General features: G+C 71.5%; 48 protein-coding genes and 1 pseudogene (2 of these 49 running past the window's edge). 23 read left to right on the top strand and 26 right to left on the bottom strand.

The window, feature by feature from the left end:
* The 6 genes from ACIRJT_RS07555 to ACIRJT_RS07530 form a co-directional block, all read right to left on the bottom strand.
* Window positions 1–1,086: the 5' portion of a carbohydrate-binding module family 20 domain-containing protein gene (locus ACIRJT_RS07555; protein WP_403905827.1), read on the bottom strand. The gene continues 645 nt to the left of window position 1, outside the view; the window shows 1,086 of its 1,731 coding nt (coding positions 1–1,086); it begins with the start codon at window positions 1,084–1,086; the stop codon falls past the left edge of the window.
* A 462-nt stretch (window positions 1,087–1,548) separates the two neighbouring features.
* On the bottom strand, window positions 1,549–2,607 hold the full coding sequence (locus ACIRJT_RS07550; RefSeq protein WP_403905824.1) for a LacI family DNA-binding transcriptional regulator: 1,059 nt from the start codon (window positions 2,605–2,607) through the stop codon (window positions 1,549–1,551).
* Window positions 2,592–4,268 carry a glycoside hydrolase family 13 protein gene (locus ACIRJT_RS07545; RefSeq protein ID WP_403905821.1) on the bottom strand — a complete coding sequence of 559 codons (1,677 nt, stop codon included), beginning with the start codon at window positions 4,266–4,268 and terminating at the stop codon, window positions 2,592–2,594. The genes ACIRJT_RS07550 and ACIRJT_RS07545 overlap by 16 nt, the downstream gene beginning before the upstream one ends.
* Window positions 4,269–4,379: 111 nt before the next feature.
* The gene (locus tag ACIRJT_RS07540; protein WP_403905818.1) at window positions 4,380–5,258 is read right to left on the bottom strand and encodes a sugar ABC transporter permease; all 879 of its coding nucleotides are present in this window, start codon (window positions 5,256–5,258) and stop codon (window positions 4,380–4,382) included.
* Window positions 5,255–6,274: a carbohydrate ABC transporter permease gene (locus tag ACIRJT_RS07535; RefSeq protein WP_403905816.1), complete on the bottom strand. Its 1,020-nt coding sequence runs from the start codon at window positions 6,272–6,274 to the stop codon at window positions 5,255–5,257. Before ACIRJT_RS07535 ends, ACIRJT_RS07540 begins: the two co-directional genes overlap by 4 nt.
* A 19-nt stretch (window positions 6,275–6,293) precedes the next feature.
* A complete protein-coding gene (locus ACIRJT_RS07530) occupies window positions 6,294–7,565 on the bottom strand; it encodes an extracellular solute-binding protein (protein WP_403905814.1) in 1,272 nt (423 codons plus the stop codon).
* 346 nt (window positions 7,566–7,911) lie between these two features.
* Between ACIRJT_RS07530 and ACIRJT_RS07525 the strand changes: the two genes are divergently transcribed.
* Together ACIRJT_RS07525 and ACIRJT_RS07520 are read left to right on the top strand one after the other, a co-directional pair.
* Window positions 7,912–8,955, top strand: a complete 1,044-nt coding sequence (locus ACIRJT_RS07525; protein ID WP_073741864.1) for a LacI family DNA-binding transcriptional regulator — start codon at window positions 7,912–7,914, stop codon at window positions 8,953–8,955.
* 76 nt (window positions 8,956–9,031) lie between these two features.
* Entirely contained in the window at window positions 9,032–10,009 is a 978-nt protein-coding gene (locus ACIRJT_RS07520) for a phosphatase PAP2 family protein (protein ID WP_403905811.1), read from the top strand.
* Between the two features lie 171 nt (window positions 10,010–10,180).
* Here ACIRJT_RS07520 and ACIRJT_RS07515 read toward each other — a convergent pair whose 3' ends face one another.
* The 3 genes from ACIRJT_RS07515 to ACIRJT_RS07505 all read right to left on the bottom strand — a co-directional run bounded on the left by ACIRJT_RS07515 (window position 10,181) and on the right by ACIRJT_RS07505 (window position 15,859).
* Window positions 10,181–13,177, bottom strand: a complete 2,997-nt coding sequence (locus tag ACIRJT_RS07515) for a bifunctional [glutamine synthetase] adenylyltransferase/[glutamine synthetase]-adenylyl-L-tyrosine phosphorylase (protein WP_403905809.1) — start codon at window positions 13,175–13,177, stop codon at window positions 10,181–10,183.
* Between the two features lie 86 nt (window positions 13,178–13,263).
* The gene (locus ACIRJT_RS07510; protein WP_403905806.1) at window positions 13,264–14,106 is read right to left on the bottom strand and encodes a putative protein N(5)-glutamine methyltransferase; all 843 of its coding nucleotides are present in this window, start codon (window positions 14,104–14,106) and stop codon (window positions 13,264–13,266) included.
* A 253-nt stretch (window positions 14,107–14,359) separates the two neighbouring features.
* Entirely contained in the window at window positions 14,360–15,859 is a 1,500-nt protein-coding gene (locus ACIRJT_RS07505; protein WP_403906556.1) for an MFS transporter, read from the bottom strand.
* Window positions 15,860–16,074: 215 nt separating this feature from the next.
* On the opposite strand from ACIRJT_RS07505, the gene ACIRJT_RS07500 reads away from it, so the two are divergent.
* Window positions 16,075–16,674 (top strand): TetR family transcriptional regulator, encoded by a 600-nt coding sequence (locus ACIRJT_RS07500; protein WP_403905803.1) that lies wholly within the window; start codon window positions 16,075–16,077, stop codon window positions 16,672–16,674.
* 65 nt (window positions 16,675–16,739) lie between these two features.
* Here ACIRJT_RS07500 and ACIRJT_RS07495 read toward each other — a convergent pair whose 3' ends face one another.
* Window positions 16,740–17,504 (bottom strand): GntR family transcriptional regulator, encoded by a 765-nt coding sequence (locus tag ACIRJT_RS07495; RefSeq protein WP_403905800.1) that lies wholly within the window; start codon window positions 17,502–17,504, stop codon window positions 16,740–16,742.
* 160 nt (window positions 17,505–17,664) lie between these two features.
* On the opposite strand from ACIRJT_RS07495, the gene ACIRJT_RS07490 reads away from it, so the two are divergent.
* Together ACIRJT_RS07490 and ACIRJT_RS07485 are read left to right on the top strand one after the other, a co-directional pair.
* Window positions 17,665–18,003, top strand: a complete 339-nt coding sequence (locus ACIRJT_RS07490) for a hypothetical protein (RefSeq protein WP_403906554.1) — start codon at window positions 17,665–17,667, stop codon at window positions 18,001–18,003.
* A gap of 239 nt (window positions 18,004–18,242) precedes the next feature.
* Window positions 18,243–18,539, top strand: coding sequence for a hypothetical protein (locus ACIRJT_RS07485; protein ID WP_403905798.1), 297 nt, complete (start codon window positions 18,243–18,245; stop codon window positions 18,537–18,539).
* A 161-nt stretch (window positions 18,540–18,700) separates the two neighbouring features.
* Here the strand turns inward: ACIRJT_RS07485 and ACIRJT_RS07480 are convergent, their stop codons facing one another.
* Genes ACIRJT_RS07480 through ACIRJT_RS07465 form a run of 4 tightly spaced genes read right to left on the bottom strand, consistent with a single transcriptional unit; the run spans window position 18,701 to window position 22,350 of the window.
* Window positions 18,701–18,997 carry a hypothetical protein gene (locus tag ACIRJT_RS07480; RefSeq protein ID WP_403905795.1) on the bottom strand — a complete coding sequence of 99 codons (297 nt, stop codon included), beginning with the start codon at window positions 18,995–18,997 and terminating at the stop codon, window positions 18,701–18,703.
* A 59-nt stretch (window positions 18,998–19,056) separates the two neighbouring features.
* Window positions 19,057–19,605, bottom strand: a complete 549-nt coding sequence (locus ACIRJT_RS07475) for a nucleotide exchange factor GrpE (protein ID WP_403905792.1) — start codon at window positions 19,603–19,605, stop codon at window positions 19,057–19,059.
* The gene (locus tag ACIRJT_RS07470; protein ID WP_403905790.1) at window positions 19,602–20,726 is read right to left on the bottom strand and encodes a tetratricopeptide repeat protein; all 1,125 of its coding nucleotides are present in this window, start codon (window positions 20,724–20,726) and stop codon (window positions 19,602–19,604) included. Before ACIRJT_RS07470 ends, ACIRJT_RS07475 begins: the two co-directional genes overlap by 4 nt.
* Window positions 20,727–20,736: 10 nt before the next feature.
* On the bottom strand, window positions 20,737–22,350 hold the full coding sequence (locus ACIRJT_RS07465; protein WP_403905788.1) for an Hsp70 family protein: 1,614 nt from the start codon (window positions 22,348–22,350) through the stop codon (window positions 20,737–20,739).
* A 41-nt stretch (window positions 22,351–22,391) separates the two neighbouring features.
* On the opposite strand from ACIRJT_RS07465, the pseudogene ACIRJT_RS07460 reads away from it, so the two are divergent.
* Window positions 22,392–22,616: pseudogene (locus tag ACIRJT_RS07460) on the top strand (hypothetical protein); the annotation flags it as partial.
* A 113-nt stretch (window positions 22,617–22,729) separates the two neighbouring features.
* Here ACIRJT_RS07460 and glnA read toward each other — a convergent pair.
* A complete protein-coding gene (gene glnA / locus ACIRJT_RS07455) occupies window positions 22,730–24,091 on the bottom strand; it encodes a type I glutamate--ammonia ligase (RefSeq protein ID WP_003969536.1) in 1,362 nt (453 codons plus the stop codon).
* 290 nt (window positions 24,092–24,381) lie between these two features.
* Here glnA and ACIRJT_RS07450 point away from each other — a divergent pair, with 290 nt between their 5' ends.
* From ACIRJT_RS07450 to ACIRJT_RS07425, 6 genes are all read left to right on the top strand, one after another.
* Window positions 24,382–25,074, top strand: a complete 693-nt coding sequence (locus ACIRJT_RS07450) for a DUF3105 domain-containing protein (RefSeq protein WP_403905786.1) — start codon at window positions 24,382–24,384, stop codon at window positions 25,072–25,074.
* A 53-nt stretch (window positions 25,075–25,127) separates the two neighbouring features.
* Complete coding sequence (locus tag ACIRJT_RS07445) at window positions 25,128–25,856, top strand: DUF305 domain-containing protein (protein WP_403905784.1); 729 nt, start codon at window positions 25,128–25,130, stop codon at window positions 25,854–25,856.
* Between the two features lie 159 nt (window positions 25,857–26,015).
* The gene (locus tag ACIRJT_RS07440; protein ID WP_403905782.1) at window positions 26,016–26,441 is read left to right on the top strand and encodes a CBS domain-containing protein; all 426 of its coding nucleotides are present in this window, start codon (window positions 26,016–26,018) and stop codon (window positions 26,439–26,441) included.
* 122 nt (window positions 26,442–26,563) lie between these two features.
* Entirely contained in the window at window positions 26,564–27,106 is a 543-nt protein-coding gene (locus ACIRJT_RS07435; RefSeq protein ID WP_403905780.1) for a hypothetical protein, read from the top strand.
* A 79-nt stretch (window positions 27,107–27,185) separates the two neighbouring features.
* Entirely contained in the window at window positions 27,186–28,781 is a 1,596-nt protein-coding gene (locus tag ACIRJT_RS07430) for a multicopper oxidase family protein (protein ID WP_403905778.1), read from the top strand.
* Window positions 28,782–28,990: 209 nt separating this feature from the next.
* Window positions 28,991–30,745, top strand: a complete 1,755-nt coding sequence (locus tag ACIRJT_RS07425; RefSeq protein WP_403905775.1) for an NAD+ synthase — start codon at window positions 28,991–28,993, stop codon at window positions 30,743–30,745.
* Between the two features lie 134 nt (window positions 30,746–30,879).
* On the opposite strand, the gene ACIRJT_RS07420 is transcribed toward ACIRJT_RS07425, so the two are convergent.
* The 4 genes from ACIRJT_RS07420 to ACIRJT_RS07405 form a co-directional block, all read right to left on the bottom strand.
* The gene (locus ACIRJT_RS07420) at window positions 30,880–32,148 is read right to left on the bottom strand and encodes an MFS transporter (protein WP_403905773.1); all 1,269 of its coding nucleotides are present in this window, start codon (window positions 32,146–32,148) and stop codon (window positions 30,880–30,882) included.
* Between the two features lie 271 nt (window positions 32,149–32,419).
* Window positions 32,420–33,445, bottom strand: coding sequence for an endonuclease/exonuclease/phosphatase family protein (locus ACIRJT_RS07415; RefSeq protein WP_403905771.1), 1,026 nt, complete (start codon window positions 33,443–33,445; stop codon window positions 32,420–32,422).
* Window positions 33,446–33,682: 237 nt separating this feature from the next.
* A complete protein-coding gene (locus ACIRJT_RS07410) occupies window positions 33,683–34,345 on the bottom strand; it encodes a TetR/AcrR family transcriptional regulator (protein ID WP_403905768.1) in 663 nt (220 codons plus the stop codon).
* Between the two features lie 203 nt (window positions 34,346–34,548).
* Window positions 34,549–36,162: a DHA2 family efflux MFS transporter permease subunit gene (locus ACIRJT_RS07405; RefSeq protein WP_403905766.1), complete on the bottom strand. Its 1,614-nt coding sequence runs from the start codon at window positions 36,160–36,162 to the stop codon at window positions 34,549–34,551.
* A gap of 224 nt (window positions 36,163–36,386) precedes the next feature.
* On the opposite strand from ACIRJT_RS07405, the gene panB reads away from it, so the two are divergent.
* The 3 genes from panB (at window position 36,387) to ACIRJT_RS07390 (ending at window position 39,340) form a co-directional block, all read left to right on the top strand.
* Window positions 36,387–37,286 carry a 3-methyl-2-oxobutanoate hydroxymethyltransferase gene (panB, locus tag ACIRJT_RS07400; protein ID WP_403905763.1) on the top strand — a complete coding sequence of 300 codons (900 nt, stop codon included), beginning with the start codon at window positions 36,387–36,389 and terminating at the stop codon, window positions 37,284–37,286.
* 186 nt (window positions 37,287–37,472) lie between these two features.
* Window positions 37,473–38,486 carry an ATP-binding cassette domain-containing protein gene (locus tag ACIRJT_RS07395; protein WP_403905761.1) on the top strand — a complete coding sequence of 338 codons (1,014 nt, stop codon included), beginning with the start codon at window positions 37,473–37,475 and terminating at the stop codon, window positions 38,484–38,486.
* A complete protein-coding gene (locus ACIRJT_RS07390; protein ID WP_403905758.1) occupies window positions 38,483–39,340 on the top strand; it encodes an ABC transporter permease in 858 nt (285 codons plus the stop codon). Before ACIRJT_RS07395 ends, ACIRJT_RS07390 begins: the two co-directional genes overlap by 4 nt.
* A 67-nt stretch (window positions 39,341–39,407) precedes the next feature.
* On the opposite strand, the gene ACIRJT_RS07385 is transcribed toward ACIRJT_RS07390, so the two are convergent.
* Window positions 39,408–42,800, bottom strand: coding sequence for an AfsR/SARP family transcriptional regulator (locus tag ACIRJT_RS07385; protein ID WP_403905756.1), 3,393 nt, complete (start codon window positions 42,798–42,800; stop codon window positions 39,408–39,410).
* 253 nt (window positions 42,801–43,053) lie between these two features.
* Here ACIRJT_RS07385 and ACIRJT_RS07380 point away from each other — a divergent pair, with 253 nt between their 5' ends.
* Window positions 43,054–43,860, top strand: coding sequence for a site-2 protease family protein (locus ACIRJT_RS07380; RefSeq protein WP_403905754.1), 807 nt, complete (start codon window positions 43,054–43,056; stop codon window positions 43,858–43,860).
* Window positions 43,861–43,923: 63 nt separating this feature from the next.
* Here the strand turns inward: ACIRJT_RS07380 and ACIRJT_RS07375 are convergent, their stop codons facing one another.
* Window positions 43,924–44,106 carry a hypothetical protein gene (locus tag ACIRJT_RS07375; RefSeq protein WP_007458712.1) on the bottom strand — a complete coding sequence of 61 codons (183 nt, stop codon included), beginning with the start codon at window positions 44,104–44,106 and terminating at the stop codon, window positions 43,924–43,926.
* 88 nt (window positions 44,107–44,194) lie between these two features.
* On the bottom strand, window positions 44,195–44,905 hold the full coding sequence (gene npdG, locus ACIRJT_RS07370; protein WP_403905751.1) for an NADPH-dependent F420 reductase: 711 nt from the start codon (window positions 44,903–44,905) through the stop codon (window positions 44,195–44,197).
* A 266-nt stretch (window positions 44,906–45,171) separates the two neighbouring features.
* On the opposite strand from npdG, the gene ACIRJT_RS07365 reads away from it, so the two are divergent.
* On the top strand, window positions 45,172–46,431 hold the full coding sequence (locus ACIRJT_RS07365; protein ID WP_403906551.1) for an MFS transporter: 1,260 nt from the start codon (window positions 45,172–45,174) through the stop codon (window positions 46,429–46,431).
* Between the two features lie 106 nt (window positions 46,432–46,537).
* Here ACIRJT_RS07365 and ACIRJT_RS07360 read toward each other — a convergent pair whose 3' ends face one another.
* On the bottom strand, window positions 46,538–46,795 hold the full coding sequence (locus ACIRJT_RS07360) for a hypothetical protein (RefSeq protein ID WP_403905748.1): 258 nt from the start codon (window positions 46,793–46,795) through the stop codon (window positions 46,538–46,540).
* 58 nt (window positions 46,796–46,853) lie between these two features.
* Between ACIRJT_RS07360 and map the strand changes: the two genes are divergently transcribed.
* Together map and ACIRJT_RS07350 are read left to right on the top strand one after the other, a co-directional pair.
* A complete protein-coding gene (gene map / locus ACIRJT_RS07355) occupies window positions 46,854–47,711 on the top strand; it encodes a type I methionyl aminopeptidase (RefSeq protein ID WP_026290553.1) in 858 nt (285 codons plus the stop codon).
* A 205-nt stretch (window positions 47,712–47,916) separates the two neighbouring features.
* Window positions 47,917–48,582 (top strand): heme oxygenase (biliverdin-producing), encoded by a 666-nt coding sequence (locus ACIRJT_RS07350; RefSeq protein WP_403905745.1) that lies wholly within the window; start codon window positions 47,917–47,919, stop codon window positions 48,580–48,582.
* Window positions 48,583–48,754: 172 nt separating this feature from the next.
* Here the strand turns inward: ACIRJT_RS07350 and ACIRJT_RS07345 are convergent, their stop codons facing one another.
* From ACIRJT_RS07345 to ACIRJT_RS07335, 3 genes are all read right to left on the bottom strand, one after another.
* Entirely contained in the window at window positions 48,755–49,426 is a 672-nt protein-coding gene (locus ACIRJT_RS07345; protein ID WP_403905743.1) for a PhzF family phenazine biosynthesis protein, read from the bottom strand.
* 140 nt (window positions 49,427–49,566) lie between these two features.
* Entirely contained in the window at window positions 49,567–51,222 is a 1,656-nt protein-coding gene (locus ACIRJT_RS07340; RefSeq protein WP_403905741.1) for an HtaA domain-containing protein, read from the bottom strand.
* A gap of 93 nt (window positions 51,223–51,315) precedes the next feature.
* The gene (locus tag ACIRJT_RS07335) at window positions 51,316–52,755 is read right to left on the bottom strand and encodes an HtaA domain-containing protein (RefSeq protein ID WP_403905739.1); all 1,440 of its coding nucleotides are present in this window, start codon (window positions 52,753–52,755) and stop codon (window positions 51,316–51,318) included.
* A gap of 135 nt (window positions 52,756–52,890) precedes the next feature.
* Here ACIRJT_RS07335 and ACIRJT_RS07330 point away from each other — a divergent pair, with 135 nt between their 5' ends.
* From ACIRJT_RS07330 to ACIRJT_RS07315, 4 genes are all read left to right on the top strand, one after another.
* Entirely contained in the window at window positions 52,891–53,991 is a 1,101-nt protein-coding gene (locus ACIRJT_RS07330; RefSeq protein WP_403905736.1) for a hemin ABC transporter substrate-binding protein, read from the top strand.
* Window positions 53,988–55,100 (top strand): FecCD family ABC transporter permease, encoded by a 1,113-nt coding sequence (locus tag ACIRJT_RS07325; RefSeq protein ID WP_403905734.1) that lies wholly within the window; start codon window positions 53,988–53,990, stop codon window positions 55,098–55,100. Before ACIRJT_RS07330 ends, ACIRJT_RS07325 begins: the two co-directional genes overlap by 4 nt.
* Window positions 55,097–55,936, top strand: a complete 840-nt coding sequence (locus tag ACIRJT_RS07320) for a heme ABC transporter ATP-binding protein (RefSeq protein ID WP_403905731.1) — start codon at window positions 55,097–55,099, stop codon at window positions 55,934–55,936. The genes ACIRJT_RS07325 and ACIRJT_RS07320 overlap by 4 nt, the downstream gene beginning before the upstream one ends.
* 132 nt (window positions 55,937–56,068) lie before the next feature.
* Window positions 56,069–56,790, top strand: partial view of a hypothetical protein gene (locus tag ACIRJT_RS07315; RefSeq protein WP_403905729.1) — the 5' portion only. Its footprint extends 295 nt past the window's final position; the window shows 722 of its 1,017 coding nt (coding positions 1–722); its start codon is at window positions 56,069–56,071; the stop codon falls past the right edge of the window.

Genomic DNA, 56,790 nt, shown 5'->3' with positions numbered 1-56,790 from the left:
CTTCCAGCCGTCGCTGTAGCAGGCGTTCACCTGGCCGCCGTTGGGCGGTCCGGCGTCGTGGTCGCTGAACTCGTAGCCGGAGTGGACGTCCGGGGAGCCGTAGGGCCAGGCCAGCATGAACACGCTGGCGAGCGTGTAGGCGGAGCCGGCCTTGTAGTTGAGGGTGTCGCCGCCGCGCTCGGTGTCGTGGTTGTCGACGAAGACGGCGGACTTTCCGGACTCCATGAAGCCCCAGCCCTCACCGAAGTTCTTCAGGTGGGCGAGGTTCTCGTTGAGGAAGACCTGCTTGAGGCTCCGCCCGTACCGGAACTCCTGGACGTCTCCGCTGCCCAGGTACTCGGAGGGCGAGACGGCCTCGCCCGCCCCGAAGATGGCCTCGTGCTTCCAGTAGACGTTCGTGTTGGTCAGCCGGGACTTGATGTTGGCGAGGTCCCCGGCGGGCATGTGCTTGGCGGCGTCGATCCGGAAGCCGTCGACGCCGAGCGAGAGCAGGTCGTTGAGGTAGCCGGCGATCCTGCCGCGTACGTAGTCCTCGCCGGTGTCCAGGTCGGCGAGGCCGACCAGCTCGCAGTTCTGGACGTTGCCGCGATCGTTGTAGTTGTTGATCTGGGACCGGCAGTCGTCGAGGTCGTTGCCCGAGTAGAGGCCCGGGTAGTCGTACTTGGTGTACGCGGAGCCCCCGGTGCCGGTGCCGCTGCCCGCCGACATGTGGTTGATGACCGAGTCGGCGATGACCTTGACCCCGGCCGAGTGACACGTGTTGACCATGGCGGAGAAGGCGGCCCGGTCGCCGAGCCGGCCGGCGATCCGGTAGCTGACGGGCTGGTAGGACGTCCACCACTGGCCGCCCTGGATGTGCTCCTGGGGCGGCGAGACCTGGACGTAGCCGTAGCCCGCCGGACCGAGGGTGTCCGTGCAGGCCTTGGCTATGGAGGCGAACTTCCACTCGAACATCACGGCGGTGACGTCCTTGTCGCCCGGAGCGGCGGCCTGCGCGGTGCCGGCGGCGCCGAATCCGGTGGGGATGACGAGGGCGGCGGCGCCGGCCACGAGGGCGAGCGCGGCAGACAGGGATCTGCGTGCCATGTCTTTCCTCCTGCGGGTGGGGGAAGCGGGGATGACGGTGCAGCCTCAGTCGGCAACGCGCCGTGCCCTCAAGGCTCCTGAAGGTTCTTGCTGCAAGAATGCAAACCTTGCCGCGGAGCAGACCGTACGAGCCCTCCCGTCACCGGTCAACCCTTTGGACACCCCCCGCGCACATCCGTGAAACAGCGGAGTTTTCTTCCCGACTCCTTGCCGATTTATCGCTGCAAGGTCTTTCGCAAGATATTGCGGGCCTGTTACGTTTCATCCCGACTCCGGTCCGGTCGGCCGGGGGATCCGGCACCGCTTCACGTCGTCGGACCCCACGCGCCCGGCCGGCCGGGCCGGTCACGACAAGAGAGGCACCCGGAGTCGCTGCAACTCCCCGCCGGCCCTTCCTGGGCCGACTCCTGGTGCCTCTCCTGTACGTGCCCGCTGCCGTACGAGCCCGCTGCCGCTTCGCGGTCAGCCGTTGCGTACCGCCGCCGTCGAGCCCCGTACGACCAGCTCCGGCTGGAAGACGTACTCGGTGCGCTGCACCGGGCTGCCCCCGATCTCCTCCAGCAGCGCGCCCACGGCGGCCGCCGCCATCGCCTGCACGGGCTGGCGCACCGTGGTCAGCGGCGGGTCGGTGAACGCGATGAGCTGCGAGTCGTCGAAGCCGACGACCGAGACGTCACGGGGCACCTCAAGACCTCTCCCCCGGGCGGCGCGGACCACGCCCAACGCCATCAGGTCGCTGCCGCAGACGATGCCCGTGCAGCCCGCGTCCAGCAGGGCGCCGGCCGCCACCTGACCGCCCTCGACGCTGAACAGCGTGGAGCAGACGAGCAGTTCGGCCTCGGAGCGGTCCATGCCGAGCACCGAGACGGCCGCCTCCACGAACCCGTCGCGCTTGCGGCGGGAGGGGACGTAGCGCTGCGGGCCTATGGCCAGGCCGATCCGGCGGTGGCCGAGGTCGGCGAGGTGCCCCAGGGCCATCCGCACGGCGGCGCTGTCGTCGGGCGAGACGAACGGGGCGCTGATGCGCTCGTTGTAGCCGTTGATCAGGACGAACGGTACGCCGCGCTCGGTGAGCGCGGCGTACCGGCCCGGGTCGGCGGAGGTGTCCGCGTGCAGCCCGGAGAGGAAGACGATGCCGCCGACGCCGCGCTCCACGAGCTGCTCGACGAGTTCGTCCTCCGTCGCACCGCCCGGCAGCTGGGTGCAGAGCACGGGTGTGTAGCCGTGCCCGGCCAGCACCTGTTCGACGGACTGCGCGAACGCCGGGAAGATCGGGTTGGTGAGTTCGGGCGTCACCAGGCCGATCAGTCCGGCGCTGCGCTGCCGCAGCCGTACGGGCCGCTCGTAGCCCAGGATGTCGAGTGCCGCGAGCACCCGCTGACGCGTGGAGTCCGCGACGCCCTGCTTCCCGTTCAGGACCCGGCTGACCGTCGCCTCGCTGACCGCCGCCTGTCCGGCGATGTCGGAGAGGCGGGGAGCCGCCGTGGTCCTGGGCGCGGGCAGTGTCACACCGTCCACCACACCGTGGTGTCGGCGGGCAGCTCGGCCTCGGCGCCGTCCACGGTGACCGGGGAGCTGGCGAGCAGCACCCGGCCGCGGGCGGCGATGCGCACGGGGGCGCCGGTGGTGTTGACGGTGCAGACGAAGCCGGGGCGGGCGAGGACGAGGACGCCTTCGGGGCCGTCCAGCCACTCGACGTCCGTGCCCGCGCCGAGGCCCGGGTGCTCCCGGCGGGCGGCGATGGCGGCGCGGTACAGCTCCAGGGTGGAGCCCTCCACGCCGGTCTGCGCCTCGACGGACAGCTCGCCCCAGCCGGCGGGCTGCGGGAGCCAGCTGCCGCCGTCGCCGAAGCCGTACGAACCGCCCTCGCGGGTCCACGGGATCGGGACACGGCAGCCGTCGCGGAAGCCGTCCTGGCCCTCGGCGCGGAAGAACGAGGGGTCCTGGCGGGCCTCGTCGGGCAGGTCGGTGACGTCGGGCAGTCCGAGCTCCTCGCCCTGGTAGACGTAGGCGGAGCCGGGCAGCGCGAGCATCAGCAGGGAGGCGGCGCGGGCCCGGCGCAGGCCCAGCTCGCGGTCGCCGGGGGTACGGATCTGGGTGCCGAGGCCCGCCGGGTTGGCGAAGCGGGTGGCGTGCCGGGTGACGTCGTGGTTGGAGAGCACCCAGGTGGTGGGCGCGCCGACCGGGCGCATCGCGGCGAGCGAGGAGTCGATGACCTGGCGCAGCTCGGCGGCGTCCCAGGCGGTGGCCAGGTACTGGAAGTTGAACGCCTGGTGCATCTCGTCGGGGCGTACGTAGTTGGCGGTGCGCTCGACGGTCGGGGTCCAGGCCTCGGCGACGGCGATCCTCTCGCCCGGGTACTCGTCGAGGATGGTGCGCCAGCTGCGGTAGATCGCGTGTACGCCGTCCTGGTCGAAGAACGGCATGACGTCGTTGCCGAGCAGCTTGAGCTGGTCGTGGGAGCCGAGGTCGGGCAGCCCCTCGGCCTTGACGAGGCCGTGCGCGACGTCGACCCGGAAGCCGTCGACGCCCATGTCGAGCCAGAAGCGCAGGATGGAGCGGAACTCGTCGGCGACGGCCGGGTGCTCCCAGTTGAAGTCGGGCTGCTCGGGGGCGAAGAGGTGGAGGTACCAGTCGCCGGGGGTGCCGTCCGGGTTCGCCGTACGGGTCCAGGCGGGGCCGCCGAAGATGGACTCCCAGTCGTTGGGCGGGAGTTCGCCGTCGGCGCCCTTTCCGGGGCGGAAGTGGTAGCGCTCGCGCAGGGCGGAGCCGGGCCCCTCGGCCAGGGCGCGCTTGAACCACTCGTGCTGGTCGGAGGAGTGGTTGGGGACCAGGTCGACGATGACGCGCAGGTCCAGGCCGTGCGCCTCGCGGATCAGCGCGTCGGCGTCCAGCAGGGTGCCGAACATCGGGTCGATGGCCCGGTAGTCGGCGACGTCGTAGCCCGCGTCTGCCTGCGGGGAGGCGTAGAAGGGGCTGAGCCAGACCGCGTCGACGCCCAGGTCCCTCAGGTGGGGCAGGCGGGCGGTGACGCCGGCGAGGTCTCCCATGCCGTCGCCGTTGCCGTCGGCGAAGCTCCGCGGATAGACCTGGTAGATCACCGCGTCCTGCCACCAGCCGGTGCGGTGGCCCGGGTCGTCGTCGGACGTGCCGGTGGAGGGGGCAGCGAGGTGCTGGGTCATGTCGTCCCTGGGGTGTCTGGGTGGGGAGCGGCGCCGGGATCGGGTCCAAGGTTTCCGGCGCCGCCGTGACGGGTGCGGTGGTGCGGGTGCTGGTGCGGGTGGCCAGGGGGGTCAGCCCTTGACGGCTCCGGCGGACATACCGGTGACCAGGTGCTTCTGGGCGAAGAGGAACACCAGGGCGGCCGGGATGGCGATGAGCACGGAGGCCGCGGTCATGGGGCCCCACTGGGCTCCGTACTGGTTGACGAACTTCTGGAGTCCGCCGGCCAGCGTGAGGTTCTCGTCGCCGACCAGGAAGGCGGAGGCGTACGCCACTTCGCCCCAGGCGGTGATGAAGGAGTAGAACGCGGTGACCGCGAGTCCCGGCTTGGCCAGCGGCAGGATCAGCCGGAAGAAGGTGCCGAACGGGGTGAGGCCGTCGACCTCGCCCGACTCGTCGATCTCGCGCGGGATCGTGTCGAAGAAGCCCTTCATCATCCAGGCGCAGAACGGCACCGAGATGGTGAGGTAGGTGATGACGAGTCCCATGGGCTGGTTGAGCAGCCCCAGGCTCGACATGATGTTGTAGATCGGCACGATGAGGACGGCGACCGGGAACATCTGGGTGATCAGCAGCGTCCACATCAGCCCGCGCTTGCCGGGGAAGCGGAAGCGGCTCACGGCGTATCCGGTGGTGGCGGCGACGAAGACGCCGATCACGGTGGAGAGCGCGGAGATGATCACGGAGTTGGCGAACCAGTTGAGGAACTCCGTGTCGCGGATCAGGTTCGTGTAGTTGACGAACGTCGTCTCGCGGAAGAAGTCCGTGGTGGTCGCGAACTTGGCGGGCTTGAGCGAGGTCAGCAGGACCCACAGCACCGGGAAGACCGCGATCACCGAGGCGATGATCAGGGTGAGGTGCAGGGCGACGGAGGCGAGCGGGGAGCGCTCGCCGCGCAGCCGGACCTTGGGCACGGCCTGCCGGGCGGGGGTGTCGGTCGCGGTGGTCACCAGTTGTCTCCCTGGGAGCGCAGGACTCGCCGGTAGACGACGGCGAAGAGCATCAGGAGTACGAGGATCAGCACGCCCCAGGTGGAGGACTGCGCGTAGTCGCGCGGGCTGATCTCGAAGGAGAACTTGTACGCCTGGGTCACGAGGATCTGGGTGGCCTCGCCGGGTCCGCCGCGGGTCAGCAGGAAGATCACCGGGAACATGTTGAAGGTCCAGATGGTGGAGAGCAGGACCACCGTGGTGGAGACCGGGCGCAGTCCGGGCAGCGTGATGTGGCGGAAGCGCTGCCAGGCGGTGGCGCCGTCCATCTCGGCCGCCTCGTACTGCTCGGAGGGGATGGACTGGAGTCCGCCGAGGAGGGCGACCATCATGAACGGGATGCCGAGCCAGACGTTGACGGCGATCACCGCGAACTTGGCCCAGGTCGGGTCGTTCAGCCACGGCACGGCGTCGATGCCGGCGCCGCCGAGGACCTTGTTGAGCAGACCGCGCTCCTCGTTGTAGAGGAAGCGCCAGGCGAAGACGGAGACGAAGCCGGGGATGGCCCAGGGCAGGATGAGGGCCATGCGGTAGGCGGAGCGTCCGGCGATACGGCGGTTGAGGATGTTCGCCAGGGCCATGCCGAGGACGAACGTGACGCTCACGCAGGAGACGGTCCACACCAGCGTCCAGCCGAGCGTGCCGAGGAACTGCGAGCCGGTCAGCGCGTCGATGTAGTTGTCCGCGCCGACGAACTCGTAGGTGGCGGGGATCTCGTTGACGCCGATGGAGCGGGCGACGTTGCGCTCGTCCGCGTCCGTCATCGAGAGGTAGATGCCGCGGACCAGCGGATAGCCGATGATCACGCCGATCACGACGACGACCGGGGCGACCATGGCCCAGGCGTACCAGTGGACCGAGAGGGCCCGCCTCAGACGGCCGGGCTTCGGCGGTGGGGTGCCAGTACCGCGGCTCCGGCCGCGGGCGGTGTTCCCGCCCGCGGCCTTCACCACCGACTGGCTGGTGTGGACAGCCATCAGTCGGCCAACCTTCCTGTTACTTCCAGCCCTCGAGGAGCTTGCGGTAGGAGTCGCCGGTGGCCTTGGCGGCCTTCTCCGGCGTGGTCTGGCCGGTGAGGACCTTGGTGTACTCGATGCGCAGCGGCTCGAAGAGGCTGCCGCCCTCGGGGATCCAGGGGCGCTCGACGGCGGTCTCGACGACCGGCTTGAAGAAGCCGACGATCTCGCTGTCGACCGCTTCCTGCTTGGCGTACGCGGAGGTGCGGGTCGGCAGCAGGTTCAGCTCGCCGGCGGCGGTGGCCTGGCTGTCCACGGAGGTCATGTACTCGACGAAGGCGTAGGAGGCGTCGAGGTTCTTGGAGCCCGCGTAGACGGCCAGGTTGTGGCCGCCCTGCGGGGCGCCCTGGGCGGCGGAGCCGGCCGGGACCGGGGCGACGCCCAGGTTGTCCTTGTCCGTGAACTCACTTCCCGTCAGGGTGTCGGCGACGGCCCAGGGGCCGTTGACCATCATCGCGACGTCGCCGTTCTTGAACGACTGCATCATGTTCTCCCAGCCGTCCGAGGCATCCGTCTTCGCGGTGCCGTCGTCGACCAGGTCCTTGACCGCCTTGAACGCCTTGACGCCCTCGGGCTTGTCGATGGTGACGCTCTTGGAGGAGGCGTCGACCATGTCGCCGCCCTCGCCGTAGAGGAAGGAGAGGAAGTAGTACGGGTCGTCGCCGCGGAGGTAGAGACCGGTCTTGCCGGTCTTGTCCTTGATCTTCTCGGCGACGGTCTTGAGGTCGCCCAGGTCGGCGGGCGCGTCGACGCCGGCCTCCTTGAACAGCTTCTTGTTGTAGAAGATGCCCATGGAGTCGATGACCTGCGGGACCGCGTACGTCTTGTCCTCGTACTTCGTGGACGCGACGGCCTGCTTGAGGAAGTCGTCCTGGTTCTTCAGGGCGGCGGTGCCGTCCAGCGGGGCCAGGTAGCCGAGGTTCGCGAAGTCCGGCGTCCAGGCGACCTCGGAGCGGATCACGTCGGGGGCGCCGTCGCCGGCCTGGGCCGCGTTCTTGAACTTGTTCTGCGCCTCACCGAAGGGCACGTTGACGTACTTGACGTCGACCTTCGGGTGCTTCTTCTCGAAGCCCTCGGCCAGCTTCTTGAAGACCTTGTCCTCGCTGCCGACGCTGGAGGTGTCCCACCAGGTCACCGTGCCGGAGAGCTCGCCCGAGCTCTTGCCGCCGCCGGACTTCTCGTCGCTGCCGCAGGCGGTCGCCGCGAGCGCCAGGGCCGCGACCAGGGCGGTGGCCGTTATGCCACGTCGCATCTGAACTCCTTCAACTGCCGTACCGCTCCGTCGCGGCGCCGGGTCGACGTGAACGTAACAAGGATGAAAGACGACCGAAAGACCTTGCGGAAGATTTCTGCAAGCCTTGGCGATCGTTACATTCGCGTGTCCTCAAGGTTGCCGTCAAGCCCCTTGACGACACTCCCTCATCCCTGGCAGGGGCAGGCGGGACACGGCCTGTCCGCAGTGCGACGATCCGACCGCAGCGCGCGAGCGGGGGTCGCAAGTCCTTGCAAGACGTTGCCGGGAAGCCCTCGGAGCCCCACCTCCGCGCCACCCCGTACACAGTGGGCAATCCGACACCGGCCCGGTACAGTCCCATCCCATGACCGCACGGCTTGCCGATATCGCAACTCAGGCGGGGGTCAGCGAAGCAACGGTCAGCCGGGTCCTGAACGGCAAGCCCGGAGTCGCGGCGACCACCCGCGAATCCGTCCTCGCGGCGCTCGACGTCCTGGGGTACGAACGCCCGGTGCGACTGCGCAGGCGCAGCGCGGGACTGGTCGGCCTGATCACCCCGGAGCTGGAGAACCCGATCTTCCCGGCCCTGGCCCAGGTCATCGGGCAGGCACTGACCCGACAGGGCTACACCCCGGTGCTGGCGACCCAGACGCCCGGCGGCTCCACCGAGGACGAACTCACCGAAATGCTGGTGGACCGGGGCGTTTCCGGCATCATCTTCGTCTCCGGTCTGCACGCCGACACCTCGGCCGACATGCAGCGCTACGAGCAACTGCGCGGCCAGGGCGTGCCCTTCGTCCTGGTGAACGGCTTCTCCGCCAAGGTGCAGGCGCCGTTCATCTCCCCGGACGACCGGGCGGCGATGCGCCTCGCGGTGACGCACCTGGTGGCGCTCGGCCACACCCGTATCGGCCTGGCGGTCGGCCCCAAGCGCTTCGTGCCGGTGCTCCGCAAGATCGAGGGCTTCCACGCGACGATGCGGGAGCAGCTGGGCCTCGCACCGGACGAGGTGGAGGAGTTGATCCAGCACTCTCTGTACACCCTGGAGGGCGGGCAGGCCGCCGCCTCCGCCCTGATGGAACGCGGCTGCACGGCCGTCGTGTGCGCGAGCGACATGATGGCGCTCGGGGCGATCCGGGCGGCCCGCCGGCTGTCGAAGGACGTGCCGCGCGACCTCTCGGTCGTGGGCTACGACGATTCGCCGCTCATAGCGTTCACGGACCCGCCGCTGACGACGATCCGGCAGCCGGTGACGGCGATGGGCCAGGCCGCCGTCCGCACGCTCCTGGAGGAGATCGGCGGAACCCCGGCACCGCACAGCGAGTTCGTCTTCATGCCTGAGCTGGTGGTTCGCGGCTCGACGGCCTCGGGCCCCGCAGGCGGCTCAGGGTCGCTCCCTCGTCCTTGAGACGCAGGACGTGCGACCGGAACCCGACCGTAGGATGATCGGGGGCAGGGGAATCACTATGGAAGACTCTCTGCCTATGGGTGAAACACAGCTGACAGCGCACGGAGGCCGGTCTACGGCCGATCCTTCACCCATCGCGGCCGAGGCGGCTCCCGAAGCCGCCACCGCGTCCACCGCTCCCCCGGCTTCCGGAAAGGCCGGCGGACTGGCCCGGCTCCGCTCCCTGCGGGTGCCCCGCCGCCCCCGGCTCTGGTTCGAGATCCTGCTCATCGCGGTCAGTTACTGGCTGTATTCACTCGTGCGCAACGCCGTCCCGGAGCAGAAGGCACAGGCTCTGCGCAACGCGGACTGGATCTGGTCGGCGGAGAAGTCCCTGGGCCTCGCCTTCGAGGAAACGGTCAACCACGCGGTCAACTCCGTGACATGGCTGATCGTGTCGATGAACTACTACTACGCGACTCTGCACTTCGTCGTGACCATCGGCGTCCTCGTCTGGCTGTTCCGCCGCCACCCGGGCCGTTACGCGGCGACGCGGCTGGTCCTCTTCGCCACGACGGCCGTGGCCCTGCTCGGCTACTACCTCTACCCGCTGGCGCCACCGCGTCTGATGAACGGCGCGAACTTCATCGACACCGTGCTCGTGCACGAGACGTGGGGCTCGATGGCGTCGGGCAACTTCAAGAACATGTCGAACCAGTACGCGGCGATGCCGTCGATGCACATCGGCTGGTCGCTCTGGTGCGGCCTGACGATCTTCGCGCTGGCCTCGGCACCCTGGGCCCGCATCCTGGGCCTGCTCTACCCGACGCTCACCCTGGTCGTCATCGTGGCCACCGCCAACCACTTCTGGCTGGACGCGGTGGGCGGCATGGCCTGCCTCGCGTTCGGCTACGGGGTCTCCCGCGTCTGGTACGGCTCGCTGCCGCACCGGCTGCCGAAGCGGATCCCGACCGGCAAGAGCCGCCTGACCGGCCTGCGGACCAGACTCCCCCGCCCGGCATCGGAGCCGGACCCACAGCCCGCACCGCAGACGACGGGCTCACGGAGGCCGTAGCCCGGACCGTTTCCGGCCGTTCTTTCCAGCCCGTCCGGCGCTCGAGGGCATCCTTTCCAGCCCGTCCGGCGCTTGAGGACATCCTTTCCAGCCCATCCGGCGCTTGAGGAGCGGGGTCCGGGGCAGAGCCCCGAGGGCCCCGGGGCAGGACGCCCCGGGCCGGGCGGGCGCCTAGGACACCGCCCCGTAGAACCGCTCCTCCACCACCGCCCGCGCCCTCCGGGTAATCCGCCGGTAGTCGTCCAACATGTCCCCGACGTGCCCCGGCTCGTACCCCAGGTACCGCCCGACCGCCGCCACCTCACGCGGGTCGGACGGAAACGTGTCGCCCGGCCGCCCCCGCACCAGCATCACCGCGTTGCGCACCCGCGACGCCAGCACCCACGCCTCGTCCAGCGTCTGCGCCTCCTCCGCCGGAATCAGCTCCGCCGCGCACGCGGCCGCCAGTGCCTCACGCGTGCGCGTCGTGCGCAGCCCCGGCTCCGCCCAGCCGTGCTGCATCTGCATCAGCTGCACGGTCCACTCGACGTCGCTCAGCCCGCCCCGCCCCAGCTTCGTGTGGAGCGTGGGGTCAGCGCCGCGCGGCATCCGCTCGGACTCCATCCGCGCCTTGAGCCGGCGGATCTCCCGTACGGCGTCCTCGCCGAGCCCTTCCATCGGATACCGCAGCGGATCGACCAGCTCGATGAAGTCGCGCCCCAGCTCCTCGTCGCCCGCCACCGGCTCGGCCCGCAGCAGCGCCTGGCTCTCCCAGGCCAGCGACCAGCGCCGGTAGTACGCCTCGTACGACTTCAGGGTGCGGACCAGCGGCCCGCTCTTGCCCTCCGGGCGCAGGTCGGCGTCGATCAGCAGCGGCGGATCGGCGGTCGGCAACTGGAGCAGCCGCCGCATCTCCCCGATGACCGTGTTGGCGGCCCGGGCCGCCTCCTCGTCGCTCACGCCCTCGCGCGGCCGGTGGACGAAGAGGACGTCGGCGTCGGAGCCGTAACTCAGCTCGTGCCCGCCGAAGCGGCCCATGCCGATGACGGCGAACCGGGTCGGCAGGGTGTCGCCCCACTGCGCGCGGACGGCGGCCCGCAGCGCGCCCGCGACGGTGACGGCGTTGAGGTCGCTGACGGCCGAGCCGACCCGGTCGACGAGGGCCCCGTGATCCTGCTCGGCGGGGTTGTCCTCGGTGCCGTACGAGCCGATGAGGTCGGCGGCCGTCGTACGGAACAGCTCGCGGCGGCGCACCCCGCGCACCACCGCGACGGCCGACTCCGCGTCCCCGGCACGCCCCACCGCGGCCAGCACCTCCTGCTCCAGGTGGGCCCGGGCGCGGGGCGTGAGCCCCTCCGGGTCGCCGAGGATCGCCACCGCCTCCGGGGCCCGCATCAGCAGGTCCGGGGCGAGGCGGCCGGCGGAGAGGACCCGGGCGAGGTTCTCCGCGGCGGCGCCCTCGTCACGCAGGAGCCGCAGGTACCACGGGGTCTTGCCCAGCGCGTCGGACACCTTGCGGAAGCCGAGGAGCCCGGCGTCCGGGTCGGCGGAGTCCGCGAACCAGCCGAGCAGCACCGGCAGCAGGGTGCGCTGGATGGCGGCCTTGCGGGTGACCCCGGAGGAGAGGGCCTCCAGGTGCCGCAGGGCGGCGGCCGGGTCGGCGTACCCGAGTGCCTCCAGGCGGATCGCGGCGGCCTTCGCGCTGAGCCGGGACTCTGCGGGGGCCAGCTGGGCGACGGCGTCCAGCAGCGGCCGGTAGAAGATCTTCTCGTGCAGCCGCCGTACGACGGAGGCGTGCCGCTTCCAGGCCTTGTTCAGCTCGGTCACCGGGTCGGTGCGCATCCCGAGCGACCGGCCGAGCCGCCGCAGGTCCGCCTCGTCCTCGGGAACGAGGTGGGTACGGCGCAGCCGGTAGAGCTGGATGCGGTGCTCCATGGAGCGCAGGAAGCGGTACGCCTCGTCGAGCTGGGCCGCGTCCGCGCGCCCCACGTACCCGCCCTCGGCGAGCGCCCGCAGCGCCTCGAGGGTGGAGCCGCTGTGCAGCGAGGCGTCGCTGCGCCCGTGCACGAGTTGGAGGAGCTGCACCGCGAACTCGACGTCCCGCAGTCCGCCGGGGCCGAGCTTCAGCTCCCGCTCGATCCGGTCGGCGGGGATGTTGTCGACGACGCGGCGGCGCATCTTCTGCACGTCGGGGACGAAGTTCTCCCGGTCGGCGGCCCCCCAGACGAGCGGCGCCACCGCCTCGACGTACTCCGCGCCCAGCTCGGGATCGCCGGCCACCGCGCGGGCCTTCAGCAGCGCCTGGAACTCCCAGGTCTTGGCCCAGCGCTGGTAGTAGGCGAGGTGGGAGCTGAGGGTGCGCACGAGTGGCCCGTTGCGGCCCTCGGGGCGGAGGTTGGCGTCGACCTCCCAGATGGTGCCCTCGACGGTGGTCTCGGAGCAGATCCTCATCATGTGGGCGGCCAGCCGGGTGGCGGCCTGCATGGCCTTGGTCTCGTCGACCCCGTCGCGCGCCTCCCCGACGAAGATCACGTCGACGTCGGAGACGTAGTTCAGCTCGCGCCCGCCGCACTTGCCCATCGCGACGACGGCGAGCCGGCACCGGGCCGCGTCCTCGGGTGCGGCCGTCCGGGCGATGGCCAGGGCGGCGCGCAGGGTGGCGGTGGCGAGGTCGGCCAGTTCGGCGGCGGTCTGCGCGAGGCCGGTCGTCCCGCACACGTCCCGGGCGGCGAGGGTGAGCAGGCACCTGCGGTAGGCGACCCGCAGCGAGTCCGGGTCGACGGCGTCGGCGAGCCCGCGCTCGAACTCGGCGACTCCGGGGTGCAGGTCGACCGCCTCGTACGTGACGAGCGTCCGCCAGTCGCGCGGGTGGCGGGCCAGGTGGTCCCCGAGCGCCTCCGAGGCGCCGAGGACCCCGAGGAGCCGGTCGCGCAGGGGCTTGGCGGTGACGAGGGTGTCGAGCAGCACCTGCCGCTCGCTCTCCGTCTCGGCCTCGGCGATCCGGACCAGGCCGCGCAGGGCGAGATCCGGGTCGGCGGTGGCCCCGAGCGCCTCCAGGAGGACCGGGTCCGACCGTACGGAGGCCAGCGCGTCCAGGCCGAGGAGCTGGTCCGCGGCGGACGGGTCGGTGAATCCGTGCCGCAGCAGCCTGGTGAACGTACTGCTTCTGCGCCCCGGCGCGGTCGTCATCCCGTGCTCTCCTGCCAGCCGAACCGAACTGCGTAGCGTGCTGTCGCGGCGGCGCGGCCACATCGCCGCGTCACAGCGCTTCGAGCCTAGTCCTGTGCGGGTGTGTTCGGGGCGGCGGCGGGGTCCCCCCACGGAGGAATCGCCGACTGCTCCGCGGTGCCGACGAGGACGGTGGCGTACAACTCCTCGGAGACCAGGACCCGCGGGCCCAGCCCGGCGGCGCGCAGGACCTCGACCGCCGCGTCGCGCTGGCGTTCGCTCGCCTCCACGAGCAGGCTGCCGCCGGGCGCGAGCCACCGGGGTGCTTCGGCCGCGACCCGGCGCATGACGTCGAGCCCGTCGCCGCCCCCGTCCAGGGCGACGCGCGGTTCGTGGACACGGGCCTCGGCGGGCAGCAGCTCGACGTCGCCGGTGGGGACGTACGGCACGTTGGCGAGCAGCACGTCGACCCGGCCGCGCAGGGCGACGGGCAGCGGGGCGAACAGGTCGCCCTCGTAGACGTGCCCCAGGTCGCCGACGTTGCGCCGGGCGCAGCGCACGGCGGCGGGTTCGACGTCGCAGGCGTGCAGCTCCGCCGTGTCCGCGGCGGAGGCGAGCGCGACGCCGAGCGCGCCGGAGCCGCAGCACAGGTCGAGGACGACGGCCCGGCGGGGTGCGAGGGCGGCGGCCCGCGCGACGAGGAACTCCGTACGGCGGCGGGGCACGAAGACGCCCGGGTCCACGGCGAAGCGGCGGCCGTGGAAGTCCGCCCAGCCCAGGACGTGTTCGAGCGGCAGTCCGGCGGCCCGGCGCTCGACGAGGGAGGACAGTTCGTCGGCGGACGCGGCGGCATCGTGCAGGAGACGGGCCTCGTCCTCGGCGAAGACACAGCCGGCGCGGCGAAGGGCGAGAACGGTGGAGGAGAGGGAACTCAACGGGTGAACCGGCATACGAGCGAAGCCTTTCGGGAAAACCGATGGGCGCTCCGCGATCGACTTATGCCGTCCGGTCGGCTGCTGCCGGTCGTTCGACGCGATCGCGCGGGGTGAGCACCCAGCCTGATCCAGCGGTAATGGGTCTCACCTCCTCGGTCGATCTCGTCGATCCCCGTGGCGTACGGGGGTGGTAACACTACAACAGCCCGCTCCCGCACCCGTACGGGGCGCGGGAGCGGGCTGTTGGCACGGCCCCGGTGTCGCTCTCCTACAGATCGACGCTGTCCCGCAGCTTGGTGGGCGTCAGGAACAGGGAGGCGATGACACCGATGACGGCGATGCCGGCCGAGATGAGGAAGATGTGGCCGGTCGCCTCGCCGTAGGCGGCCCGGACGACGTCCTGGACCTGGGGCGGCATGGCGGCGACGTTGAGCGTGGAGCCGCTGGAGCCGGACGCGGCCGGGTCGACGCCGAGCCTCGTCAGCCCGTCGGTGATCCTGGTGGAGACCTGGTGGGCGAGGACCGCGCCGAGCACCGAGACGCCCATGGTGCCGCCGAGGGAGCGGAAGAAGGTGATCGCCCCGCTGGCCGCGCCGATCTCGCTGAGCGGGACGGTGTTCTGGAGGACGAGCACCAGGTTCTGCATCGACATGCCGACCCCGACGCCCACGCCCAGCATCCCCAGCGACACCAGGACGAGCGAGGTCCGGTGGTCGATGAAGGACAGCCCGAGGAAGCCGAGAGCGAGAACGATCACGCCCGCGACGATGAACGGCTTGACCTTGCCGGTCTTCGACACGAGGCGTCCGGCGACGGTCGAGGAGAGAAGTACGCCGGCCATCAGCGGGATGGTGAGGAGTCCGGCCTCGGTGGGCGAGTAGCCCCGGCCGATCTGGAAGTACTGGCCGAGGAAGACCGCGCCGCCGAACATGGCCATGCCGACCGCGAGGCTGGCGACGATGGCGAGGGCGGGGTCCCGGCGGCGGACGACGTGCATCGGGACGACGGGCTCCTTGACCCGGGTCTCGACGAGAACGGCAGCGCCGAGGACGATCACGCTCCCGCCGACCATGAGGCCGCTCTGCCAGGAGACCCAGTCGAAGTCGGTGCCGACGAAGGTGACCCAGAGGAGCAGGAGGCTGACCCCGGCGGCGATCAGCGACGCGCCGAGGTAGTCGACCTTGGTGTCGGGCCTGCGGACCTCGGCGAGGTGCAGGGTGCGGGCGAGGATCACGGAGGCGACCAGCGTGAAGGGTACGGCGATGAAGAAGCACCAGCGCCAGCCGAGCCAGGAGGCGTCGGTGATGAACCCGCCGAGCAGCGGCCCGCCGACGGTGGCGACGGCCATGACGCCGCCGAGGTAGCCGTTGTAGCGGCCGCGCTCCTTCGGGCTGATCATCGCGGCGATGATCACCTGGACGAGCACCTGGAGCGCGCCCATGCCGAGCCCCTGCACGGCGCGGAAGGCGATCAACTGCTCGGTGGACTGGGCGAATCCGCAGGCGATCGACGAGACGACGAAGAGCCCGATGGCTATCTGGAGCAGCAGCTTCTTGCTGAACAGGTCGGCGAGCTTGCCCCAGATCGGGGTGGAGGCCGTGGAGGCGAGCAGGGTCGAGGTGACGACCCAGGTGTACTGCGACTGCGTGCCGTCGAGGGACCCGATGATCTGCGGGAGCGCGACCGAGACCACGGTGCTGCTGATCATCGCCACGAACAGCACGATGAGCAGTCCGCTCAGGGCCCGCAGGACGTGCCGGTGGTCCATGGGTGCGACGGCGGGGGCCCCGGCCGGGGCGGTGGCGGTGTCTGCTGCGCTCACGCGCAACCTCCGGAAAGTTCGTACGAGAGGCCCGTACGGGGCGTCTGCGCCGGACGGCTGCACAGGAAGCCCGCACGGGAGGGAGAAGGCTTCACCATACATGCACACTGGGCAATTTTGCCCACTGCGCAACAATCTCGCACCCGGGGGATAATGCCCCCATGGACAGCAGCACCGCGGGACCGGGACTCCGGGAACGCAAGAAGGAAGCCACCCGGCAGGCCGTGCACGAGGCGACCCTGCGCCTGACGGTGGAGCACGGCTTCGACCGGGTGACGGTCGAGGCGGTGGCGGACGCGGCCGGAATCTCCCGCAGAACGTTCTCCAACTACTTCACCAACAAGGAGGACGCCCTCCTCTACGGCGAGGAGCAGCAGATCAGGGCCCTGGTCCGCACGGTGAGGGACCGCCCCGCCGACGAACCCGCCTGGCCGGCGCTGCGCGCGGCGGTCGCCCAGTTCGCGGAACGCGTGGCGCCTCCGGAGCGCGAGTGGGCGGTGCGCACGCGCCTGGCGATGCGTCACCCCTCGCTGCTGGCACGCCAGTTGGCCAACCACGCCGCCCTGGAACGCGACCTGGCCGAAGCGGTGGCCGCCCGCCCCGGCCCGGCCCCGGCCCCGGTCCGCCCGATCGTCCTGGCGGCGGGCTTCCTCTCCTCGCTCCGGATCGCGATGCGCATGTGGATCGAGGAGGACCTGACCCGCGAACCGGCGGCGGTGATCGACGAGATCCTGGACGAGATGGGGCGGGGGTTCGCGTGAGGGAGGGGCTGGGGCAGCCCCTCCCTCACGAACGACAACGACTCAGTGACCCGTCAGCGCCCGGCTCAGGAATCCGGCTGATCGACGCGGATCTCGTAGGCGATCTCCCAGCGGATGTCCGGCACGATGATGTCGGCCGTCTCCACGGGGCGGCCCTCGCGGTCGAAGTACGTGCGCTCCACCTCGATGACCAGGTCACCGATGGAGATCCCGAGCAGATTCGCCTGTTCCCGCGTCGCGCGGGCCGGGCGGGGCAGCTCGATGCCGGTGGCGATGTTCACGCCGATGGACCGCATCCGCTCCACGACGCCGATCTTGCCGTGCGGGCCCATCTCGGGGAGCAGGACCGGGGTGCCGCCGGTGATGGCCATCGGCTCCCAGCTCTTGGCGAGCTGTACGGGCAGGCCGTCGGCGAGGAACTCGTAGTCGGTCACGACACAGAGGTCACCGGGCTCGATCGCCAGCCGCTCGGCGATGTCCTCCGGCGCGGGAACGCGTGCCGTGCTGGTGCACTCCCAGTCGGCCTCGTGGTCGAGCTCGCTCATGTCCGAGGCGAAGGGACTGCTGCCGCGCTGCTCGCGGTGGCGTGAGCGGACCATGCGCCGACGCTCGCGGGCCCGGCGGACGTAGGTGCCGGAGCCCGCGCGGCCTTCGAGGATGCCCTCGATGATCAGGCGCTCCATGGCCCGCTGCGCCACGGACTGACCGACGCCGTACTCCTCGGCGAACCGGGCGCGGGACGGCAGCTTGTCCCCCACCGCCCACTCACCGGTCCGCACACGAGCCCTCAAAGCATCCGCCACCTGCAAGTACGGCGTATCACGTGGCATTTGAGCAGCTCCGTGTGTTCGGCGTCGATAGGGGCGTCGCTGTTGACAAAGCTAACCCATCAGGTTGAAGCTGAATATTCAGCATTACATGGAGTGACATTCGGTTCATCAGGGGAGAAGTGTGCGCTCTGCACAAGCGCGGGTCGCGGCGCTGACCGGCATGCTGGCCGCCGCCACAGGCACCGAACCGCGCGTCACGACCGGCCCGGACGCCTTCCGCGTCGAGGCCGATCTCCCCTCCCGGTTGAGCGCGACCGCGCACTCGGCCGTCCTGGCCGCCCTGGCCACGGCGGACCGCTACGGCCACACGCTCAACCGCACCGCCGAATACGTGTGGGCCGAGATCAGCAGAGAGGCGAACGTGACCACGACCGAATCCCCGGACACGGCGTACCGCGCCCTGCTCGGTCACACGATGACGTGCACCGCCTGCCGGACCGGCGCGATCTGCCCCGACGCCACGAAGCTCGTACGCGTGTGGCGGGAGACCCGCCGATGAGGCAGGCGCGGTGCGAGGCGTTCGCAGGCCCGGAGGCTCCGGAAGCGGAGGCGGCGGCCAGAACGCCCCGGGGGCGTACGGCCGGACAAGCCCCCCGACCTCCCGCGCCGGCCGCCGATTCTTCGGCAGGACCGCGGTCGGGCCGGGTCGCCACCCACCGACCTGTCCGCCCACCAGAGACGGAGGCACCTGATGCACCACACCCACCGGGCGTTACCGGCACCACCCGGGAGGCCCGGATGATCGCCCTTTCCGCGACGGACGTCCGTATCTGCGAGGCGTGCTGGAACGCCCCGGTCACCGCCGCCCGCCACACCTCCACCGGCCGCGACCTGCTCTGCGAGGAGTGCGTGGAGGGCGACTGTCCACGCCGCGTCGACCTCTTCCCACCGTTCGGTGTCTACGGCCTGACGGCCCGCAAGGTCCTGAACGACGGCAGACACGGCAGCGGCCCCCCGAAGTCCCCGCCCGACCCGGGCCCCCCGCTGCCGAACCCGCCCCCGGCTCCGTCACCGCCGGGTACGCCGCCGGTGTAGCGCCTCCGGTCGCCCCTGGCCCGCGCCCGCCGCCGACGACGGGAATCCGGTCCGTCACCGCCCACACCCCACTGCGGATCGACCGCGCCTCGGACTGGCGTGCGGTGGGTCGCCGAAGGGGGCTGACGCGCGATGCCGTCGCGTCGAGCGTCTTGCGAGGGTCAGGCCGCGGAGCGTCGGCGGGCGCGGAGGAGGTCGAGACCCTTCACGGCATAGACAGCGGCCATGAGGGCGAAGCCGGCGAGGGAGAGCCAGAACCAGGACACCGCCACTGAGAGACTCAGCACCAGGCCGGTCATGAGCATCACGGTGCTGACGGCGTCCAGCAGTTCGAGACGCGCCATGGAACGCACGGCGCGATCGGGCCCGCGCAACCGGCGAACGATCCGGACAAGAGCTGCCGCCTGCAGGACGGAAAAGCCGAGAGCGGCCCAGAGGAACCAGTCAGGTATGTCCACGACACGAAGTGTATCGCCCGTCGGGGACCAGCCCACGGGTCAGGACCGCACGCGGGCCTCTACTCGGGTCCGGGGTCCACGTAGACCCGGACCTGCTGTGGCCGAACGACCCGCTCATCCATTCGGTAGCCATGACGTACGATCTCCGCGACCTGACCGACCTGCTCAGGTGACAGCGCGGCGATAGTGCCCACCGCCTCCTGCGCCGCCGGGTCGAACAGACCACGCGTCACCGGGACTCGGGCCATCCCGTACCTCTCCAGCAGGGTCAGAAGCTCCGCGGCGACGGACCCGGCGAACCGGTCGTCTCCCTCGGCCTGTCGCTGCACGCGGTCCGTCAGCAGCACCAGGTCGTACAGGAGCGGTTGAAGGATGCGGCCTTCGGCTTGCCTACGTGTGTGGTCGAGGGCCTCGTGCAGTTCGTCGAGGCTGCGACGGGCCTCCCGGTCGTTCAACAACCTGCGCCGGAACTGGTCGTTGAGCGAGGCGAGTTCGTCCCGCATGCCGTCGACGGCGTCGGCGACGACCACGAACGGATCCTGCGTGTCGCGCTGTTCGGGCGGCTTCGCCGCCTCATCCGCACAGGGGGGCACGGGCGGAGTGCTCATGAAGGGCTCCCGACGTCGGGCCGAGCATCTGCCGGCAGTCTGTAGAGGTTGTGCCGCCACCGTGGGCGCAAGCCCATCAGGGCGAGCAGGGCGACCAGTGCGGCCATGCCGACCACGCCGAAGGGTGCTGGGGCGAACAGCGCGGGCACGAGGCACAGGACCATCACCACACGCATGGGGGCACGCCAGCGCCACGTCCTGGTGGATGCGCGGGCGGCCTCTTTCCGGTACGCGTCGAGTCGCTCGTTCACCTCGGAGTCGTTGACACCGACTGCTTCCGCCTGCTCCACGCAGCGCGCGACATGAGTGGCGCCCGACGCGGACGCGACCACGTAGCGCTGCCACGTCGGATGCCAGGCCATCGCACTCTCGGCACGGATACACCAGATGCTGCCGATGTAGTCGCGCACCTCCTGGTGGCCGGGCCGGAGGGCCAGCCCCGTCTCGTACCACATCAGCGCTTCGTCGTAGCGGGAGGCATGGTAGAGGCTGGCTGCCGCGGTCACCACGAGGCTGAAATCCTTCGGCGACAGGCGAGCAGCGGCGACGTGCCAGGTGGCGGCCGTGGAGAGTTGATGCAGCGCCGCGTGCACGACGGCGATGCACGTGTGCGTCAGCGCATCGTTGGGGTACAGGGATCGTGCTCGCTCGTACTCCAGCAGGGCGTCGTCGTACTGGCCGTGTTTGGCGTGGATGGATCCCAGCAGCCGCCAGGCGTCGGCGTTACGGTCGTTGTGCTGCACGGCTTGGCGGAGCTCGTGGATCGCCGCGTTGTCGTTGCCCTTCTTCAGATGCTGTCTCGCCTGCGCGACCCGGTCCCGTTCGCCGCCCATCGGGGGTTGCGGGTCGGCGATGGGCCCCTTCTCCGCGGTTGTGTCGGCGCGCTGTTCCGCGGCCCGGAGGCTCTTGTCGTAGGCCGTGCGTCGGGCCTGGTCCAGCAGATGCTTCCGGGCCTCGCCGATCAGGGCGACCTTGTCCTCGGCCTTGCGCCGCTGCTTCGGGTCCGGCGCCCGGCTGGCCCGGCCGGACCACGTGCGGGTGGCGCGGTCCAACAAGGGAGCCAGCTCGTCCGTGGCGGTGTTCCGGTCGATGCCCAGTTCTGCGTAGTAGTCGGTGGTCACGAAGGCGCCCTCAGAGAGTCGAGGTACGCGAGACGCGATCAGTGGCCTGCTCGAACTGGACGGTGTCCAGGTTGTCCGGGCGCTCCAGTTCGAACTCGCCGAGCGCCTGGTGCGTGGTGCCGTCCCGCACCTCGACGTGGATGATCCCGTCCACGTCGTACGAGTAGGTGACCTCGAAGGGCGCGCCCTTGGGATAGCGCGGAATCCCGATCGTGCCCTGCCCCACGATCTTGACGTAGTCGAGGTCCTCGTCGTTGCCCTCGGTCACCTGTACCTGCAGTTGTTCCTGCTGATCGGAGACGGTGTAGAAGGTGTCGCTCTTCTTCGCCGGCACGGTGGTGTTGTGCGGGATGATCACCGCGTTGAGCTGGTCGTCGAGATGGTCCGCGTCGCGGGTGGCAACCATGCCCAGGGACTGGGACGTGACGTCCTTGATGGACTTGACCCGCCCCTTGGTCAGCCTGGCGAGCCCGTCTCCTGGAGAGGAATCCACGCTCGCGCCACTGCCGACGTACTTGCGCCTGTCCTGCGCCGTTTCCTGCCGTACCGCGGCGTCGAGGGCGATCAGCGCCGCGCCCAGCGCGACGACCTCGTCCTGGTTGATGCCCCTCTCCGGCTCCTTGCCGGAGAGGCCGGTGATCAGCTCCGAGACCATGGGCATGCGCGTGGATCCGCCCACCAGCAACACCCGGTCGATGTCGGACCAGGTCAGAGATGCCTCGCTCAGTACGCCCTCGGTGATGATTCGCGTACGGTCCAGGAGGTCGGCGGTGAGTTCTTCGAACTTCTGGCGTGTGACGCGGATCTGCTCGTGCCGACCACCGGAGGAGAGCACGACCACGGACTGTGGTGCGTTGGACAGGGTGCGCTTGGCGATCTCCGCCTTGTCGCGGAGTTCAGCCTGCAGAGCACTGTCGTCGTTGAGGTCGGGCCCCCCGGAGGCCATGAAGGTGCCGTTGAGGTAGTTCATCAGCGCGCCGTCCCAGTCGAAGCCGCCCAGGTTGCGGTCTCCGTCGGTCGCGACGACGTCGTAGTCGCCGTTCGCGATGTCCATGACGGTGACGTCGAAGGTGCCGCCGCCCAAGTCGTACACCAGGATCGTGCCGATCTCGCCGTCCTCCACCTCGCCATCTGCCTCCCGGCCGTCCGACTGGGCGACGCCGTAGGCGAGCGCTGCGGCGGTCGGCTCGTTGACGATACGCAGCACGTCGAGACCGGCCAGTCTTCCGGCGTCCTGCGTGGCCTTGCGGCGAGCGTCGTCGAAGTAGGCCGGCACGGTGATGACAGCCTGTTCGACGCTTTCACCGAGCATCAGCTCGGCGTCCTCCTTGAGCCGCTTGAGCAGCAGTGCGGAGATTTCCTCCGGGCGGTACGGGGTGCCGTCCTCGGAGTGGTACACCGGGTCGGGCTCACCCATATAGCGCTTCACGAACTGCACCACGTGGTCGGGGGCCGTGGCTGCCGAGCGCTTCGCCTGGGAACCGACGACGACCGTGCCGCCCTGGAACATCACGACGGACGGCGTGATGTTCTCGCCCTCGCGGTTGCGGACGATGGACGGACGCCCTGCCCGGTCCGCGACCGCCACGGCGGAGTACGTCGTCCCCAGATCGATTCCTACCACGCGCGCCATTACCGAGCCCCCCGCTCAATCCCGTGCATGTTATGAGCCGTCAACTCTACTTGCTGCAAGCGGATTTGGATGGAGTTCGGCCGCCTCGGGAACTGCCGACCGTCGTGCTCGATGCCCTCGTGCCCACGGCCCGGCGCCCGCTCCCCGATCGCCGGGGCTCCATGGTCCGGAAGGCCGAGAGCCGGCGGGGCCGCCACGCGGTGAAGGTCGGCCACCCCATCGAGGCGACGGCCGACCGGCCTGCCCAGCCCTGGACGGGAAGGACGGTAGGTCCTTGGACGGCCCGGGGCTGGTCATGACCGCGGGCGGGTCGCCCCGGTTCAACCGAGGCGACCCGCCCGCAGTGCGTTCTCCGAGCCCCGACCAGGCGCTACAGCACCGGCAGCAGGTTCTTCAGCTCGAAGGCCGTGACCTCGCTGCGGTACTCCTCCCACTCCTGCTTCTTGTTGCGGAGGAAGAAGTCGAAGACGTGCTCGCCCAGCGTCTCGGCGACCAGCTCACTCTTCTCCATCAGCGAGATCGCCTCGCCCAGGTTCTGCGGGAGCGGCTCGATGCCCATCGCGCGGCGCTCCGCGTCGGAGAGGGCCCAGACGTCGTCGTCGGCGCCGGCGGGGAGTTCGTAGCCCTCCTCGATGCCCTTGAGGCCCGCGGCGAGCAGGACCGCGTAGGTGAGGTACGGGTTGGCGCCGGAGTCGATGGAGCGGACCTCGACGCGGGCCGAGCCGGTCTTGCCGGGCTTGTACATCGGGACGCGGATGAGGGCGGAGCGGTTGTTGTGGCCCCAGCAGATGTACGAGGGGGCCTCGCCGCCCGCGCCGGCCGCGCGGGAGGAGCCGCCCCAGATGCGCTTGTAGGAGTTGACCCACTGGTTGGTGACGGCCGAGATCTCCGCCGCGTGCGTCAGCAGGCCCGCGATGAAGGAGCGGCCCACCTTGGAGAGCTGGTACTCCGCGCCCGACTCGTAGAAGGCGTTGCGGTCGCCCTCGAAGAGGGAGAGGTGGGTGTGCATGCCCGAACCCGGGTACTCCGAGAACGGCTTCGGCATGAACGTGGCCTGGACGCCCTGTTCCAGCGCCACCTGCTTCATCACCAGGCGGAACGTCATGATGTTGTCCGCCGTGGAGAGCGCGTCCGCGTACCGCAGGTCGATCTCCTGCTGGCCGGGGGCGCCCTCGTGGTGGCTGAACTCGACCGAGATGCCCATCGATTCGAGCATGGTGATCGCCTGGCGGCGGAAGTCCATGCCGACGTTCTGCGGCGTGTGGTCGAAGTAGCCCGAGCTGTCCGCCGGGGTCGGGCGGGTGCCGTCGACCGGCTTGTTCTTCAGCAGGAAGAACTCGATCTCGGGGTGGGTGTAGAAGGTGAAGCCGAGGTCGGACGTCTTGGCGAGGATGCGCTTGAGGACGTAGCGCGGGTCCGCGAAGGACGGGGAGCCGTCCGGCATCAGGATGTCGCAGAACATCCGTGCGGTCCCCGGGGCCTCCGCGCGCCAGGGCAGGATCTGGAAGGTGCCCGGGTCCGGCTTGGCGATCATGTCCGACTCGTAGACCCGTGCGAAGCCCTCGATCGCCGAGCCGTCGAAGCCGATGCCTTCGTCGAACGCCTGCTCCAGCTCGGCCGGGGCGACGGCGACGGACTTGAGGAACCCGAGGACGTCGGTGAACCACAGCCTCACGAAGCGGATGTCGCGCTCCTCAAGGGTCCTGAGGACGAATTCCTGCTGCTTGTCCATTGCCACATCCTTGCAGTTCAGACGGTCCGTGCACCACCGCCCGGGGTAGGGGGACACTTCAGTATCGCGACCCGGGATTTCCCCCAGATTACGCACACGGTGTGAGAGAGAGCACTCGGCCACCCACTACGATCGGCGACCGTGGCGCACGGGGGCGGCAGCCGAGCAGTGGCCGGCTTTCCGCCCGGCTTCCCTCCCGGCTTTCCGCCCGGTTTTCCGCCCGTCCGCGCGCAACGGTTCACGGACCGTCCCCCCCTCCTCCCGGCCCCTTCGCAGAAGGACTCGACGACATGAGCTTCGACCCCCGGTTCCCCCAGCCGCAGGCCCCCGACCCGCGCGCCCGCGCCACCCGCAACCGGGCCATCGCCATAGGGCTGAGCGCTGCCGTCGTGGCCGGTCTCGTCGCCTTCGGCTCGTACCTGCTGCTGGAGAGCTCCGAGGCGAACGAGAAGTCCGCAGGCGCCTCGGCGGCCCAGGACGGCAAGCACCCGGGCGGGCACGGCGACTCCCACGGCAACGCCACGGGCGCGGCCATCGAGGGGCTGAAGTCCTGGGACGCGGCGAAGCTCGGCCGCGCCCATGTGACGGGTTCGGTGGACTATCCGATGAAGCCTCCGGTCGGCGGCGACCACAACCAGTCCTGGATGAACTGCGACGGCGACGTATACGAAAAGGCCCTCCCGGACGTGAACGCCGTGCACTCCCTGGAGCACGGCGCGGTCTGGGTCACCTACAACGGCAAGGCCGCCGACGCCGAGGTCGCCGCGCTGGCCGAGCGTGTCGGGAAGACCCCGTTCACACTGATGAGCCCGTACGCCGGCCAGGAGGGCGCGATCATGCTCAGCGCCTGGGGCAAGCAGGTCTCCGTCGACTCCGCCGACGACAAGCGGGTGGACCAGTTCCTCGCGCAGTTCGTCCAGGGCGCGCAGACCCCCGAGCCCGGCGCCCCCTGCACCGGCGGGCTGGCGACGGTGCCGCGGTGACGGCCGGGGAACGGGCTGCCGGGGAGCGGGCTGTCACGGCCGAGGGTGATGCCGTGGAGGCCTCCCACGCCCTCGTGGAGCGGCGGAAGACCCGGCGTGTCCGCCGGGCGGCCGGTGCCGCCGTGGCCCTCGCCCTGCTCTTCGCGGGGGCGGCCACCGTCGCCTCCGCACGGGGCGACGGGGACGGGGCGGGAGCGGAGGGCGCCGCTGTGCGTGTTCCGGGGGTCTCGTCCGCCGACGCCGGGTTCGCCCGGGACATGGCCGTCCACCATCAGCAGGCGGTCGAGATGTCGTTCATCGTCCGCGACCGCACGGACGACCAGGACGTACGCCGTCTCGCCTACGACATCGCCAACACCCAGGCCAACCAGCGCGGCATGCTGCTGGGCTGGCTCGACCTGTGGGAGTTGCCGAAGGTCGCCCCGGGCGGGGAGCAGCCCATGGCGTGGATGGCCGGCACGGGCGGGCACGAGCACGGCGGGCACGGCTCGGGCGGCGCCGAGGCGGGTTCCGGTGCGGACGGGGTGCTCATGCCCGGCATGGCGAGCCGCTCCGAGCTGGCGCGGCTCGACCGCCTCGACGGTGAGGAGGCCGAGGTGTTCTTCCTCCAGTTGATGACGGACCACCACAAGGGCGGCGTCGACATGGCCGAGGCCTGTGCGTCCCTGTGCGCGGTCCCGGCCGAACAGCGGCTCGCCCGGGGCATGGTCGCGGGCCAGCAGTCCGAGCTGGGGCTGATGCGGGACATGCTGGCCGAGCGGGATGCCGAGCCTCGCCCCTGAGCCGGAGCTCGGGGCCCGACGACGGGTGCGTCAACTTCCACCCTCGCGTCGGCGCACCCGAACGGGTGATTGCGGTCGCGTGGCCCCGGTGGGCCGGTGACGATGGGGTGCGCTCGGGGCCGTACGGCAGTGCTATCGGCACGCAGGAGGAAATCCCCCATGACGACCGCCAAAGACATCATGCACAGCGGGGCCCGCTGGATCCCGGCCCACGAGACGCTCGACCGTGCCGCGCAGCTGATGCGCGAGCACAACGTGGGCGCGCTTCCGGTGTCCGCCAACGGTGACTCCGACCGGATGGTCGGCATCATCACCGATCGCGACATCGTCGTCGGCTGTGTGGCCAAGGGGCACGACCCGGCGAAGGTCACGGCGGGCGATCTCGCGCAGGGCACGCCCCGCTGGATCGAGGCGGAGGCCGATGTGAACGCGGTCCTGGAGGAGATGCAGACCCATCGCATCCGCCGGCTGCCCGTCGTCGAGAACAAGAAGCTGGTCGGCATGATCAGCGAGGCCGACCTCGCGCAGCACCTCACCGAGGAGCAGATCGCGGGCTGGGCGGAGAAGGTCTACTCCCGCGGCTGAGCACCCGTTGGACGGTGGCCCGGCCCCCGCCGCGCTCCGGCGGAGTGGGGGGAGAAGTGAGCGAAAGGTGGCGGGCCGCCCCCGCCCCGGGCCCTATACCCGCCAGGGGTAGGGTGGCCCGCATGGCGGGCAGGACGCGGAGCAGGAGCGAGACGTACGGGCAGCTGATGCTGTTCACCGCTCTGCTGTTCGGCATCGTCACCATGCACACGGTCGGGCATCCGGCGGAGCACGGCGGTTCGTCGCCCTCGCCCCCCGGCGTGAGCGAGCACATGGCCCGGGCCCCCGGGCCTGCTCAGGACCCGGTCGTGGATCCGGTCATGGACCCGGCTCGGGAACGGGTCCCGGCCCCGGCTCAAGACCCGCCCCGGGGCCCGGACCACGGCCCGGCCAGGGCCCTGACTGCGGGCGTCGCCGACGCTCAGCAGCCGCCGCACGACTCCCCCGGCTCCGGCGCGCCCATGAGCGGCATGGATCCGCTCTCCGTCTGCCTCGCCGTCCTCGGCGCCTGGGGCCTCGCCCTCGTCGGTTCCTGGCTGCTCGGCCTGCGCGCGGACGGGCGGCCCCTCGGTACGCCGGTGGGTGCGGGGCCGCTGCGGGCCCTGCGGCCGATTCCGCCGCCCCGGATATCAGTGCTCGACAGCGTCTCGGTGCTGCGTATTTAGGAGTAGGCGTCTCACCTCCGCCCCCTCTCCCGGCAATAGCAGCCATCCAGTTCTTCAGTTCTTCAGAGGTGTCATCGGCATGCCCACGCAACCCACTCGACGCGCCGTGCTCGGCGCCGCTCTCGCCGTCGTCGGCACGGGAGCCCTCGCCGCCTGTTCCGACGGTGGCGGCGGCGACCACGGCGGTGCGCACTCCCCCGGCGGAGCGCAGGACTCAGGTACGTACGTCTCGCCCGGCGGCGAGGAAGTCGAGGCGGCCGAGGCGGCGCGCGGCTCCGGCCCCGTGCGCGAGGTCTCCCTCACCGCCACCCGTGCCCGGCTCGACCTCGGCGGCGGGCGGACCGTCGCCTCCTGGGCGTACGGGGACCGGCTGCCCGGGCGCGAGGTGCGGGTGACGGCGGGCGACACGCTCGCCCTCACCCTCGCCAACCATCTGCCGGAGCCCACCTCCCTGCACTGGCACGGCCTCGCCCTGCGCAACGACATGGACGGGGTCCCCGGGCTGACCCAGCGGCACATCGCGCCGGGGGCCGACTTCGCCTACCGGTTCACCGTGCCGCACCCGGGGACGTACTGGTTCCACCCGCACTCCGGCGTCCAGCAGGACCGGGGGCTGTACGCGCCGCTGATCGTCGAGGACCCGAAGGAACCGTTGGCGTACGACAAGGAGTGGGTCATCGTCCTCGACGACTGGGTCGACGGGGTGGACGGGTCCACTCCGGACGCCGTCCTCGAGGAGCTGTCCGGGGGCATGGGCGGCGGGACGGACCACGGCGCGCACACCATGTCGGGCGAGGAGGACGAGAAGGACGGGAGCGGTGACGGGCCCTCGCGGATGATGATGGGGGCCACCAGCGAACTGCTCGGCGGGGACGCCGGTGATGTGGCCTACCCGCACTACCTGGTCAACGGGCGGGTGCCGCAGGACCCGTCCTCCTTCTCCGCGCGGCCCGGCGACCGCATCCGGCTGCGGATCATCAACGCCGGTGGCGACACGGCCTTCCGGGTCGCGCTCGGCGGGCACCGGATGACCGTGACGCACGCCGACGGGTTCCCGGTCCGGCACACCACGGGTGACGCGCTGCTGCTGGGAATGGGCGAGCGGTACGACGTCCTCGTCACCGCGGGCGACGGGGTCTTCCCGCTGACCGCGCTGGCCGAGGGGAAGAAGTCCGGGAAGAAGGAGACCTCCGCACTGGCCGTCCTGCGGACCGGGAGCGGGGCCGTGCCCACCGCCTCCGTACGGCCCAAGGAGCTGGACGGGAAGCTGGTGGAGGCGGGGCGGCTGGCGCCGGACCCGTCGGTGGCGCTGCCCGCCCGCGCGCCGGACCGGACGATCCGGATCCGGCTCACCGGCGGGATGGCGAGGTACGACTGGGCCTTCGACGGGCAGCCGTACAGCGCGAAGCACCGGCGGCCGGTGGAGGCGGGCGAGCGGGTGCGGGTCGTCTTCGACAACGGGACGGCCATGTGGCATCCCCTCCACCTGCACGGGCACACCTTCGCGCTCGGCGGGAACGCCGCCGGAGCCCGTAAGGACACCGCGATCGTGCTGCCGCACCGGTCGCTGACCGTGGAGTTCGACGCCGACAACCCCGGGCTGTGGATGGTCCACTGCCACAACGTCTACCACGCGGAGGCGGGGATGATGACGGTCCTCGGATACCGGAGCTGACCCTGCGATCCCCGGCGGGTCGGCTACCGGAATTGCCCCTGCGATCCCCGGCGGGTCTGGGCCGGTAGCCGTTTCGACCTGCGGTTCCGGTGGGCCGGAGCCGCGGGTCTGGGCCGGTAGCCGTTTCGACCTGCGGTTCCGGTGGGCCGGAGCAGATTTTGCCCGGCCCGCCGGGACATCGCGTCAGAAAGACGATTACACTGGGCGGCGTGCCTCAACTACGCCTCGCACTGAATCAGATCGACTCCACCGTCGGCGACCTCGCCGGCAACGCTGAGGCGATCGTCCACTGGACCCGGCACGCCGCCGAGCAGGGCGCCCACCTGGTGGCGTTCCCCGAGATGGTGCTGACCGGATACCCCGTCGAGGACCTGGCCCTGCGGTCGTCCTTCGTCGAGGCCTCGCGACAGGCGCTCCGCGCGCTGGCCGCCCGGCTCGACGCGGAGGGCTTCGGCGAACTGCCGGTCGTCGTCGGCTACCTGGACCGCTCCGAGCACGCCGCGGCGCGCTACGGGCAGCCCGCCGGTTCCCCGCGCAACGCCGCCGCCGTGCTGCACCGCGGAGGGATCGCGCTCAACTTCGCCAAGCACCACCTGCCGAACTACGGAGTGTTCGACGAGTTCCGGTACTTCGTCCCGGGCGACTCGATGCCCGTCGTCCGGATCCACGGCATCGACGTGGCCCTCGCGATCTGCGAGGACCTGTGGCAGGACGGCGGGCGCGTCCCGGCCGCCCGGTCCGCCGGGGCCGGGCTGCTGCTGTCGATCAACGCCTCGCCGTACGAGCGGGACAAGGACGACACCCGGCTGGAGCTGGTCCGCAAGCGGGCCCAGGAGGCCGGCTGCACGACGGCCTACCTGGCGATGATCGGCGGCCAGGACGAGCTGGTCTTCGACGGCGACTCGATCGTCGTCGACAAGGAGGGCGAGGTCATCGCCCGCGCCCCGCAGTTCTCCGAGGGCAGCGTCATCCTCGATCTGGAGCTGCCCGCCGCCGAGGCCGTGGCGCCCTCCGGTGTGGTGGACGACGGGCTGCGCATCGACCACGTGGTGCTGTCCGACCGGCCCGTGGACGCGTATGAGCCGGAGCTGGCCGGCGGGTACGCGGAGCGGCTGGGAGACGAGGAGGAGATCTACTCCGCACTGGTCGTCGGGCTGCGGGCGTACGCCGCGAAGAACGGTTTCAGCAGTGTGCTGATCGGGCTCTCCGGCGGCATCGACTCGGCGATCTGCGCGGCCATCGCCTGCGACGCGCTCGGTGCCCAGCACGTGTACGGCGTCTCGATGCCGTCGAAGTACTCCTCCGACCACTCCAAGGGCGACGCGGCCGAGCTGGCGCGGCGGACCGGGCTCAACTTCCGTACGCTGCCGATCGAGCCGATGTTCGACGCGTACATGGAGTCGCTCCGGCTCACCGGCCTCGCCGAGGAGAACCTCCAGGCGCGGCTGCGCGGCATGATGCTGATGTCCCTGTCCAACCAGGAGGGGCAGATCGTGCTGGCGCCGGGCAACAAGTCCGAGCTGGCGGTCGGCTACTCCACGCTGTACGGGGACGCGGTCGGCGCGTACGGGCCGATCAAGGACGTCTACAAGTCGTCGGTCTTCCGGCTGGCGAAGTGGCGCAACCGGGCCGCCGAGGAGCGGGGGCAGACCCCGCCGATCCCGGAGGCCTCGATCACCAAGCCGCCGAGCGCGGAGCTGCGGCCGGGGCAGGTCGACACGGACTCGCTGCCGGACTACGACGTCCTGGACGCGATCCTGGAGATGTACGTCGACCGGGACCAGGGTCTCGACGCCATCGTGGCGGCCGGGTTCGACGCGGAGCTGGTGGCGAAGACGCTGCGGATGGTGGACGGGGCCGAGTACAAGCGGCGGCAGTATCCGCCGGGGACGAAGATCTCGCCCAAGGGGTTCGGGAAGGACCGGCGGCTGCCGATCACGAACCGGTGGCGCGAGTCGTCCTAGCGGGGAGGGTGGTTACCGGGGGCGTCCGGTGGCCGCCTCTGTCCTCAAGCGCCGGACGGGCCGGGTTGTGCGGCGGCCATGCGTGGCTGCCTGGGCCGTCCGGCGCTTCGGCTGTCCGGCGCTTCGTTCCGTCCTCAAACGCCGGACGGGCTGGAGTGATGGGTGTCGGACGGGCTGGAGTGGGTGCCGGACCGGCTTGATGTCGCCGGGTCGTCGACCGTGGTGCGGGAGCCTGCTGCCACCACGCGGGATTTCGGGGACGGGTCCCGGTCCAGGTAGCCCGCTGTCGCCGCCACGGCCAGGCCGATCACTGCCAGCACCGCACCCACCAGGGCCGGGGACGTCCAGCCCCAGCCCGCCGCGATGGCGACGCCACCCAGCCAGGCGCCGCCCGCGTTGGCCAGATTGAACGCGGAGTGGTTGGAGGCGGAGGCCAGCGTCGGGGCGTCCTTCGCCTTGTTCATCACCAGCATCTGGAGCGGGGTCGTCGTCATGAAGCCGACTCCGCCCAGCAGCACCACCATCACCAGCGCGGCCCACGGGACGTGCACCGTGAACGGGAAGACCACCAGGATCACCGCGAGCGCGCCGAGCGATCCGTAGAGGGTCGGGCGCAGCGCCCGGTCCGTGAGGGGGCCCGCGGCCAGCGCGCCCAGGGTCATCCCGATGCCGAAGAGGGCCAGGACCAGGGTGACCGAGGATGCGCCGAAGCCCATCGCCTCCGTGGTCATGGCCGAGAGGTACGAGTACACCGCGAAGACCCCGGCGAAGCCGAAGACGGCGGTGAGCAGGCCGAGGACCACCTGACGGTTGCCGAGGGCGCGCAGTTCGCGGCGGACGTCCTGGTGCGCCTCGACGGGGATGTGGGGCACCAGGCGTGTGAGGGCCGCCATCGCGGCGAGGCCGATCGCCGCGACCACGAGGAAGGTGGCCCGCCAGCCGAGGTGCTGGCCGAGCAGGGTGGCGGCCGGTACGCCGACGATGTTCGCCACCGTCAGGCCGAGGAACATCGTCGCGACGGCCCGCGCCTGGCGGCCCTCGGAGACCAGCCGGGCGGCGACGACCGCGCCGACGCCGAAGAACGCGCCGTGCGGGAGACCCGCGAGGAAGCGGCCCGCGATCAGCCAGCCGAAGTCCGGGGCGAGCGCGGAGGCCAGGTTGCCGACGGTGAACAGTGCCATGAGGAGCAGGAGCATCCGCTTGCGCGGGACCCGCGAGCCGAGGCCGGTGAGCAGGGGCGCACCCAGGACGACACCGATCGCGTACGCCGACACGAGGTATCCGGCGGTGGGCACGGACGTGCCGAGGTCGTCGGCCACGTTGGGCAGCAGCCCCATCATGACGAACTCCGTCGTGCCTATGCCGAAGGCGCTCACGGCCAGGGCGAGGAGAGCCAGGGGCATGGGGAGGAGACCTTTCATCGGAACGGGAGGTTCGGGAAGCGGGAGGCTCGGAGGAGGGCGGGAGGCTCGGGGGGTCGAGCGGCCGGGAACAGCAGGAAGCCGTTGCCGGGGCACGCGGGGTGCGGGACAACGGCTCACGCCATATGTAAGTTACCGGAACAAATTCTCGCAGATGGTTATGCCCGGGCGCCTACCGGCAGGTGAACGGCTCGTTGCGGACGTCCCACCGCAGCCATCCGTCCCACCGGACCCACCCGGCCCGCCGGATACGTCACAGCTCCACGCGGGCCGCGATCGGGAGGTGGTCGCTGTCGGTCGCCGCGAGGGTCCAGGAGGCCATCGGCTCGACGCCCTTGACCATGATCTGGTCGATCCGGGCCATCGGGAACGAGGCGGGCCAGCTGAATCCGAAGCCGTCGCCCGCCGCGCCCTGGGTGGAGCGCATCTGCGCGGTCACCGCGTTCAGCGAACGGTCGTTCATCGTGCCGTTCAGGTCGCCGAGCAGGACGACGCGCTCCACCCGTTCGTCGGCGATGGCCTCGCCGAGCGCGTCGGCGCTGTTGTCGCGCTGGTTGGCGGTGAACCCGGCGTGCAGCTTCACGCGGACGGACGGCAGGTGGGCCACGTACACCGCGACCTCGCCCTGCGGGGTCCTGACCGTCGAGCGCATCGCCCTGGTCCAGCCCATCTTGATGTCGACGGGCTTGGTGTCGGCCAGCGGGTACTTGCTCCACAGACCGACGGTGCCCTGGACGGAGTGGTACGGGTAGCGGTCGGCCAGCGACTCCTCGTACGTGGAGACCTGCCCGCCCGGGAGTTCCTGGAGGGCCACGACGTCCGCCCCGGAACCGGCGACCTGCTGGGCGGTGCCGTCGGGGTCGGGGTTGCCCGCGTTGACGTTGTGGGTGGCGACGGTGAGGTCGCCGCCGCCGCCGGACTTGTCGGTGAGCAGGCCCCCGAAGACGTTGAGCCAGACCACCGCGGGCAGCAGCAGCGCGATCACCGCGGTCGCGGAGCGCCGCACCAGGCCGAGGACCAGCAGCACCGGGATGAAGAGCGCGACCCACGGCAGGAACGTCTCGACGAGGCTGCCGAGGTTGCCGAGCCGGTTGGGGATCTGCGCGTGGACGACCATCAGCAGGGTCAGCAGCACCGAGCAGAGCGCCAGCACGATCCCGCGGCGCCAGACGCCCCGGTCAGACCTCAGTCTGTCCCACAGGCCCCGGAAGCGGGACCCGCCGGTCTCCGGCCGCTCCGCGCTGCCGTGGTCCGTGTCCGCCCCGTACGCCTGCACCATCGCGCTGTCCTCACTGCCTTGCCCTGCACATCGCCGCGCACTCGACCCTAGGCGATGAGCGGCGTCTTTCCGGCCGTCGGCCCACAGACCCGCCCGACGTCCCACGACCGTACGGAGTGCCCGTACGGAAAACAGGACGACGGAGGCCGGACGACGGGTTCCGGCGCGGGGCCGGCCGGGGGGCCTTGTGACAGAACGATCACACTCGTACGGGGACGAGCCCTCCCGACAGCGCCATCAGACCCGTGCGGGGGCGAGCCCTCCCAGCAGGGCGGCGATGACGCGGTCCACGAGGTCCTCGGGGAGCGGCGCGTCGGGGCGGTGCACCGTGCGGACGAGCATGGGGCCGACGAAGAGGTCGTCGATCAGCTCCACGTCGAGGTCGTCGCGCAGTTCCCCGGCGGCGACGGCGCGCCGCACCGCCTCCAGCATCGCGACGCGCCGGGGGGCGATCACCGTGCCGGAATACTCCTGCCACAGCTTCGGGTGGCTCTTCATCTGGGCGAAGATGTTGACCAGGAGCACCGAGGAACGCTGGGCGAGGCCCCGGGTGCGCATCGATTCCAGCATCACACGCAGGTCGGCGAGTCCGGCGGTGCCGGAGACGGGCGGGTCGGTGGGCTCCATGTCGCGTACGACGTCGACGAAGAGCTCCTCCTTCCCGCTCCAGCGCCGGTAGATGGTGGCCTTGCCGACGCCCGCGGTGCGCGCGATGCGCTCGATGGAGAGGCCCGCCAGCGGCTCGCCCGCCTCCAGGAGGACGATGACGGCGTCCAGGATCGCCCGCTCCGCCGCGGCGGAGCGGGGCCGTCCGCGGCGGGGCTCCGGAGCCGTCCCGGCCGGCGGCTCGCCGCCGTCCCGCGCCCCGCATCCGTCCCGCTCGCCGTCCTCGCCCTGCACCTGAAGCCGCCTCTCGCCGCGATGTCGTCCCGCGTACGTTCCCGGCGCTCGTCCCGGTGCGTACGTCGCCCCGATTCTCGCCGACCCGGGAGGCCCGGAGCGACGGGCCTCACCGGCCGGCCTGGCCCGCGGGGCCCGTCCGACCCGGATTCCCACGGCCGACCGTGGTGCACCGGGCCCCTGCGACCCGGTGCACCCGGGTGTCAGCGGCTCAGCTTCTCCTTCGCGGGCTGGGCTTCCGCGGCCTCGGGGGCCCCGGTCGCCGCCGCGGTCCGGCCGGGCAGGAACAGGCCGACGACGACGGCGCCGATCAGGGCGACGGCCGCCGAGCCGAGCGCGGTCACGTGCATGGCGCTGATGAACGCGTCGTGGGCGGCGGCGACCAGCGGCTTTCCGGCCACCGGGCCGAGCTTCTCGGCGACGCCGAGGGTGGCCTCGATGGACTCGCCCGCCACGTCCCTGACCCCGGCCGGGACGGCGCCGAGGTGACCCTCGATGTCGCCCCGGTAGACGGTGGAGAGCACCGAGCCGAGGACCGCGATCCCGAGCGCCCCGCCGACCTGGCGGAAGGTGTTGTTGACGGCGGATCCGGAACCGGCCTTCTCGCGGGGCAGCGCCTGCATCACGGCGACGGTGACGGGCGGCATGATGTGCGCCATCCCGGTGCCCTGGACGAAGAAGACGAGGCACATCGCCCACACCGGCGTACCGGTGTCGAACAGGGCGAACGAGGCGAGTCCGGCGGCGACGAGCAACATGCCGACCGTGCAGACCGCGCGGGCGCCGAAACGGTCGACGACCAGCCGGGCCCGGGGCGCGAAGATCATCTGGGCGGCGGCGAGCGGAACGATCAGCAGGCCCGACTCCAGGGCGGTGTAGCCGCGCACGCTCTGGAGGTAGAAGGCGGAGAAGAAGGTCACGCCCATGAGCGCGAAGAAGACCAGCGCTATGGCGGCGACGGCGGCGGAGAACGCGGGCTCGCGGAAGTACGTGACGTCGATGGCCGGATGGCTGCTGCGCTTCTCGTGCCAGACGAATCCGGCCAGCACCAGCAGTCCGCCGACGATGGCGACGAGGACGGTGGTGTCGGTGAAGTCGGCCAGTTCACCGCCCCGGATGATCCCGTACACCAGCAGGACCAGGCCCACGATGGACAGCGCGACGCCCACGGGGTCGACCTTGCCGGGCTTCGGGTCGCGGGAGTCGGGGACCAGGATCGCCATGGCGATCAGGGCGATCACGACCACCGGGACGTTCACCAGGAAGATCGAGCCCCACCAGAAGTGCTCCAGGAGCAGTCCGCCGGTGATCGGGCCGATGGCGATGCCGAGCCCGACACTGCCCGCCCAGATGCCTATGGCCTTGGGCTGCTCGTCGCGCTCGAAGACGTTCATCAGGACGGCGAGGGTGGCGGGCATCACGAAGGCCGCGCCGAAGCCCATCAGCGCCCGCCAGGTGATGAGCTCGCCGGGCGAGGAGGAGAAGGCGGCCAGCGCGGAGCCGATGCCGAAGACCAGGATGCCGGCGAGGAGGACCTTCTTGCGGCCGATCCGGTCGCCGAGCAGGCCCGCGGTGAACAGCAGCCCGGCGAAGACGAGCGTGTAGGAGTTGATCGCCCACTCCAACTCGCTCTGGGTGGCGCCGATGCCGGTGGGTGCGGGGCTCGCGATCGTCTTGACCGCGACGTTCAGGATCGAGTTGTCCAGCACCACGATGAGCAGGCTGAACATGAGGACGGCGAGGATCCACCAGCGACGGCGGTGGATCGCCTCGGGGACACGGGGCGCGGCGGCGGGAGCGCCGGACGGTAGGGGCATGGGGACGATCCTAGCCTCATTTCGATACGAGACCGTCTCGTATTGTTAAAGGTTTCCCCGCCAGTCGCCCGCCGGTTCCCGGCCGGTCCCTCACCGGCTCCCCGCCGGCCGCCGTTCGGACACACGTGCGGGCCCACTTCCCGAGTGGCGGGGCGGGATGCCACCATGGAAGGGATCCGGGGACGCCGTCAGGGCGCCTCGAGATGACGAAGGAGCCACCGGCCATGTCGCTTCAGGCTGCAGAGAATCCGTCTTCCCCCACGGGCACCTCCTCCCCCGCGGGTGCGTCCGCCGACAGCAGCAAAGCGCTGTACGGAGGGAAGCCCACCCGCCGCATCACCGTCCACGACATCGCCGCCGCCACGGAGCGCGGCGAGAAGTGGCCGATGCTCACCGCCTACGACGCGATGACCGCGTCCGTCTTCGACGAGGCCGGCATCCCGGTCATGCTCGTCGGTGACTCCATGGGCAACTGCCACCTCGGCTACGAGACCACCGTGCCCGTCACGATGGACGAGATCGCCATGCTGTCCGCCGCCGTCGTCCGGGGCACCAGGCGCGCCCTCGTCGTCGGCGACCTGCCCTTCGGCTCCTACCAGGAGGGTCCCGTCCAGGCGCTGCGCAACGCCACCCGGCTCGTCAAGGAGTCGGGCGTCGGCGCGGTCAAGCTGGAGGGCGGCGAGCGGTCCCACGAGCAGATCCGGCTGCTGGTCGAGGCCGGCATCCCGGTCATGGGACACATCGGCCTGACCCCGCAGTCCGTCAACGCGATGGGCTACCGGGTCCAGGGACGCGGCGAGGAGGCCGCCCAGCAGCTGCTGCGCGACGCCAAGGCCGTGCAGGACGCGGGCGCGTTCGCCGTCGTGCTGGAGCTGGTGCCCGCCGAGCTGGCCGCCGAGGTCACCCGCACGCTGCACATCCCGACCGTCGGCATCGGCGCCGGTTCCGCGACCGACGCCCAGGTGCTCGTCTACACGGACATGGTCGGGCTGACCGGCGGCAAGGTGCCGCGCTTCACCAAGCAGTACGCGAACCTGCGCCAGGTGCTCGGCGACGCCGCGAAGGAGTTCGCGGACGAGGTCGTCGGCGGCACGTTCCCGGCGCCGGAGCACACCTTCCACTGATGCCCGCGCACTGACCTCACGGGCCTTTTGACCCGCCTTCGTCCCGCGCCCACCAGCCATTTCCCGCACCACCGACAGCCCGCCGACATCCCCCATCGGCGGGCTGTCGCCTGCGTGGCACCCGGTGCCGGGCCGTGTCGGCGGCCTGTCGGCGAGCTGTCGGTGGGCACTGGTGTGCTGGTGGACATGGAACGAATCGACAAGAACCCCAGCAGCGGCCGGAACGCCGTCGAGGTGCGGGGGCTGGTCAAGCACTACGGCGAGACCAAAGCACTGGACGGCGTGGACCTCGATGTCCGCGAAGGCACCGTCCTCGGTGTGCTCGGACCCAACGGCGCCGGCAAGACCACTCTCGTACGCTGCCTGTCCACCCTGATCACTCCCGACTCCGGCCGCGCGGTCGTCGCGGGTTACGACGTGGTGAAGCAGCCCCGGCAGCTCCGCCGCACCATCGGCCTCACCGGGCAGTACGCCTCGGTCGACGAGAAGCTCTCCGGCTGGGAGAACCTCTACATGATCGGGCGGCTGCTCGATCTGCCCCGTAAGAAGGCGCGGGCCCGCGCCGACGAGCTGCTGGAGCGGTTCTCACTCACCGAGGCGGCCAAGCGGGCCTGCATGGAGTACTCCGGAGGGATGCGCCGCCGCCTCGACCTGGCCGCCTCCATGATCGGCAACCCCTCCGTGCTCTACCTGGACGAGCCGACGACGGGGCTCGACCCCCGGACCCGCAACGAGGTCTGGGACGAGGTGCAGCGGATGGTCGCCGAGGGCGCGACCGTACTGCTGACCACCCAGTACATGGAGGAGGCGGAGCAGCTCGCCAGGGAACTGACCGTGATCGACCGCGGGAAGATCATCGCCCGCGGCGGGGTCGACGAGCTGAAGGCGAAGGTCGGCGGACGCACCCTCCAGATTCGGCCCTCGGACCCGGCGGAGCTGGCCGCGATGGCGCAGGCGATCCGGGAGGCGGGCCTCGACGGCGTCGCCGGCGCGCAGGCGGTGCCGGACGAGGGCCTGCTGTACGTGCCGATCCTCAGCGACGAGCAGCTGACCGCCGTCATCGGGCTGCTGGGCGTCCGGGGGTTCTCCCTCGCCCATGTCTCCACCGCCCTGCCCAGCCTCGACGAGGTGTTCCTCGCGATCACCGGCGACAAGGCCGCGCCCCTCTCCGACCAGGCTCCCCAGGAGGTCGCCGCATGAGCACCACGACACTGACCCCCGCCCCCGCCGGGACCGCCGGAACCACGCCCCCGAAGGTGCGGAACGAGGAGGGCCGGATCGGTCTGCGGGCCAATCTGCGGCACATCGGGGCTCTGGCGCGGCGCAATCTGCTCCAGATCAAGAAGGACCCCGAGTCGATGTTCGACGTCCTTCTGATGCCGATCATCTTCACGCTGCTGTTCGTGTACGTCTTCGGCGGCTCGGTCGGCGGCAGCCTCGGCGGGAACCGGCAGGACTACCTGAACTACCTGGTTCCCGGGCTGATGGCGATGATGGGCATGAACATCGCCATGGCCGTCGGCACCGGGGTCAACGACGACTTCCGCAAGGGCGTCATGGACCGGTTCCGGACGATGCCGATCGCCCGCTCCTCGGTGCTGATCGCCAAGATCGTGGTCGAGCTGGGCCGGATGATGGTCGCCATCGCCATCCTGCTCGCGATGGGCTTCGCCCTCGGTATGACGCTGGGCACCTCGGTGCTCGGGCTGCTGGCGGCCGTGGCGCTGTCGGCGGTGTTCGGCGCCGCCATCATGTGGATCTTCATCGTGCTCGGGCTGGCCATGAAGACGGCCCAGGCGGTCCAGGGGATGGGAATGCTGGTGCTGATGCCGCTGCAGTTCGGATCCTCCATCTTCGCGCCGCCGAAGACCATGCCGGGCTGGCTCCAGACGTTCACCGACTACAACCCGCTGTCCAATCTGGCGGACGCGGTGCGGGGCCTGATGATGGGCGGCCCGGTCGCCAACTCCGTCTGGGTGACGCTCGCCTGGGCGGCGGGCATCACGCTGGTGATGGCGCCGCTGGCGGTGTCCAAGTTCCGCAAGAAGGCCTGAGCCGGCGGGCCTGGGCATGAAGGCCTGAGCATGAGGGCCTGAGCGAGACGGCCTGAGCGCAGAAGCGTTACGCCGGAGGGGTGTGCCGGTACGTCTCCGCCAGGGCGGTGGCCTCGTCGAGTGTGAGGCCGCCGCCCTGCTCGTACGCCGCCTCGTACGCCGCCTCGTCGCCGAGCCGGTCCCGGGCGGCCTGCTCGGCGAGCGCCGAGTTGCGGTGCTCCATGACGCTCGGCACGTGCCCCTTCGGCAGGAGCGTCGCCTGGAACGCCAGCAGCCGGGCGGCGTCCTCCCCCGCTCCGGGGCCTCCGAAGCCGGCGAGCGCGTGCGCGATGGCCGTCAGATGGGCCGACGGCATCTGCGGGGCCACCATCATCGACAGCGGCTCCAGCGCGCCCTTCAGCGCGATCAGCGCGTTGTCGAGGGCCGAGACGTGGGCGCCGTCGAGGTTGTCCAGCCAGGCCAGCACGCCGTGGACGAATCCGCCGAAGATGGCGACGTCGCGGGACTTGAAGTCCTCGCGGACCAGCTGCGCCTCCCGGCGTGCCTCGTCGACCCGCCCCTGGAGCCCGAGGACGAACCCCAGGTGGATGCGGGCCATCGGCGTCGCCTCGTGACCGGACTGCCGACCGTTCTCGGTGACGTCACGCAGGATGGTCTCGGCCTCCGGGAGGCGGTCGAGCTCGATGAGGGCTCCGGCGTACCGGGCACGCAGCAGCGCCGCCTGACTCTGTGCGCCGATCTTCTGCGCGTACTCCACGGCGGCCCGGTAGTCGTCCAGGGCCGCCGCGAACTCCCCGGCGCGCTCGTTGGCCTCTCCCCGCGCGGAAAGCGCCTCGGCGGCGCCCCAGTCGTCGCCCAGACGGGTGTAGATCTCCAGGCTCTCGTCGGCGTCGGCGCGCGCGTCCGCCACCCGCGCGGGGCTGTTGGACAGGAGGTTGGCGCGGGTGTTCAGCGCGGAGCCCAGCTCCCACTCGCCACCGTGGACCCGGGAGGCCCGGACCGTCTCGTCGAGCACCGCGAACAGCCGGTCCATGTCGCTGGTGAGCATGACCGCGAACAGCCAGAACGTTCCGGGCATGCGGCAGGTCTGCGGCATGCCGGGCCGGTAGGTGTCCGCGATGATCTCCAGGCGTGCCTTGCCCTCGGGGGTCGACCATTCGGTGATCGCGTGGTCCACACCGGCCAGTTGGATCAGTGCCACCCCGCGCCGCGCCTCCGCGAGCTGTTCGCCGTCCATCGGCGGCGGCCGGTCGGTGGCCCCTTCCATGAGCACCGGAGCCCGGACACCGGGCGGGGCGAAGGGGTCGGGGCCGAGCGAGGAGGCGAGCTCACTCCACTGGCGGGCTTCCGAGCGCAGGTCCCGCAACTGCCAGTACCAGGCCATCGACAGCACGATGCAGAGGGCCTCGTGCTCCTCCCGGGCGGCGACGGCGTGGCGGAGCGCGGTGCGGATGTTCTCGTACTCACGCCGGAAGACCGCGATGGCCTCCCGCTGTCCGGAGCCACGCATCCGCGGTCCGGTGATCCGGGCCAGCTCCCGGTAGTGGACCAGGTGGCGCCGCTCGACGGCGTCCCGTTCGGCCGCCTCCTCCAGGCGCTCCGCGGCGTATTCGCCGACCGTCTCCAGCAGCCGGTAGCGCATCTCCTCGTCGTCGCCGGGCGCGGCGACGACGAGGGACTTGTCGACGAGGGACCCGAGGAGGGCGGCGACGTCGAGGGAGTCGACGGCGACACCGCCGTCGGGGGCGGGGAGGGCGCAGACCTCCTCGGCGGCGGCGAGGGAACAGCCTCCGGCGAAGACGGAGAGACGGCGCAGCACGGCGCGTTCGGTGGCGTCGAGCAGGTCCCAGGACCAGTCGACGACGGCACGCAGGGTCTGCTGGCGGGGCAGCACGGTCCGGCTGCCGTTGGTGAGGAGGCGGAAGCGGTCGTCGAGCCGGTCGGCGATCTGGCGCGGGGTGAGCATCCGCAGCCGGGCGGCGGCCAGTTCGATGGCGAGCGGCAGTCCGTCCAGCCGGCGGCAGATCTCGGCGCAGGCGGCCGCGGTCGCCCCGTCCGCGTCGGTGCGGAAGCCGGGGCGGGCCGCCGCCCCGCGCTCGGCGAGCAGGCGCAGCGCCATCGGGTCCGGCAGCGGGTCGACGGGACGGACGAACTCGCCCGGCACTCCGAGGGGTTCGCGGCTGGTGGCGAGGACGGTGAGCTGCGGGCAGTGGGTCAGCAGCCGGTCGGCGAGAGCGGCCGCCGCCTCGACGACGTGCTCGCAGTTGTCCAGGAGGAGCAGCATCCGGCGCGGGGCGCAGTGCTCGGTGAGGCGTACGAGAGGGTCGGCGCCGGTGCGGTCGGTGGCCCGCAGTTCCTCGGCCCCCGCCCCGCGCAGCACGGTCTCGCGGGCGCCGAGCGCGGACAGGACGGCTTCGGGCACGCTGTCCGGGTCGTCGACCGGTGCCAGCTCGGCGAGCCAGACGCCGTCGGGCCAGCCCTCGGCGGCGGCCTCCGCGGTCTCCTGGGACAGCCGGGTCTTGCCCGCGCCGCCGGGGCCGAGCAGGGTGACGAGCCGGCTCCGGGCGAGGTCGTCGCGGAGCGCGGCGATGTCGCCGTCGCGCCCGACGAAGCTGGTGAGCCGGGCCCGGAGGTTCCCGGGCGGGGCCGGGGCGGGGGTCGGGGTCGGGGTCGGGGTCGGGGTGAGGCGCGCGCCCGCGGCGGGGCGGGGTGCGGGCCCCGGCGCCGGCGGCGCGGCCGGTTCCTGGTGGAGCAGTTCGGTGTGCAGGGCGCGCAGGGCCGGGCCCGGGGCGGTGCCGAGGCGGTCGTCGAGCAGGGCGCGGACCTCCTCGTACGCGGCCAGCGCCTCGGCGGGGCGGCCGGCGTCCCGCAGGGCCGTGATGCGCAGGCCCTGGAGCGGCTCGTCGAGCGGGTGGGCGTCGCAGAGCACGGCCAGCTCCGGCAGTGCCTCCTCCGGTCGCCCGGAGGCGAGGAGGGCCGCGAGCCCGGCGCGGCGTGCGTCGAGCCTGCGGGCCTCCCAGCGGGACGCCGTCGCCGCGCGGTCGGGCAGATCGGCGAGCGCGGGCCCGTGCCACAGGGCGAGGGCCTCCTTCAGGAGGGCGAGGGCGCTCGACGCGTCGCCGTCCTGAAGGGCCCGGCTGCCCTCGCCCGCCAGACGTTCGAAGAGGTGCAGGTCAACGGCGTCCGGCGGGGCGGCGAGCCGGTAGCCGCCCTCCACGGACTCGACGGCGCTCCGGCCCAGGGCCCGCCGCGCCCTTCCGACCAGGGCCTGGAGGGCGCCGGCCGCGTCGGCGGGCGGGTCGCCGTCCCACACCTCGTCGACGAGGACTCCGACCGGGACGGTCCGGCCGGGGCGCAGCGCGAGCACGGTGAGCAGGGCACGCAGCCGCGCCCCGCCGAGGGGGACGGCCGTGCCGTCGTCGCGGAGTGCCCGGGTGGTACCGAGGATGCAGTAGCGCACGGGCCCATTGTCCGTGACGGAGGGGGGCACGGCGTTGGCCGGGTGGAACTACACAAGCGGTCTCCGACGTTCCAGCCCTGTCCGACCCGTACGATCCCCGTTCCCGGATCCCAGGTCCGGTATCCCCTATCCGGTATCCCGTATCCGCTGTCACCAGGTCCTGTATCCCGTATCCCGTATCCCGGGTCCCGCTCCCCGCGCCGCACGCCGTACAGTCCCTCCCCCGCCCCCTCACGCCAGGAGCCGAGTGCCGATGACCACCGCAGCCACCCGCGGCGACCGGAGGATCAGCCCGGTCTTCCTCGGCATCGCCGCCGTCACCGCGGTCGCCGGCTGGGCGGTGTGGACGGGTTTCGCGGACGCCACCGGCTTCGCGGTGTTCCTGTTCGTCACCGGGGCCTGGATCGTCTCCCTCTGTCTGCACGAGTACGCGCACGCCCGCACCGCGCTGCACAGCGGGGACCTCTCGGTGGGGGCGAAGGGCTATCTGACGCTCAATCCGCTGAAGTACACGCACGCGCTGCTCAGCATCGTGCTGCCGGTGCTCTTCGTGATCATGGGCGGGATCGGGCTGCCCGGCGGCGCGGTGTACATCGAGCGGGGACGGATCCACGGCCGCTGGAAGCACAGCCTGATCTCGGCGGCGGGCCCGCTGACGAACGTGGCGTTCGCGGTGGTGTGCACGGCCCCGTTCTGGCTGGACGCGCTCGACGGGGTGCCCCGCTCCTTCCAGTACGCGCTGGCGTTCCTGGCGATGCTCCAGGTGACGGCGGCGATCCTGAACCTCCTGCCGATTCCGGGGCTGGACGGGTACGGGGTGATCGAGCCCTGGCTCTCGTACCGGATCCGCCGCCAGGTGGAGCCGATCGCGCCGTTCGGGCTGATCGCCGTGTTCGCGATCCTGTGGATCCCCGAGGTGAACATCGCGTTCTTCGACGCGGTCCACGCGCTGCTGCGCGGGCTGGGCGTCGAGGAGTTCCAGCGGTACTGCGGTTACGACCTGTACCGCTTCTGGCGGGGCCTCTTCGACGAGCAGGACCCGGGCTGCGCGGTGGACTGACAGCGTGGCGCCTCGTTCGGCCCGACCCGTTCGGGCCTGGCCTCCTCGTTCAGGCCTCCTCGTTCAGCCCGCGTCGGCGGCGACGGCCAGCCGGTGCCTGCGGATGTAGAACCAGGTCATGTTCGACGAGAGCCCCGCGACGAGCACCCAGACGATCCCGAGCAGGCTGCCCTGCGCGAAGGAGACCACGGCCGCCACGACGGCGAGGACGCAGACGACGAGGGCGTAGAGAGCGATGCGGGGCATGGGGGTCGACTCCTGTCGGGAACGGGTCGCGGTCCCGTCCAGTGTCCCCCATGCCCCGTTGTGCCCTGACCGGGCCCGGCGTGGCCGGTCAGACGTCGGTGGCGCGCAGCCCGGCGTGGGCCTTGTAGCGGCGGTTGACCGAGATCAGGTTGGCGACCAGCGACTCGACCTGATGGGCGCCTCGCAGCCGCCCCGCGAAGATGCCGCGCATGCCCGGGATCCGGCCCGCCAGCGCCTGCACGAGGTCCGTGTCGGCCCGGGCCTCGCCCAGGACCAGCACGTCGGTGTCGATCTCCTCGATGGACTCGTCCTGGAGCAGCACGGCCGAGAGGTGGTGGAAGGCGGCGGTGACCCGGGAGTCGGGCAGCAGGGCGGCGGCCTGTTCGGCGGCGCTGCCCTCCTCCGGCTTGAGGGCGTAGGCGCCCTTCTTGTCGAAGCCGAGCGGGTTGACGCAGTCGATCACGAGCTTGCCCGCGAGTTCCTCGCGCAGGGACTGGAGCGTCTTGGCGTGGCCGTCCCACGGCACGGCGACGATCACGATGTCGCTGCGCCGGGCGCACTCCGCGTTGTCCGCGCCCTCGACGCCGAAGCCCAGCTCGGCCGCGGCCTGCTCGGCGCGGGCCGCGTCCCGGGAGCCCAGGGTGACCCGCTGCCCGGCGCGGGCGAGCCGGTAGGCGAGGCCGCGCCCCTGCGGGCCGGTGCCGCCGAGCACGCCCACGCTCAGGCCGGAAACATCGGGAAGGTCCCAGGGGTCCTTGGCGGGGGGCTTGGGCGCGCTGCCGCTGTCCTGTGTAGTCATGGGCCCGACCCTACTGCCAGGTAGCCCCCGGGAGACCGTCACCGCGGGCCCCCGGTCCCGCTCCCCGCCCGCTCCCCACCGGTCCTCCGTTCGGGTGAGGGAGGGGCCGGCAGGCATCGGCGGCCCCCTTCGCCCGGCCCTGCGGGCGTCAGGGAATATCGGTTGCTCGAAGCTCCCGGCAGCGCGGATCATGGCCCTTCGTGACCTCAGCGCCTCCCTCCCCCTCGCCTTCGCCCGCCTCCCCCTCCTCAGCGCTGTCGGCCCGGATCCGCGCCCTGCTGCCGGACCTCTCGCCCTGGCGTTCCTCGGCGGACTTCCGGCTGCTGTGGGTGCAGGGCCTGATCACGTACTTCGGCAGCTTCATGGCGCTCATCGCGCTGCCGCTCCAGATCAAGGACCTCACGGGCTCCCCGCTCGCGGTCGGGGCGATGGGAGCCGTGGAGCTGGTGCCGCTGGTGGTCTTCGGGCTGTACGGCGGGGCGCTCGCGGACTCGGTGGACCGCCGCCGGGTCATCCTGCTCACCGAGGCGGGGCTCGGGGTGCTCGCCGCGATCCTGCTGGTGAACGCCCTGCTCCCGGAGCCGCTGCTGTGGCCGCTGTACGTGGTGGCCGGCGGGGTGTCCGCGCTCGCCGGGCTCCAACGGCCCGCGCTGGACTCCCTGATGGCCCGCATCGTGCCGCACAAGCAGCAGACGGCGGCGGCCGCGCTGAACTCGCTGCGCTGGCAGATCGGGGCCATCGCGGGCCCGGCGCTGGCCGGTCTGGTGGTGGCGTACGCCGGTCACGGCACCGCGTACGGGGTGACGGTGTGCACGTTCGCCGCCTCCGTCGTGCTCTGTCTGCGGCTGTCCCCCGCACCGCCGGCGCGGGACGCGCAGAAGCCGTCGCTGCGCGGGATCGTCGAGGGGGCGCGGTACGCCTGGAGCCGGCCGGTGCTGCTGGGGACGTACGCGATCGACATGGCGGCGATGTTCTTCGCCTTCCCGAACACGATCTTCCCGTTCCTGGCGGACGATCTGGACGCGGAGTGGTCGCTGGGCCTGATGTACGCGGCGGGCTCGGTCGGCTCGCTGGCGCTGGGGCTGACCAGCGGCTGGACGAGCCGGGTGCGCAGGCACGGGCTGTTCGTGGTGTTCGGCGCGACGGCGTGGGGACTGGCCATCGCCGCGGCGGGCTGGTTCTCCAGCGTGTGGGTGGTGCTGTTCTGCCTGGCCGTCGCGGGGGCGGGCGACATGCTGAGCGGGCTGGGGCGCGCGACCATCTGGAACCAGACGATCCCGGACGAGCTGCGGGGCCGGCTGGCGGGCATCGAGGTGCTCTCGTACAGCGTCGGCCCGCAGCTGGGCCAGGTGCGGGCCGGGGCGATGGCGGGCTGGACGGGGACCCGGTCGGCGATCTGGACGGGCGGGGTGGCGTGCGTGGCGTCCGTGGTGCTGCTGACCGCCGCGCTGCCGAAGCTGGTGCGGTACGACTCGGAGACGGACGAGGACGCGGTGCGGAGGCGGGAGGCGCGGGAGGAGGCGTGACCCGGGCCCGGCCGGGTGGCCGGGCTTCCGGGGCTCCGCCCCGTACCCCGCTCCTCAAACGCCGGAGGGGCTGAAAAGACGTCCTCAAACGCCGGACGGGCTTGATCTACCCCCCGGTCGGGCTCGGGTTGCCCCCGGGCGGGTTCGGTTCGCCCTTGTCCTCGTCGTGCCATTTGGGGTCGGTGTCCCACTCCAGGTTCCGGTCGCGCGCCGTGTCCATCGCGTGTTGTGCCGCCTCGCGGGAGGTGTAGGGGCCGAACCGGTTCTGCGCAGGGCACTCCGGGCCTTCCTCGACCTTCTTGTGCTCCAGGCAGTAGTACCATTCGCCCGGTTTGCCCACCGTGCGCTTCTTGAACAGGGCCATCGACGGCTCCTTTCCTTATCGCCATGGTGCCCCGGGACCGCTGGTTAGACTCGCTGGCATGTCTGGCCAGTCGCTTCTCGTACCAGGGGAGATCACTCCCGTCCGTTCCGTACCCGGAAACATCCGGCGTCCCGAGTACGTGGGGAAGCCGGCCCCGACGCCGTACACCGGCCCGGAGGTCCAGGACTCCGACACCGTGGAGCGGATGCGCGTCGCGGGCCGTATCGCCGCGCAGGCGATGGAGGAGGCCGCCAAGCACATCGCCCCCGGGGTCACCACGGACGAGCTCGACCGGGTCGCCCACGACTTCATGGTCGACCACGGCGCCTACCCCTCGACGCTCGGCTACCGGGGCTTCCCGAAATCACTGTGCACCTCGCTCAACGAGGTCATCTGCCACGGCATCCCCGACTCCACCGTGCTGCGCGACGGCGACATCGTGAACCTGGACGTCACCGCGTACATCAACGGGGTGCACGGCGACAACAACGCCACCTACCTCTGCGGCGACGTCGACGAGGAGTCGCGCCTGCTGGTCGAGCGCACCCGGGAGTCGCTGAACCGCGCCATCAAGGCGGTCAGGCCCGGGCGCCAGATCAATGTGATCGGCCGGGTCATCGAGTCGTACGCGAAGCGGTTCGGTTACGGGGTCGTCCGCGACTTCACCGGGCACGGCATCAACTCCTCGTTCCACTCCGGCCTGATCATCCCGCACTACGACAGCCCGCACGCCACCACGGTGATGCAGCCGGGTATGACGTTCACCATCGAGCCGATGCTGACGCTGGGCACCCACGAGTACGACCTGTGGGAGGACGGCTGGACCGTGGTGACGAAGGACCGGAAGCGGACGGCCCAGTTCGAGCACACGCTGGTGGTCACGGAGACCGGAGCGGAGATCCTCACCCTCCCGTAACTCACCCGAAAATCGGACAGAAGAACCACTTGCTCCCTCAGCGCGTAGCCTTTTACCGACAGACAGTCGGGAACCAGTTGACTTAGGTAAACCTAAGCAGGAGGATCGGCGTATCGGCACGCGCCGCCGCACCGCCGCGGCGGTCGCTGCCGATATATCCGTCTCTTTCTGGACTTCCCGTCCCCTCGGTCCCCGGAGGCCCGCCTTGGACGCAACCGCCACCGTCACTCCCTTCTCGACGCTCATCCGCACCGCGTCGCACGAGCAGCACACCGAAGCGGAGACCTCGACCTTCATGAGTGACCTGCTCGGCGGGCGGCTGGGAGTGGACGCGTACACGCGCTACACCGAGCAGCTGTGGTTCGTGTACCGGGCTCTGGAGGAAGGCGCGGACGCCCTGCGCGACGACCCGGTCGCCGGCCCCTTCATACAGCCGGAGCTGATGCGCTCCACCGAGCTGGAGCGCGACCTGGCGCACCTGCGCGGGGCCGACTGGCGCGAGGGCGTCGAGCCGCTGCCCGCCACCGCCGCCTACGCGGCCCGGGTCGCGGAGTGCGCGCGCACCTGGCCCGCCGGCTACATCGCCCACCACTACACCCGCTACCTCGGCGACCTCTCGGGCGGTCAGATCATCCGCGACAAGGCGGAGAAGACCTGGGGCTTCGAGCGCAAGGGCGACGGCGTGCGCTTCTACGTCTTCGAGGAGATCACCAACCCGGCCGCGTTCAAGCGGGGTTACCGCGAGCTGCTGGACGCGGTGAACGCGGACGACCTGGAGAAGCAGCGCATCGTCGAGGAGTGCAAGCGGGCCTTCGCGCTGAACACGGCGGTCTTCCGCGAGCTGGGCGAGGCCTTCCCGCTCAGCGCGTGACCGAGCACGGGCCAGGGCCTCTCGTTTGGATCATGTCGGGCTCGCGGGGTCCGGCCTGATCCAAACGAGAGAACCTAGTGCGCCCGTGAGCGTGCGGCTCCACCGGCCGCCGGTGGAGCCGCACGCGATACCGGGGCAAGGACGCGGCCCGGCAGCGGGACGGCCGTCCGGCTCAGCCCCGGACGGCCATCAGGACGCGGCCCCCGACCTCCACCGTGCCGTCCGGCGCGGGTGCGGTGAGGATCTGGGAGCCGCGTCCCTGTGTGATGTTCAGGGCCCGGCCGAGCCGCGCGCTGAGCAGCAGGGCCGCGGCGCCCGTCGCCTCGTCCTCGACGACCGCCTCGCCGCGCCTCGGGAAGGCCCGTGCGCGCACCCTTCCGGCCGCCTCGTCCTCCCACGCCCAGGCGTAGAGCCACCCCTCGCCGGGCGGCGGGGCCGGCAGCGCGTCGACCTCGGCGGCGCTCGCGTACCGCTGGAGCGTGCGCGGCGGGACCCACTCGGGGCGGGCGGTGATCCAGGTGAACTCCCCGTCCTGGCGGGCGAACACGTCCCCGACCTCCAGCTCCAGGACCTCCAGGTCCAGCAGCCACGCGGTGCCCACCAGCGGATGCCCGGCGAACGGCAGCCGGAGCCCGGGGGCGTGGATGTCCACCCGCCCGCGCTCCGGGTCGTCGACGAACACGGTCTCGCTGAAGCCGAGCCGCTGGGCCAGCAGTTGCCGGGAGGCCTCGTCGGGGTGACCGCGTCCGTCGCGTACGACGCCGAGGGCGTTGCCGTGCCGGCCGTCGGGTCCGCAGAACACCCGCAGGACGTCGATGCCCCGGGGTACGTCGTAGTCGTTCACGGGGGGCATTCAAGCACTGCCGGGCGACGGGGCGGGAAACCGGGCGGGGTACGGCAGCGGGGCCGTACCGGCGGGCACTGGTGCTGCCGGTAGGGCCCCGGGGCCGTACGGATGGTGCGGAGTGGATCAGGCGGAGTGGATCAGGCGGTGGCGTCACGACGACGGCGCGCCGCGATCACGACGCCCGCGCCGGCCGCCACGACGACGCCGGAGGCGGCGATCAGGGCGCCGGTCGGGACGTCGGAGCCGGTGGCGGCCAGGGCGCCGGAGCCGCCGACCGTGCCGCCGGTGGAGCCGCCGCCGACCGTGCCGCCGCCTCCGGTGGTGGAACCGCCCGCCGTGGAACCGCCGGTGGAGCCCGAACCGCCGGTGGTGGAGCCGGAGCCGCCCGGAAGCCGGGCGTCCTTGTCGAGGGAGACCACGGCGTTCAGGGCATCAAGCTTCTCGCCCTTCTCGTAGAAGCCGCCGAACGCCTCGGCGCCGCCCTCGGTGAGCGTCACCGGGACGCCCTTGAGGCTCACGATGCCGTCCTTGGCGGCGAGCGCGCCCGCGGGCACCTTCAGTTCGGCGAAGTCCACGCCGGTCAACTTGTCGGCCTTGGGGTTCCGGTTCGCTTCGGTCGGGAGCGCCTTGGTGGAGACGTCGGCGACGAGCTTGCCGGAGGCGCCCTTGACGACGACCTTCAGGTTGCTGAGGGAGAGTTCGAGCTCGTACGCGCCCTCCTTCTCGTGGCCGAGGAAGCGCACCTTGCCCTGGAACGCGGCGTTCAGCGTGTTCTTGTCGGCGTCGAGGTGGCCGGTGGCCCTGCTGAAGCGGTAGCCGTCGGCGACGGTGGTCGCGCCGCCGCTCGTCTCGACCTTGCCGCGCGCGATCGGACCGACGACGTAGGAGCGGAACTTCTCCTTGACGCCCCAGTTCAGGGTGCCGTCGACGACCGGGCCGCTGACGGGCGCGGCGGTCCGGGAGGCGGACGGCGACGGACCGGCCGTCGGCTCATCGGAGGGCTCCTCGGAAGGCTCCTTCGAGGGGTCCTCGGACGGGTCCTTGGAAGGCTCCTTGCCCGGGTCCTTGGAGGGCTCCTTGGACGGGTCCTTCGACGGGTCGTCGCTCGGGTCCTTGCTCGGGTCCTTCGACGGGTCCGGGCCGGGCGCGGCGGTCTTGACCGACAGGGTCGCCGCGTCGAGCGCGGAGCCCTTCTCGTAGAAGCCTCCGAAAGCGTCCACGCCGTCGGCGGTCAGCTTGGCGGGGATGTCCGAGAAGACCATCGCGCCGCCCGCGCCGCCGCCCCGCTCCGCGGCCGTCATGTCGAGCGCGGCGATGGGGGCGTCGTTCTTGGAGACGACGGTGCCGTCCATCCTCTTGCTGCTGAAGTCAGCGGTGATGGTGCCGGTCTGGCGGCCCGTGCCGACCTTGATGTCGCTCAGCTTGACGTCGAGCACGCCCTCGTGGCCCTCGAACCGGACACCGCCCTTGAACGCGGTCCTGGATTCGTGCGTCCCGGTGTCGTAGGTGCCCGTGCCGCCGGTGAAGGTGAACACACCGTTGCCGGAGGCCTGCTGGGCGCCGTCCGTGACAGTGATCTTGCCGTGGGCGATGGGACCGGCCACGTACCTGCGGAAGTCCGCGTGAATGCCCCAGTCCAGTGTGCCGTCCACGAGCTCCAGCTTCGGGGCGGCGGTGGGCGCGTCGGCCGGGGATCCGGCGGCGATGGCGGGAAGGGCGAAGGCGGTGGCGCCGAGTGCGGCGGCGGTGGCGACGGCCGCTGCGAGGGCTATGGGGCGGCGAGTTGCTGCCATGTCGGTGGGTCTCCTAGCGAACGGGGGGAGGGGGAAGAGAGGCGTGGGGGGAGGGGGTGAGGATCCATAAGGCGCGCATGGGGGTGCCGGGCGTCAGGAAGTCGGGGAGGAGTCGGAGGCAGGCCGCGCGGGGCGGCGGCGCAGGGCGAAGAACGTGGCGGCCGCCGCGACGAGCAGCAGTGCGCCGCCGCCGGCGAGGTAGACGCCCGTGCCCGGGCCGGAGTCGGAGGAGGCGGCCGCCGGTGCGGTGGAGGGCTTCTCCGCGGCCTTCTCCGTGGGCTCGGCGGACGCGGTCGGCTCACTGCCGAGGTCCGGGAGCGCGGGCAGTTGGGCCTTCTCCTCGACGGCCACGGCGAGCGAGACCGGGTCCATCGCGGTACCCGCCCTGTACATGGAGCCGAAGGCCTTGGCGCCGTCGGCGGTGAGAGTGGCGGGGGCCTCGGTGAGGACGGCGAGACCCTCCTTCGGCGCGAGGTCCTTCGCGGGGAAGGTGATGAGGGGCACGTCCTCGCGGGTGGCGCCCTCGCTGGTGACGTCGGCCGACAGCGTGCCCTCGCCCTTGGCGACGGCGACGGTGACCCCGGCGAACTCCAGGTCGAGTTCGTGGGCGCCGGTGAAGCGGATGCTGCCGCCGAAGTCCGCGTCCAGCGTCTGCTTCTTCGCGTCGTACGTCCCCTTGCCCTGCGGGAAGCGGAACAGGGCCCCGCCGTCCTGGGCGCCGTCGGCGAGCGTCCACTTGCCCTGGCCGATGGAGCCGGTGACGTACTCGCGGAAGGTGCGGCGTACGCCCCAGTCGACGGCGGCGTCCTCGAAGCGGCCCGCCTTCTCCTTCTTCTCCGCCTTCTCCTTCTTCTTCCCGCCCTCTTCCTTCTTCTCGTCCGGGGCGGACGGCTTCTGCTCGGCGGCCGCGCCCCGGGTGTCGACGGAGAGGCTGATCGGGTCGAGCGGGGTGCCCGCGGTGTAGTAGCCCGCGAAGGCGGAGGCTCCCTGGGTGGTCAGCGTGGCGGGGCCGCCGGTGAGGGCGATGGGGGTGGAACCGCCCTTCATGTCGATCCCGCCGAGGTCGAGCGAGGCCAGCGGCACCTGGGAGCGGTTGGAGACCTTTCCGGTCCCCCGCTCCTTGCTGACCACGTCCGCGTGGAGCGTGCCGCTGCCGCCGCTGATCCGGACGGTGGGACGGCTGATCGTGAGGTCCAGCTCGTTGCTGCCGTCGGGCTTCCGGTGACCGGTGAAGTGCACGCCGCCGGAGAAGCCGGAGGTGAGCGCTCCGCTGTCCGGGTCGTAGGAGCCGGTCGCCGAGTGGAAGCGGAACTGGCTGCCGCCGACCGTCGCCGCGCCGCCGGTGAGGCTCCAACTGCCGCCGGCGATGGGGCCGGTGACATAGCTCTGGAAGGAGGACTTGATGCCCCAGTCCAGTCGGCCGCCCTGCACCGTACGGCCGGCCGCTTGCGCGGTGGCGCCGGGGAGCAGGGCTCCCAGCACTATCGCGAGGAGCGCGACGGCGAGCGCGCGGGTGGATCTGGACGACGGCATGAGGGCCCCTCCGAGGACTGGATGCTCAGGTAAGGCTAACCTAAGGTATTCCCAGCCCGGGCCGGAACCCTTACCGGTCACGCCGTCACCGGCGAACGGCCGACCGCACGCCGCAGAACGACAGGACGGTGCCCCGTGCACATCACGCAGGCCTTCGCCACGAGGAGCCCCGAGGGCTCCGATGGTCCGGACGCCGGACGGGTTTCGCGCCGTCGCCCGGCCCGGGGCAGGGCGACCGCCGCCCTCACCTCCGCCCTCGCCCTCGCCCTGGTCCTGACCGGCTGCGGCGGAGACGGAGCCGGCGACTCCGCGCCGAAGTCCGCCGGGAACACCGCCGACGCCGACCGGGTCGAGCCGCTGGCCGCCCCGCCCGCGCCGAAGCTGCCGGTGACGGTCGACTCGGCGGACGGCACGAAGGTCACGATCGGTTCCACCGACCGGATCGTGCCGCTGACCGGGTCACTGAGCGAGATCGTCTTCACCCTCGGTTTCGGGAAGCAGGTGGTCGCCCGGGACATCACCGCCACCTTCGAACAGGCCGAGAAGCTCCCGGTGGTGACCCGTGCCCACGACGTCTCGGCGGAGAGCGTGCTCTCGCTGAAGCCGACGATCGTCCTCGCCGACACCACCACCGGGCCGGCCGAGGCGATCGACCAGATCCGCGACGCGGGCATCCCTCTCCTCGTCGTCGAGCCCGCCAAGGAACTCGCCGACGTCGGCCGCCGCATCGACACCGTCGCCGAGGCCCTCGGCGTACCGTCCGCCGGAACGGAGCTCACCGAGCGGACCGAGACCCGGATCGCCGCCGTCCAGAAGTCCATCCCGGACCCCGCGGACGGCAAGAAGCCCCGGGTCGCCTTCCTCTACCTGCGCGGCTCGGCCTCCGTCTATCTGCTGGGCGGCGCGGAGTCCGGGGCCGGTTCGCTGCTGGAGGCGGCGGGCGCGGTCGACGCCGGCAAGGAGTCGGGCCTGGACAAGGACTTCACCGCCATCACCAGCGAGGCGCTCGCCAAGGCCGCGCCGGACGCGATCCTCCTGATGACCAAGGGGTTCGAGTCGGTCGGCGGCATGGACGGTCTGGTGAAGATCCCCGGCATCGCGGAGACCCCGGCCGGGATGGACCGCCGGATCGTCACCGTCGACGACGGGGTGCTGCTCAACTACGGGCCGCGCACCGACCGGGTGCTCGCCGAGATCGTCGAGCAGCTGTACGCGAAGGGCGGCACGGGCCAGTGACCACCGCGTACGAGGAACGCACCGGGACCGAGCTGAAGTCCCCGGGCGAAGGAACGGACGGCGCCGCCGCCCCCAAGTCGCCCCGGAGCAGGGTGTTCGTGCTCACCGCCGTGCTCTCCCTCGCCCTGCTCGCCGGCTGTCTGCTGTCCGCGGCGATCGGCGCGTACTCCATCCCGCTCGGCGACGTCCTGTCCTCCGTGCAGCACCGGATCGGCCTCGGCGGACAGGGGTTGGACCGGGTCGGCGAGAGCGTCCTGTGGAACGTACGGCTCCCCCGGGTCGTCCTCGCCCTGCTCGTCGGCGCGTCCCTCGGCTGTGCGGGCGCGCTGATGCAGGGCGTGTTCGGCAACCCGCTCGCCGAGCCCGGCGTGATCGGCATCTCGGCGGGCGCGGCCGTGGGCGCGGTCGCCTCGATCGCGCTCGGCCTGAGCTTCTTCGGCAACTGGACCATCACCGTCTGCGCGTTCGTCGCCGGTCTGATCACGGTGCTGCTCGTCTACACGCTCTCGCGGTCCGGCGGCCGGACCGAAGTGGTGACGCTGATCCTCACCGGTATCGCCGTCAACGCGTTCGCGGGCGCGCTGATCGGCCTGTTCATCTTCTTCGCGGACAACGCGCAGATCACCCAGATCACCTTCTGGCAGCTCGGTTCGCTCTCCCAGGCGACCTGGCCCAAGGTGCTCGCCGTGCTGCCGTGCGCGCTGGCGGGGCTCCTCATCGCCCCGTTCTACGCCCGCAAGCTGGACCTGCTGGCCCTCGGGGAGCGGCCCGCCCGGCACCTGGGCGTGGACGTGGAGCGGCTGCGGATCGTGCTGGTGCTGGTGGTGGCGCTGCTGACGGCCGCCGCGGTCGCCGTCGCCGGGATCATCTCCTTCGTCGGGCTGCTCGTCCCGCATCTGCTGCGGATGGCCAACGGCCCCGGCCACCGCTTCCTCGTCCCGGGCTCCGCGCTCGGCGGCGCCCTGGTCCTGGTGGCGGGCGACCTCGCGGCCCGTACGGTGGCGGCCCCCGCCGAGCTGCCTCTCGGGGTGCTGACCGCGCTCTTCGGCAGCCCGTTCTTCTTCTGGCTGCTGCGCAGGACCCGTCGCAAGCAAGGTGGTTGGGCATGAGGACGCTGAGAGACCTGTTCGCGGTACGCCCCCGGGAGCTGCCCTCGCCCGTGCCCCCCGGCTCCCCCGCCGTCGAGGCGGTCGGCCTTTCGGTCCGGCTCGGGCAGCGGCAGGTGCTGGACTCCGTCGGTCTGACCGCGCACGCGGGCGAGGTGGTCGCCCTGGTCGGGCCGAACGGTGCGGGCAAGTCGACGCTGCTGGCGGCCCTGGCCGCCGATCTGCCCGCCGGGAGCGGCGAGGTGCGGATCGACGGCCGCCCGGCCACCGCGTGGTCCGCGCCCGAACTGGCGCTGCGCCGCTCGGTGTTGCCGCAGTCCGCCGCGCTGTCCTTCCCGTTCCCGGTGGAGGACGTCGTACGGATGGGGCGGGCGCCCTGGGCCGGTACGGAGCGGGAGGACGAGGACGACGCGGCGGTGGCCGCGGCGATGGCGGCGACCGAGGTGACGCGGTTCGCGGGCCGCCCCTTCTCCGCGCTGTCGGGCGGCGAGAAGGCCCGGGTGGCACTGGCCCGGGTGCTGGCGCAGCGGGCCCCGCTGATGCTGCTCGACGAGCCGACCGCCGCCCTGGACCTGCGCCACCAGGAGTTGGTGCTGCGGATCTGCCGGGACCGGGCCGCCGCGGGGGACGCGGTCGTGGTCGTGCTGCACGACCTCGGCCTCGCCGCGGCGTACGCGGACCGGGCGGCCGTCCTGCACGAGGGGCGGATCGCGGAACTGGGCCCGCCGGACGAGGTGTTCAGCGGCGAGCTGCTCGGCGAGGTCTACCGGCAGCCGGTGGAGGTCTTCCCCCATCCCCGTACGGGCAGGCCGCTGATCGTGCCGGTGCGCGGGGCCTGAGGCAGTTTGACGACAGGCCCTGGGTCACGGTGTGGACGCTGTATCCGGTCCCCGCCCGCACACCGTCCACCGCCCCGGTAGGGTTTCGACGGTCAGTGCGGGCGACGGATTCAGAAGGCGCAGAAGCAACGGATGACGAGACACCCTGGGCTGGGCCGGCTGACGGCGGGGCTCGCGACGGCGACGGTGCTGTGCGTGACGGCGAGCGGCTGTGTGACGGTGCACGGGGAGCTGGAAGTGCTGCCCGGGGCGAAGAAGCCGGAGGCCGCACAGGCGCTCAAGGACTTCACCGACGCCTACAACGCGGCGGACAAGGCGTTCGATCCGGCGCTGGACGCGGACCGGGTGACGGGTTCGCTCGGCGCGATCAACCAGGCCGGGCTGAAGGCCCGGCAGTCGTACAACCCCGACGGCAACAAGGCGCACAAGCCGCTGGTGCTGGACGACGCGACGTACGTCGTCCCCAAGAAGGCGGGCTGGCCGCGCTGGTTCCTCGCGGACACCGACTCCAACCGGGACCAGGACGGCGGAAAGCTGGACACCCGCTGGCTGGTGGTGTTCGTACGGTCGGGCCCCGACGCGCAGTGGAAGGCGTCGTACCTCGCGGTCGTCCCGTCCTCCCGGATGCCGGAGTTCACCCTGGACGAGGACGGGTTCGCCACCCCGGTGGAGCCCGGGGACAACGGCCTGGCCGTGGCGCCCGAGGAGCTGAGCGCCTCGTACACCGGCTACCTGCAGAACGGCAGCCCTGACGTGTTCGCGCCCTCCACGTCCACCTCGGGCTGGCGCGAGACGCGCCGCACCACGCGGCGGGCGGGGTTCTCCTACCAGTACCTCGACCAGCCGCTGACGCG

The sequence above is a fragment of the Streptomyces sp. NPDC102283 genome, from assembly GCF_044766265.1.
Lineage (GTDB): Bacteria > Actinomycetota > Actinomycetes > Streptomycetales > Streptomycetaceae > Streptomyces.
Note: the sequence above shows the minus strand (reverse complement) of the source record. Positions and strands in the feature narration are given on the sequence as shown.

What these genes read in the sequence shown, in the direction of transcription:
- ACIRJT_RS07545 (WP_403905821.1), bottom strand. Translation starts at nt 4,268, where the DNA reads ATGACCCAGCACCTCGCTGCCCCCTCCACCGGCACGTCCGACGACGAC.
- ACIRJT_RS07535 (WP_403905816.1), bottom strand. Translation starts at nt 6,274, where the DNA reads ATGGCTGTCCACACCAGCCAGTCGGTGGTGAAGGCCGCGGGCGGGAAC.
- ACIRJT_RS07530 (WP_403905814.1), bottom strand. Translation starts at nt 7,565, where the DNA reads ATGCGACGTGGCATAACGGCCACCGCCCTGGTCGCGGCCCTGGCGCTC.
- ACIRJT_RS07525 (WP_073741864.1), top strand. Translation starts at nt 7,912, where the DNA reads ATGACCGCACGGCTTGCCGATATCGCAACTCAGGCGGGGGTCAGCGAA.
- ACIRJT_RS07520 (WP_403905811.1), top strand. Translation starts at nt 9,032, where the DNA reads ATGGGTGAAACACAGCTGACAGCGCACGGAGGCCGGTCTACGGCCGAT.
- ACIRJT_RS07515 (WP_403905809.1), bottom strand. Translation starts at nt 13,177, where the DNA reads ATGACGACCGCGCCGGGGCGCAGAAGCAGTACGTTCACCAGGCTGCTG.
- ACIRJT_RS07510 (WP_403905806.1), bottom strand. Translation starts at nt 14,106, where the DNA reads ATGCCGGTTCACCCGTTGAGTTCCCTCTCCTCCACCGTTCTCGCCCTT.
- ACIRJT_RS07505 (WP_403906556.1), bottom strand. Translation starts at nt 15,859, where the DNA reads ATGGACCACCGGCACGTCCTGCGGGCCCTGAGCGGACTGCTCATCGTG.
- ACIRJT_RS07500 (WP_403905803.1), top strand. Translation starts at nt 16,075, where the DNA reads ATGGACAGCAGCACCGCGGGACCGGGACTCCGGGAACGCAAGAAGGAA.
- ACIRJT_RS07495 (WP_403905800.1), bottom strand. Translation starts at nt 17,504, where the DNA reads ATGCCACGTGATACGCCGTACTTGCAGGTGGCGGATGCTTTGAGGGCT.
- ACIRJT_RS07490 (WP_403906554.1), top strand. Translation starts at nt 17,665, where the DNA reads ATGCTGGCCGCCGCCACAGGCACCGAACCGCGCGTCACGACCGGCCCG.
- ACIRJT_RS07485 (WP_403905798.1), top strand. Translation starts at nt 18,243, where the DNA reads ATGATCGCCCTTTCCGCGACGGACGTCCGTATCTGCGAGGCGTGCTGG.
- ACIRJT_RS07475 (WP_403905792.1), bottom strand. Translation starts at nt 19,605, where the DNA reads ATGAGCACTCCGCCCGTGCCCCCCTGTGCGGATGAGGCGGCGAAGCCG.
- glnA (WP_003969536.1), bottom strand. Translation starts at nt 24,091, where the DNA reads ATGGACAAGCAGCAGGAATTCGTCCTCAGGACCCTTGAGGAGCGCGAC.
- ACIRJT_RS07450 (WP_403905786.1), top strand. Translation starts at nt 24,382, where the DNA reads ATGAGCTTCGACCCCCGGTTCCCCCAGCCGCAGGCCCCCGACCCGCGC.
- ACIRJT_RS07440 (WP_403905782.1), top strand. Translation starts at nt 26,016, where the DNA reads ATGACGACCGCCAAAGACATCATGCACAGCGGGGCCCGCTGGATCCCG.
- ACIRJT_RS07435 (WP_403905780.1), top strand. Translation starts at nt 26,564, where the DNA reads ATGGCGGGCAGGACGCGGAGCAGGAGCGAGACGTACGGGCAGCTGATG.
- ACIRJT_RS07430 (WP_403905778.1), top strand. Translation starts at nt 27,186, where the DNA reads ATGCCCACGCAACCCACTCGACGCGCCGTGCTCGGCGCCGCTCTCGCC.
- ACIRJT_RS07420 (WP_403905773.1), bottom strand. Translation starts at nt 32,148, where the DNA reads ATGCCCCTGGCTCTCCTCGCCCTGGCCGTGAGCGCCTTCGGCATAGGC.
- ACIRJT_RS07415 (WP_403905771.1), bottom strand. Translation starts at nt 33,445, where the DNA reads ATGGTGCAGGCGTACGGGGCGGACACGGACCACGGCAGCGCGGAGCGG.
- ACIRJT_RS07405 (WP_403905766.1), bottom strand. Translation starts at nt 36,162, where the DNA reads ATGCCCCTACCGTCCGGCGCTCCCGCCGCCGCGCCCCGTGTCCCCGAG.
- panB (WP_403905763.1), top strand. Translation starts at nt 36,387, where the DNA reads ATGTCGCTTCAGGCTGCAGAGAATCCGTCTTCCCCCACGGGCACCTCC.
- ACIRJT_RS07395 (WP_403905761.1), top strand. Translation starts at nt 37,473, where the DNA reads ATGGAACGAATCGACAAGAACCCCAGCAGCGGCCGGAACGCCGTCGAG.
- ACIRJT_RS07390 (WP_403905758.1), top strand. Translation starts at nt 38,483, where the DNA reads ATGAGCACCACGACACTGACCCCCGCCCCCGCCGGGACCGCCGGAACC.
- ACIRJT_RS07380 (WP_403905754.1), top strand. Translation starts at nt 43,054, where the DNA reads ATGACCACCGCAGCCACCCGCGGCGACCGGAGGATCAGCCCGGTCTTC.
- ACIRJT_RS07375 (WP_007458712.1), bottom strand. Translation starts at nt 44,106, where the DNA reads ATGCCCCGCATCGCTCTCTACGCCCTCGTCGTCTGCGTCCTCGCCGTC.
- npdG (WP_403905751.1), bottom strand. Translation starts at nt 44,905, where the DNA reads ATGACTACACAGGACAGCGGCAGCGCGCCCAAGCCCCCCGCCAAGGAC.
- ACIRJT_RS07360 (WP_403905748.1), bottom strand. Translation starts at nt 46,795, where the DNA reads ATGGCCCTGTTCAAGAAGCGCACGGTGGGCAAACCGGGCGAATGGTAC.
- map (WP_026290553.1), top strand. Translation starts at nt 46,854, where the DNA reads ATGTCTGGCCAGTCGCTTCTCGTACCAGGGGAGATCACTCCCGTCCGT.
- ACIRJT_RS07340 (WP_403905741.1), bottom strand. Translation starts at nt 51,222, where the DNA reads ATGGCAGCAACTCGCCGCCCCATAGCCCTCGCAGCGGCCGTCGCCACC.
- ACIRJT_RS07335 (WP_403905739.1), bottom strand. Translation starts at nt 52,755, where the DNA reads ATGCCGTCGTCCAGATCCACCCGCGCGCTCGCCGTCGCGCTCCTCGCG.
- ACIRJT_RS07320 (WP_403905731.1), top strand. Translation starts at nt 55,097, where the DNA reads ATGAGGACGCTGAGAGACCTGTTCGCGGTACGCCCCCGGGAGCTGCCC.